We start from the raw sequence: 57,671 nt of genomic DNA, 5'->3' as shown, positions 1-57,671 counted from the left end.
CAGCGCGCATTGCCGGTGTTCATGAAATGATCCTACAGCTACCTGACGGCTACGATACGGTGATCGGTGGCGACGGGGTCAATCTTTCTGGGGGGCAGCGGCAGCGAATCGGCCTGGCTCGTGCTCTCTATGGCGACCCACGGCTGATCGTGCTCGACGAGCCCAACTCCAACCTCGACGAGGTAGGGGAGCGCGCACTCGCTGCGGCTCTCAAGATACTCAAGGCACGGGGCGCGACTGTTTTCGTGATTACTCATCGAACCAGCATCCTAGACCAACTAGACCGTCTGCTGGTGCTGCGCGACGGCGCCATAGCGCTGTACGGCCCGCGCGAGCTGGTAGTAGCCGAACTGAACAAGCAACAAAATGCTCAGGCCGCCAAGCCTGCTGCAATCAACCGCTGAGCCGAGGTAGACATGAGTACCACCCCAACCCTCGACAGCAGTTTTTCCGACCTGCCAATCTCCGACCGCAAACCTCGCACCATAGGTATGCTTATCGTGTTCGTGGCGTTTGGCCTGTTCGGCACCTGGGCTGTCTTTGCGCCCCTTGGCAGCGCTGCGCTAGCACCTGGCGTCGTCACCGTACAAACCTACCGCAAGACCGTTCAACATCTCGAGGGAGGTATCGTCAAGGAGTTGCATGCTCGAGATGGCGATGTCGTGAAAGCCGGAGACCCACTGATAGTGCTCGATGACACGCAAGTGCGTGCCGAGTACGGAATGATCAGTAGTCAGTTGATCGCAGCCCAGGCCATGGAGGCACGCCTGCGTGCCGAGCGCGACGAACTGCCGGAGATTGACTTCAGCAATATGCTGGAAATCAACAGCCAGCGCGCCCGTGAGGCTCGCGAGGGGGAGACTCAGGTATTCAACGCGCGCCGTGGCTCACGCCTTGGCGAAGTCTCCGTGCTGGAGAAGCGCATAGGCCAGTTGCACGAGCAGATCCGCGGCCTGCAGTCCATGATCGCGACCAAACGAAATCTTGAGAAATCCTATCAGGGCGAAATTGGCGAGCTCACCGAGCTACTAGCTGAAGGCTTCGTCGACAAGCAGCGCCTGCTCGATCAGCAGCGCCGGCTCGACATGGAGCGCGCCGAGATAGCCGATCACGGCTCGCAGATTACCAAGACAAAACTGCAGATCAGCGAGACGGAGCTGCAGATCGTACAACTGAACAAGGATTTCAGCTCGGACGTCGTCGCCCAGTTGGCTGAAGTCCAGACCCGCGTTTTCGACCTTCAGGAGCGCATGTCGGCCCTAGAGGAAAGGCTCAGACGGATCGTGATCCGAGCCCCTGATGACGGCATGATCATCGGCATGAAGGTACACACCATCGGGGGCGTGGTCAGCCCGGCGACCCCTCTGCTGGATATCGTGCCGTCGGTTTCCGATCTGGTCGTGGAAGCGCAGGTCTCGCCTGTGGACATTGACCGCGTGGCGCCCGGCAAGACCGCAGACATCAGGTTCAGTGCGTTTGGCAGCGCGACTCCGGTTATGGAAGGCACAGTCAACCATGTCTCTGGCGACCGACTGATCAACGAGCAGACGGGCATGCCGTATTACCTCGCTCGCGTGAGCCTGACCGAAAGAGGTACACGGACGCTGGGCTCGCTAAAACTGCAGCCCGGAATGCCTGCCGAAGTCCTCATCAACACAGGTGACCGCACCCTTCTTCAATACATCATGCAGCCGATCACCAATGCGGTAGCGCGCTCGCTGATCGAGGATTGATGATGCACCGCCTGTTTTTCCTGCTGACATTAGGTATCAGTGTTGCGGCTCACGCCGCTGCCCCCGAGCCCGCATCCGCTGGTGTAAGCGCCAATACCTACAGTGCCGACCTGGTGCAACTCTATCGCGAGTCGCGGCTGGAGGATCCACGAGTGCTCATGGCCTTCGCGCGCGCCCAGGCAGGGCGCGAGCGCGAGCGAGAAGCATTCGGAGCACTGCTGCCGCAGGTGAGCGCCAACACCAGCTTCAACCGCACCAGCCGCGATGACGAACGGACTCGCGAGCAGTACAACAACGATCGCTACGCTCTGAGCCTCAGCCAGCACCTCTACAACAAGGAAGCCTGGGAGCGTTATCAGAAATTCAAGGAACTTGCCAAGCAGAGCGAATTCGAGTCTACCGATGCGCAGGCAGAGGCCACTATCGAACTGGCCCAACGTTACTTCGTAGCCCTGGCGTCCGACGACGAACTTGAACTGGTCATGGCTGAGCGCCGTGCTACTCAGAAGAACCTTGACCGAGTCAATGCACTCTATTCACGCCAGATGGCAATGGTCACCGACGTGCTGGATCTCAAGGCTCGTGTCGATGCTCTGGCTGCGCAGGAGGTCGAGGCACGCAACCAAGTGCGTCTGAGCCGCGAAGCGCTCGCCGAACTGGTAGGACGCCCCGTGAATGAGCGCCTGAGCCGAATCCGAGAAGATGTCGAGCTCCAGGTGCCGCCTGGCTCTCTGGAGTCCTGGGCCGAGCGCGCGTTGAATGCAAGCCCGGCCCTGAGGGCTCAGCAAAGCGGGGTTTCCGCGGCCAACGCTGCGTTGCGTGAGGCCCGTGGCGGCCATTACCCAAGCCTGAGCCTGGGGCTGAGCGCTCAACGAAGCGATGTGGGTTATGACAATACCCTCGCCCCTCGAACCGACACCTATGTTGCCACACTTGGTGTGCAAATCCCGCTTTACAGCGGTGGCTCTACCTCGGCCAGGGTGCGCGCCCTCTATAACGATCAAATTACCGCCGAGCAGCAACTCGAAGGGGTGCGCAGGCAGATTCTGAAGGAAACCACCAGCGCCTATCTGAGCATCCAGGCAAGCGTCGAGAAGGTCAAAGCCTCGCGCAATGCACTTGAATCTGCCGAGCAATCGAGCATTGCCGCCGAAAAAGGATTCAGCTTCGGCGTGGTCAATGCCGTCGACGTGCTTACCAGCGTGCAGAACGAATACAAGGCACGCCGTGACCTTCTCAAGTCGCAATATGACTTCATCAATGGCCTGCTGTCTCTCAATCGCTGGGCTGGTGGTTTAAGCGAGAGCAGCATCGAAAATGTCAATCAATGGCTTGCGCAGAGCAATGAAGAAGCGCGTGCCCTCGAGCGGAAAACAACGGAATGAGCATGCATAGTAGAACCGCAGTTATAACCGGTATCACTGGGCAGGATGGTGCCTATCTGGCTGCCTTTCTTATCGAGAAGGGCTACAAGGTTTTCGGCACTTATCGCCGCACCAGCTCGGTGAATTTCTGGCGTATCGAAGAACTGGGCATCGCCGAGCATCCCAGCCTCGAACTCGTTGAGCATGACCTCACCGACCTGAGCGCCAGCATCAGACTTCTGCAGATGGCAGAGCCGGACGAGGTCTACAACCTCGCGGCACAGAGCTTCGTCGGCGTTTCCTTTGGGCAACCGCTGACCACCGCTGAGATCACCGGCATGGGCGCCGTGAACATGCTCGAGGCGATTCGCATCATCAATCCGAAGATTCGTTTCTACCAGGCATCTACCTCGGAGATGTTCGGCAAGGTCCAGGAAACGCCGCAGGTCGAGTCGACCCCGTTCTACCCGCGCAGCCCTTACGGCGTTGCCAAACTGTATGCACACTGGATGACCATCAACTACCGCGAGTCCTACGACATCTTCGGCACCAGCGGCATCCTCTTCAACCATGAATCTCCGCTGCGCGGCAAAGAGTTCGTCACCCGCAAGATCACCGACAGTGTTGCCCGCATTGCCCTTGGCAAACAGGACATGCTGGAACTTGGCAACCTCGATGCCAAGCGTGACTGGGGTTACGCCAAGGAGTACGTCGACCTGATGTGGCGCATGCTCCAGGCCGATGAGCCGGACACCTTCGTTATCGCCACCAATCGCACCGAAACCGTGCGTGATTTCGTCAATATGGCGTTCAAGGCCGTGGACATACAGCTTGAGTGGAGCGGCAGCGGTGAAGACGAGCGAGGCGTCGACGTGAATAGCGGCAAGACGCTGGTACAGGTCAACCCGCGCTTCTACCGCCCCGCCGAGGTGGAACTGCTGATCGGCAACCCGCAAAAGGCTCAGGACGTGCTTGGCTGGAAGCCGCATACCACCCTCGAGCAGCTTTGCGATCTGATGGTCAAGGCGGATCTGGAGCGCGTCAGAACGGGCAAGTCCTTCTGATCCAACGCCCCGATGCTACATAGCCGACGTTAACGAGACCCGCTAACGTCGGCGCCGGTCTCAACACAGAGGTTTCCTGCCGTTTGAACAGAAAAGTCGCGCAAATATGGTCCGCACGCCATTTCATCAAGAGCTCGATTCGCAATGAGTTCATGGCGCGAGTGGTCAGAAGCCGGCTGGGGCTTGTATGGATCGTTCTACTGCCTCTGGCCCAGGCCGCCATTTACGCATTCGTACTATCCATGTTCATGCAGGCCAGGTTTCCCGGCGTGCAGTCCGAGCATGCCTACCCGATCTACCTGATGTCCGGGATTCTAGCCTGGTCGCTGTTTTCCGACATCGTCGGACGTAGCCTCGGCGTATTCATCGACAACAGCAACCTGATCAAGAAGATGGCGTTTCCCAGGCTGGCCCTGCCCATCGCTGCGCTGGGGAGCGCCATCATCAATAACCTGCTGCTTCTGCTGGCCATCCTGCTGATCTTCGTCGTACTTGGCCACAATGTCTTAGCCAGCCTGATCTGGCTGCCTGTGCTGTACGGGTTGGTAATCTTCCTGGCGGCCGGGCTCGGCCTGGCAATCAGCATTCTCAACGTCTTCATGCGTGACATAGGACAGCTCGTGGGAATCGGGCTGCAGTTCGGTTTCTGGCTGACCCCTATCGTCTATACCCTTGACGTAATGCCACCTACCGCTCAACTGGCACTTTCCTACAACCCACTCACGGCGATCGTTCAGGCCTACCAGGCAGTACTGGTATTCGGGCGGGCGCCTGATCTGTCGGCGTTACTCTACCCCGTTGCGTTCGCCGTGCTGGCGATGATTCTGGCGGTATTTCTCTACCGCCGCGGCATTGAAGAAGTGGTGGACGCACTATGAGTGCAATGTTGCAGATAACCAATCTGGGCAAAGTGTTCAGGCAATACCGACGCGAGCGCCACCGCGTATTGTCCTGGCTGGGCATCCCCACGCCGGGGGCCGAAGAGCACTGGGCGCTGCGTGATATCTCCTTCACGCTCGGGGCCGGTGAAACCGTCGGCCTCATAGGACTCAACGGCGCGGGCAAGAGCACGCTGCTCAAGATCATCACCGGCACCCTCAAGCCGACGGTCGGCAGCCTCGCCGTGCGTGGTCGCATCGCTGCCATTCTCGAGCTGGGCATGGGCTTCCACCCGGACCTCAGTGGCCGCCAGAACGTCTATCACGTCGCCGGGCTGATGGGATACACGGCCCTGCAGGTGACTGAGCTGATAGACGACATCCACGCGTTTTCCGAAATCGGTGATTACATCGATCAGCCGGTGCGCACCTACTCCAGCGGCATGCAGGTGCGTCTTGCATTCGCGGTGGCTACCGCCTGGCGCCCGGACATACTGATCGTCGATGAGGCACTGTCGGTGGGCGATGCCTACTTCCAGCACAAGAGCTTCGAGCGCATCCGCCAGTTTTCTCGTGAAGGCACCACCATATTGCTGGTGAGTCACGACAAGCAGGCCATCCAGAGCATCTGCGACCGCGCCATCCTGTTGGAACATGGCCGCGTAGTCATGCAAGGCGAGCCCGACCAGGTGATGGACTACTACAATGCCATGCTCGCTGCTCACCAGGAGCAAAAGATCACCTACGACCCGCAGGCCAAAGCCTTGCTATCGGGCACGGGAGAATTGGTATTCGGTGAGATTTCGTTGCTCGCCGACGGTCGACCGGTGGAAAAGATCGACGTCGGCCAGCGCGTGAATCTGAGGGTAACTGCCCATTGCAAGCAGGCCGTGCCTGACGTGGTAATCGGTTTTCTCATCAAGGACCGTTACGGGCAGGATGTATTCGGCACCAATACCCGCCACCTGCAACAGATCGCCGAGGCGCCCCAACCCGGCCAACAGCTGTGCTGGGACTTCGAGTTCGATGCCAGCATCGGCCCCGGCACCTATTCCATCACGCTAGCCCTGCACAGCCGTAACGGTCATATCGACCGCAATTATGCGTGGCAGGAGCGCGCCATCATGTTTGAAGTCATCAACCAGGGCCACCCCGAGTTTGCCGGTGTGGCCTGGCTAGGCGCGAATCTGGAGTGTACACAGCACCATGAGTGACACCTTTTACCGAGCACTGGAAGAGCGCTTTCGCGCGCCAGTGGACGAGATTCAGCGCCGCCTGGCCATCTACCGGCCCTTTCTGCAAGCCCTGCGGCAGCAAAACCCCAAGGCCCGGGGCTTCGATATTGGCTGCGGTCGTGGTGAATGGCTGCGGGTCTTGCAGGACGAGGGCATCAGCGCGCAGGGGGTCGACCTCGATGACGAAATGCTCCGAGCCTGCCATGAATCCGGCTTACAGGCACGCAATCAGGACGCGCTCAGCGCCCTGCGCGAGTTGCCGGCCGAGAGCCTGGATCTGGTGTCCGCCTTTCATGTGGTCGAACACCTGGAGTTCGATTACCTGCGCGAGTTGATCGACGAAGCACGTCGGGTACTCGTACCGGGCGGCCTGCTGATCATGGAAACGCCCAATAGCGAGAACCTGCTGGTCGGCACCAACAGCTTCTACCTGGACCCGACCCATCAACGCCCCGTTCCCTCGTTGTTTCTGGAGTTCCTCTGCCAGCACGCCGGCTTTCCGCAGAGCAGCATACTGCGCCTGCAAGAGGACCCGGCCCTGCATAACCCCGAAGCCTTCATCGGCCTCTGGCAAGTGCTGTATGGAGCCAGTCCGGACTATGCCGTCATCGCACGCAAGGCAGGCGAGCGAAGCGATGATGAATTGAGCACGCTGCTGCAACATGAATATGGCCTCAGCCTGCAATCGCTGGCTCTGCGCCATGACCAGCAGCACCTGCAACTGCTTCAGCGCGAGCAACAGCGCGAGCAACAGGACGCCCGGCACACTCAACAGCTGAGCGCCCTGCAGGCACAGATCGAGCAACTTGCCGAGCGCCATGCGCTGCACGCGCAACATATCGAGCGTACCGAGGCGCTGCTGGCACAGATTTACAGCAGCCGCTCCTGGCGCATCACCCGGCCGCTGCGCGAGTTCACCGACTTCATGCGCCATGGCAATATGCGCGGGCTTGCCCGCTTTGCCTTGCGACCGCTTGGCCTGGCCATCGCCTGTGCACGACGCAACCCAACCGTTGCCGGCGCGGCACGCAAAGTACTCAACCGAATGCCAGCGCTCAATGCCAGGCTGCAACGCCTGGAATTGGCCCTCAGCCGCAATGCCCTGCAGCAGGATACCCTGCAGGATGGCTATGCGCCCCAGGTCGTGCGCCTGCAGCGCCACCTGGCCTCCTTGCAGCAGGTCGACCGTCCTGCGCCGGCAGGCAAGCCCCGCCTGGCATTCGTATCGCCACTGCCGCCCGAGCACACCGGCATCGCCGATTACAGCGCCGAGCTGTTACCTGCACTGGCAGAACACTATCGTATCGACGTCATCGTCAATCAGCCCAAGCTCGACCCGCTGCAGCCGGCAGATACCTACCCGATTCATGACGCGGCCTGGTTACGTGAGCACGCCGGTGATTTCGATGCGGTGCTCTACCATATCGGCAACTCGGCCTATCACGACTGGATGGTGGCACTGCTCGACGACGTGCCCGGCATTGTCGTGCTGCATGATTTCTACCTCAGCGGCCTGATCTGGGCGCTCGAACAGTTACCCGAGCACCGTGGCGTCAAACTGCGCGAACTGCAATACAGCCATGGTTACCTGGCCCTCAGGGAATGCCTGGAGGGAGCTGGCAGCGCGCAGATCGCCTACACCTACCCATTCAACCGCAGCATCATCGAGAGTGCGACCGGGATCATCGTTCATGGCGAGGTGTCCATTCGCCTTGCCCAGCAATGGTACGGGCCGCACGCCGGCGCAGACTGGCACACCATCCCTCTGCTACGGGCGCCCGCCGCGCTGAGTGACAAGAACGTCATCCGCCAGAGGCTGCACCTGCCCACCGATGCCTTCATCCTGTGCAGCTACGGCCAACTGGGCGAAACCAAACTCAACCACCGCCTGCTGCAGGCGTGGCTGGCCAGCACCCTGGCGCAGCATGACAACAGCTACCTGATTTTCGTAGGCGAACTTGGCCAGAGCGCCTATGCACAGAAATTGCGTGCCGCCATTGCCCAGAGCGGCCTGCAGGATCGGATTCGCATCACGGGCCGGGTGGATAGCGAGCATTATCGGCTGTATCTCGGTGCCGCCGACATGGCCGTGCAGTTGCGCGCACTGTCGCGTGGGGAAACCTCTGCTGCGGTTCTCGACTGCATGAACCACTGCCTACCGACCATCGTCAACGCCAACGGCAGCATGGCCGACCTCATCGGCGACAGCGTCTATCGCATTGCCGATGACTTCACCGACGAAGCCCTGACCGCCGCGCTGCAGGCGCTTGGCAATGACGCCGAGCGGCGCCAGACGCTTGGCCAGCGAGCGCGCGCAATCATCGAGCAGCAGCACGCGCCGCAACATTGTGCGGCGCTCTATCAGCAAGCCATCAGCCGGGTGATCGCCGAGCAGCAAGCCAGCCGCCAGCTGCAACTCAAGGCGCTAGGCAAATTGCCTCAGCCGCTGCATCGAAACACCCTACTGGCGGTGGCCGAACAGTTGATGCCGTCTCAGCCGATCAGCCTGCACCAGCCGTGTATCTACATCGATATCACCGCCACCGCGCAGTCGGAACGACGCACTGGCATCGAGCGGGTTGCCCGCGCCCTGACGCTTGCCCTGCTGCAATCGCCACCAGAAGGCTATCGCGTAGAGCCGGTCTACCTCACACACCAGGATGGGCGCTGGCACTATCGCCTGGCTAATGCCTACACCTGCCGCATGCTCGGCATCGAGGCCGTCGTGCCGGATCGCGGCATCGCCTGCCGCCCAGGTGATCGCCTCATTGCCCTCGACTACTCCGGCGAGGCCCTGGTACGGGCCAGCCAGAGCGGATTGTACGAACATCTGCGCGAGCAGGGCGTGAGCTGCCACCTGTTGCTCCACGATTTGCTGCCAGTGACACGTCCCGAACTTTTTCCCGCACAGTCGCAGCAGCATTTCGGGCGTTGGCTGGAACACGCCATCGCGCTCGACGGCATTATTTGCGTGACCCGTACCGTCAGCGAGGAGCTGCGAGCATGGTTGCGCCAGGAGCGCCCGGCCCGAGCCGAAACCCTGGCCATCGATTACTCTCATCATGGCGCCGACCTCTCCGGCTCCGCTCCCACGCTCGGCCTCCCGGATAACGCCGAGCGCCTGTTCGCCAGCATCGCCGCGCGCCCCAGCGTGCTGATGGTCGGCACGCTGGAGCCGCGCAAGGGCTACCTGCAAGCGGTTCAGGCGTTCGGTGAATTGTGGCGACAGGGCGTGGACATAAACCTGCTGATCGTAGGCCGCGAAGGCTGGACGGATCTGGACGACAACCAGCGCCGCGATATTCCCGAACTAATGCAACTACTTCGTCAACACCCGGAGATGGGCAAGCGCCTGCACTGGTTCGATGGCGTCAGCGACGAGTTCCTGGAGCGTCTGTACGCCGAAGCCGATGGCTTGCTCGCCGCCTCGGAAGACGAAGGCTTCGGGCTGCCACTGATCGAGGCGGCGCAGAAAGGCCTGCCCATCCTGGCGCGCGACATCCCGGTATTCCGCGAAGTCGCTGGCGAGCATGCCGCCTACTTCCAGGCTGACAACCCGGCACAACTGGCTGCAGCCATCAATGCCTGGCAGCTCGACGGTTTCAGGCCTGCCTCCACTGAGATGCCCTGGCTGACCTGGCAGCAAAGCGCCGACAATCTGCAACGGATATTGCTTCGCGCTAGAGAACAGCATCCATGAGCCATGGACCGACGGGCACCCCCGCGCGCTATTACCCCTATATAGACGGTCTTCGTGCGCTGGCCGTGCTTTCGGTCCTCGTCTATCACCTCCACGGCCCGTGGCTGCCCGGCGGGTTTGTCGGGGTGGACGTGTTTTTCGTCATTTCCGGCTTCGTCGTCAGCGCCTCCATCGCCAGCTTCAAAGGCCAGGGCCTGTGGCAGTTCTTGGCCTACTTCTACGCCCGTCGCATCCGCCGCATCTTTCCGGCCCTGATCACCTGCCTGCTGCTGACCAGCCTGGTCAGCGCGCTGTTCATACCCTCCATCTGGCTTAGCGAAGTCAATCAGCGCACCGGCATCTATGCCTTCTTCGGCCTGAGCAACTTCATCCTCGCGCAAACCGGACGGGACTACTTTGCGCCCACCACCGAATTCAACCCCTACACCCATACCTGGTCGCTGGCCGTCGAAGAGCAGTTCTATCTGGTCTTCCCCTTCCTCTTCCTCGCCTGGCTGTCCGGCCCTCGCGGCCGCAAGCTCTCCGTCCTGTTGTTTGCCGCCACCGCAGCGGCTTCCGTTGTCCTCGCGGGCTGGCAGAGCCAGGCCAACCCCACCCAAGCCTACTATCTGACGCCGGCCCGCTTCTGGGAACTGGCGGCAGGCGTGCTGCTGTACCAGTTGCTCAGCCAACTGCCTGAACGCACCAGCGAGGCGCGTCACACCTGGCTCTACGCGCTTGCAGCCAGCCTGTCGCTGATGCTGGTGCTGCTCGCCTTCGTCGTATCGACGCCCCAGCGCTTCCCAATGCCCGGCGCTTTGCTGGCCGTCGTGGGAACGCTGGGCGTGCTGGGGCTGCTCTACCATCACGCAGGCCTGCATCGGCTGCACAGCCTGCTCGGCAGCCGCCCGCTTGTGGCCGTGGGCAGGATTTCCTACTCACTGTATCTCTGGCACTGGCCGGTTTTCGTCATGTTCCGCTGGACAGTCGGGCTGGAAACCCCGCTGCAGCGGACCGTCGCGGTAGCACTGGCATTGGGACTGGCCATAGCCTCCTACCGCTGGATCGAAACGCCGGTGCGTCATGCCGCCTTTATCCGACGCATGCCCCAGCCCGCAGTGATCGCCTGCGGCCTGCTGATCATCCTGACCGGCTGGTCGGGGGCACGCTATATCGATGAAAAACAGCCGCAACTGTCACTCAGCAGCGTCAGCCGTGCCCCGGACGACTGGTATCCACGCGGCGCATCCAGCTTCAGGGACTTTCCAGGCTGTATCGCCGACCCCGAATACCGAGTGGTCAATGGCGCCACACTGATGCTCTATACTCCGCACGGCTGCACCGAGCCGCGCCCGCTGAAAGAGCGCGTGCTCTACGTCATCGGCGACTCCCACGCCATGGCCTACGAAGGTTTGTTCAAGCAGTACGCCATCGAACAGTCGATTCGCGTGCACGCCTACGTCAAAAGCGGGTGCGCCTTCATCAGTCTGCAACCTTGGAACAACGACCCAGCCTGCCGGCAGTTCGCCCGCGACGTCCTCCACAGCCTGACCGATCTGAAGGCCGGAGATGTTCTTTTCCTGCCCTCGCTACGCCTGCCAAGGTTCGCCGATCAGTGGGCCTTCCTCGGCATGGAGCAAGCCTACGACGGCATGTTCGGCGCGCAAGCCGATGCCGGTCGCCGGCAGGTCGTGGACGAAACCATTGTCATGCTGCGCGAATTTACCGAGCGCGGCGTACAGGTGGTTTTCGAGGCACCCAAGCCGCTGTTCAAGGCGCCGCCGTTCCGTTGCACCGACTGGTTCAACCAGGCTAATCCGATCTGCGCGCAGGGCCTGGAAATCCCCCGGCAGCAACTGCAGGAATATCGCCAGCCGGTCTTGACGGCCTTTGCCGAAATTCAGCGACAGCTACCCACTATCGGCATCTGGGACCCCTTCCCCATTCTGTGCCCTGCCGAAACCTGCAGTGCTTGGCATGACGCCAGGCCTCTGTTCCTAGACGCCGATCACATTAGTGGTTACGGCAACAGCCGGCTGCTGGCAGACTTCAGCACCTACATGAACGCCCGCCTCGGCAACCCCCTGGCGCAGCACACCCCCTGAGCGAAATGGCCCTACACGCATGTCGTCCCCGCTGAAAAGCGCCACTGGCAGCCCCCTCGCGCCCCTGCCGTACCAACCCTATATAGATGGCATGAGGGCGCTGGCCGTCCTCTCGGTACTTATCTACCACCTCCACGGTCCCTGGCTGCCCGGCGGCTTCGTCGGCGTAGACGTTTTCTTCGTCATTTCCGGCTTCGTCGTCAGTGCCTCGGTCGCTGGCTTCAAGGGGCAAGGCCTGTGGCAGTTCCTCGGCTACTTCTATAGCCGCCGCATCACCCGCATATTTCCCGCGCTGATCGTCTGCCTGCTGGTCACCGCCCTGTTCAGCGCCCTGTTCATTCCTTCTGCCTGGCTCAGCGCCGTCAACCAGCAAACCGGCTTCTATGCGTTCTTCGGCCTGAGCAACTTCATCCTCGCGCAATCGGGGCGTGACTACTTCGCACCGGCCACCGAGTACAACCCCTACACCCACACCTGGTCGCTGGCGGTCGAAGAGCAGTTCTACCTCGTCTTCCCGCTGCTATTCATCGCCTGGCTGGTCGGGGGCCGGGGGCGCAAGCTGTCCGTAGGGTTATTCGCCATTGGCGCCCTGGTCTCCATCGGCTATGCCGTATCGACCTTGCGCAGCGATCCCATCGCCGCCTTCTTTCTGGCACCGGGACGCTTTTGGGAGCTGGCCGCGGGCGTGCTGCTCTACCAATGCATCGGCCAGCGCCGCGAACAGCCTGCGGCCCGGCACGGGCACGGCCTGGCGCTGGCGGCACTGCTGTTGATCCTGCTGGCGTTCGTCCTGTCCCGCTCGAACAACTTTCCCTTCCCCGGCGCCTTGCTCGCAGTAACGGGAACCCTCGGGGTGATCGCCTGCCTGCACCGCCGCCCTGGCTTCATGCATCGCATACTGGGCTGGCGCGGCCTGGTCATGGTCGGGCGTATCTCCTACTCGCTGTACCTGTGGCACTGGCCCGTGTTCGTACTGTTTCGCTGGACCTGCGGCCTGGAAACCCCGACCACCAGGCTGGCGGCAGTAACGCTGGCCTTCGTGCTGGCACTGGCCTCCTACCACTGGGTGGAAAACCCGCTGCGCCACGCCACCCTGCTGCGGCGCCTGCCGAAGGCGGTGACGATCCTGGCCGGGCTGGCAGCCATCGGCCTGGGGAGCTGGGGCGCGCGCCTGCTCGACGAACACACGGCCTCCATCTCACTCAGCCAGCTCAGCCGCCAGCCCGAGCTGTGGTACCCCCACGGCTGGTCCGCCAACCCCGAGCGCCCCGGATGCAACGCCGATCCCGAATACCGCAATGCCGAGGGCGGGTTGCTGCTGATCTATCAGGCGCGGGGCTGTCAGGAGCCGCTGCCGCCAGCCAGCACCACACTCTATGTCATCGGTGATTCCCACGCCCTGGCCTATGAAGGGCTGTTCAAGCAGTACGCCATGCAAACCGGGCGCACCGTACAGGCCTACAACAATGGCGGCTGCCCCTTCATCAGCCTGCAGCCCTGGCGAGACAGCGAAAACCCCGGCTGTCTCCAGCACATCGACGCAGCACTACGCGACCTGCGTACCCGGATAAAACCTGGCGACATCCTCTTTCTGCCCTCGCTGCGCATGCCTAGGCTGGCTGACCAGTGGGGCGTGTTCAGTGATGAGAAAGTACAGGAACAGGTATTCAGCGACCGTGCCATTGCCGGTCGCCAGCGCGCTCAGGCCGCCGCTGTGGAGGTCTTGCGTGAATTTGCCGCTGGCGGCGTGCATATCGTCCTGGAGGGGCCCAAGCCGCTGTTCAAGGCCCCGCCGTTCCGCTGTGCGGACTGGTTCAACCGGCGCAACCCGGTCTGCGCCCCCGGCTTCAGCCTGCCGCGTGAAGAGCTACAGGCGTACCGCCAGCCGGTACTGGATGGCTTTGCCGAAATTGCCCGGCAACTGCCCGGCGTGCATGTCTGGGACCCCTTCCCGCTGCTCTGCCCAGGGGCTGAGTGCTGGGCCTGGCATGACGGACAGCCCCTGTTTCTAGACGGCGACCATCTCAGCGGCTATGGTAATCAATTGCTGCTGCCCTACTTCATTCACTATCTGCAAACCCACGCAGCTGAATGAAGGCAGAAAATTGGCGCCATAACCCTGAAATTACTCACATCATTTTGCTATTGGTCTTGTTGCCTGCGACGAAAAATGTGTAGCATGACGGGGCTTGATATCGAGTGCGTGTGAATGCCTAGGACAACGAGCATCTCGGCACTCGATGTAGCACCACCCATCAAGGGGGGCCATGCCCCGATGGGGCATGGCAGGTAGGCCGAGCCGACGGGCTCTATGCACCCAGGTCTACATGTCGATTCGACTTAAATTTTTTGGAGAGATTGCTAAATGGCAACTGTATCGGATCTGCAACAGCTGTACATCGGTTACTTCGGCCGCGCTGCCGACCAAGCTGGTCTGAACTTCTGGCTGGGCGCCATCAACAACGACGGCCTGTCCCTGGCCAACGTTCACGCTGCCTTCGTCAACAGCGATGAGTACAACGCCCAGTACGAAGGTCTGACCGTCAGCCAGAAAGTCGCGGCTGTATACGAGAACGTTCTGGGTCGCGTAGCTGACACCGAAGGCGCAGCCTTCTGGACCAAAGCCATCGAAGACGGCACTATCACCGAAGATCAACTGATCGAAGCCCTGCTGAGCGGCCTGAGCACCAAAGACGCTCAAGCGATCTCCAACAAGATCGTAGTTGCCAACTACTACACCTCCGCCAAAGGCGACGCTTACAACGAAGCGAGCAAAGCCGAGAGCGGCGCCATCATCAAAACCGTTACCGACAAGCTGAGCACCGTTGGTGACGCCCTGACCGAAGTTGGCAAGGTCGTTGGCGTGAGCAATGCCGAGCTGGCCAGCGCCCTGAAAGCGCTCGAAGCTGCTGAGAAGGCTCAGGTAGAAGTTGCTAAAGCATTCCTGGGCGACGCCGCTGAAGGTCTGACCGACACACAAATCCTGGCAGCAGCCGACGGCGCTAACGGCATCAACGCCAAGTTCGGCGCTGCACTCACTGCAGCTCAGAACGCAGCGACCGCTGTAGATGCTGGCGTAACCCTGGCTGGCGATGCTGGCGATGCTGCCAAGCTGAAAATCGCACTGGACAAAGCAGCTGCCGACGTTTCCGCCTCTCGCGCCGAAGTTGCCAAGACTGCTGGTCTGCCTGACCTGGTAACCAAGTTCAACACTCAGCTGGCCGCCCAGAAAGCTGCTGCTGCAACTCTGGCGGCTGCTCAAGGCGAGCAGGCGGCTGAGAAAGTTAAAGCCGAAGCAATCATCGGCGAAACCCTGACCATCGACGGCACCACCGGTGTTACTGTCGATGCCAATGGCGTTAAAGTTTTCAGCATCGTTAACAACCAACTGGTTATCGACAAGGAATTCAGCGACGCCAACGCCGACGCTACTGTTCCTGCGCAGGTAGCCAACCTGAAGGCAGCTAACGACCTGCTGGCTGATGTCAAAGCTACCCTGGCTGCGACCAAGGCACAGTCGACTGCTGATGCAGCTGTCGACGCCACTGGCGCCCAGATCGATGCAGCTTCCAACGACAGCTATGACGCTGGCACCAACACCATCAGCGGTGGTGTTGTAGCAGACCTGCTGGCAGACATCGCCGAGCAAGAAGCGCTGGTCAAAGCCGCCCAGGCTTACAGCAAAGCCGGTACCGTTGCCGCTGAGTACAAAGCAGCTGGTGATGCTATCACTGCCGCAGAAAAAGCCATCACTGATGCAGCTGGCCTCGACTACGACCTGGTTGATCTGACCAACGCTAACGCAGGTACTGCTGCCAAAGAAGTGTTCGTCTTCGGCGAAGCTACCACTGCTCTTGACCTGGCTGTAACCAAAGGCGACGTCCTGTACGTCGGCTCCAACTACAAGCTCGGCACCGCTGAATACGATGCTACCAACCCCACCAAAATCGTTGGCGGCGACAACAGCGCTCTGGAAGTCTTCTTCATCCAGAACGGTGCTGACGTTGACGTCGTGATCGAGAAGAGCGTGTTCGGCAGCAGCGCTGCTACTCCGGAAGTGGCTACCATCACCCTGACCGGTACCACTGTCGACAAGCTCTCCTTCGACGCTCAGAACGGCTTTGTCAACTTCGAAGTTGCCTAAGCCACCAGGATTACATTGGGCTGGCAACAGCCTGCTGTAACCCGATAAAAACCCGGCATTCGTGCCGGGTTTTTTTTGCTCACATTTTGCTAATGCTTTCACTTATGGGAAAAGCGGGAAAAGGGTCAGGTATATTTCAGCACGCCCCTACTCATTGCATACGCTAATATCCCAACGCGTAGCGAAACGGCCTTTAGGCAGCCCGAATAAGCAAACGCCCCGTAAGCCGGGGCATTTGTGTTGGCTGGCTCAAGCTAGGAACGCTTGTGGCCTACCATGCATTTCCTTATCCAGCGGCTCGACGTCGAGTGCGCCACCGGTACCAGTCGTATTTGGCTCGACCGTCAGATGATGGCAAAGTCGAAGTTGTAATAGCTGCCCTGGCCAGCAGCGTTAAGCTCACCACCACCCAGCTGGATAATCACCTGCTCACCGGCGAATACGGTCGCGGTCGCCTGGTAATGGTAGTCCTCTGCCGGGCCACGATAGGTGGCCTTGCTGACGTAATTGTCGAACAGCCCCGCCACCTTGACGTAGATGCTGGGGTCACCATAGAAATCCATCTGCAGCACGCCGTCCCTGGGTGCGGTGAAGGTGTAGCCGTCGGAGATGTCCTTGTAGATTTGCCCGTCCTGGTTGTAGCGCAGCCCCAGCACGCCCTCGACATGGGTATCGAAGGTGATCTTGGTCAGCTTGCTGAGCTGCGCGGAGGTGTCGGCCTGACGATCATCGTAAATTTTCGGCAGAGGCTTGATGGGCGGCGAGGCCTCTACCTGACCGAGAAATGCGCTGACAGCCGTGGAGATCTGGGCAGATGTCGACTCCTTGCCAATGTTGCTCAGAAAGCTACGCGCCGCATCGATATCGCGCTCGTCATAGGAGCCGCTCAGGCCCTTGCTTTCCATTTGCGTGGTCGCAAGCGCGGCGGCTTCGACCTTCTTGTTGACGATGACCAGATCATCGCCACTGGTGGCGCCGTTGAGAATCGACAGGGCTGCACTTTGCAGCGAAACATTGCCTGAGTCGATCTGATTGGCCCACCACTGTTTGCCCGACTCTTCCGCTTCACGGTTGAACAGTTGCAGATAGATTTTCTCGACTCGCTGCAGCGTGGTGCCTGCGCCGTAAAGCGCGGTGCTTTCAGCCGAGGCCCCGAAGGCATCGATGATGGAAGCCAGGTTGCCGCCGCTCTGTTCCAGTACCTGAGCCCAGAACTGCTGGCCGGCGTAGTCAGCCGGTCGCCCATAGAAGGCGACGTAGGCTTTCTGGACCATTGCGAGAGAGGATGCGCTTGCCATGCTAGTGAAACTCCATTGTCCATGTGACAGTCATATGAAGGCAAAATGATATCGAGCGCAGCGACAGGCGGTAAACAAATAAAATACTGTGCGATGGCTCTGCAATGGGGGTTTTAGCCGACCGCAACGCCAATCAACATCTGCTGCATAGCGCTGGTGCTGCAGGCGAGCGCAGATTACTCAACTAGCTTTAGAGCACATTACCGGCTCTCGCGCCTTTCTTTGATCAGGTCCCGCGGTGCATCACGCCCAAACGCTTGTAGCCGGCAACGGCTTGATGCCGCTCACGTAATAAAGAGCGAAAGCAATCAGCCTCTTGCCCGCCCCCCCTATCCGCCAGACGCGCCCCGCGCCGAACGGGAAGGGGCAGTCAAGCGCAGGAGTCTTGAGTGAACAGAATTGGGACAATGGCAGGCTATTCGACCTGGCCTGTCCATTTACGCTAGTGCATATGGATCGGCCAGGTCGCAGCTTAACCCAGACCTATGTCGACCACTGCCGGCACGCCGACGATGCCGATCACATTTCCATCGCCCGGCAGGAAGCGGTCGTGGTACTCCGCGGTCGCGGTCGACACCGCCATGAACTGGGTGATATCGCCAATTGCGGCATAGTGATGGAGCCAGAAATCGCGGCCCTCGGCATCCGGTGCGCGGTTTAGCAAGCCCAGGTAGAGCAGGTCAACCGCTACGTCATCAGCCATCGCGGCCTTATATTCGCTGGATTGGGAAACACCGTAGAGCATGCCGCCACGGGAGGCCACGCCGGTGTCGATCTTATCCAGCCACCAGGCACCACCCTCGGCATCCGCCGCACGCCCGAGCACGTTCTGGTAGATGAAGTCGACGAACTGGCTGTTGCTCAAGTCAGCGTGTTGCGCCATGAATTCGGGGGAGTTCAGGAACGCCTCGCCTATTTGCGCCTGGCCTACGTTTTCGTTGGCGCGAGCCAGCCAGTAGTCATAACCGCAAAGTTCCGGGCTACGGTCCAGAATGGCGTGGTAGAGGCGAATGATAGCGGCGGCATGGGTATCCAGTTCGCTGCTGCCCAGCACCTGGCTCAACACTTCGACCTTGCCGATGTTGCCCTGGCTGAGTTGGCTGGCCAGCTCGGTGGCCTGGCTGTCACCGTGCCCCTCGCGGCCATAGAGGTCTCGCCACAATTGGTTGACCCACTGACTGGCGTTACCGAAGACATCGTTGTCTTTCTGGTTGACGTCGGTGCCCGTGAGCAACTCGATGGCATCAGGGATCTGGTCCTGGTCCGCATCGATACGGAACGGGTCGTGGGGGCACGCGACATTTTCGGCAACGATGCCGAGGATGCCGGGGTCGGTGATGATGCCATCGGCCTTGCCATCGCTATCGAATTCGCCGCCATCCTGAATCACGAAGTCGAGGCGGGTCTTGCCGTACTCGGTGACGATCTGGCCGCCGTTCGCCGGGTCGGCCAGGTTCACCCATACGCCGCTGGCGTTCTGCTTGAAGTAGCCGTTGATGCCGAGGCTGGCGTCGACGAACAGGCTGAAGGTTTCAACGGAGCCCGGGATGCCCACCTTGGTGGCGAACGCCAGCAAACCCAGGGGCGCACTCAGGCCACCCGGCAGGATGGCAGGCGCATCCAGTTGCTCGAGGTAGGTGATCTGGGCACTGCCGTCGGGGCTGATCTGGCCGGCGAGGCTGTTGGCCACCAGGGTGAGCGGTGTTTGCAGCGCCAAGGGATCGGTGCTGATCTGGCCAGTCTGGCGGAACATCAGCGAGGTAACCTCGCGCTGTTGGCTGTCGAGGATGCCGTCGCCGTTACCATCGCCCTGCAGCGGCGCGCCACCGTCGGGTGTCGGCAGGCCAGGCACGGCGTTTTCTTCTTCGGTACTCACGTTGTCGCCGTCAGGCCCCGGCGTCGGCGTTGGCTGAGGCGAGGACGGTGCAGGCTGTGCAGTAAAGTTGTAGGTGGTCTTGTCGGCCACAGCGGCGGCGGCATTGCCTGCCAGGTCCTGCAGCACGTCTGCGTCCCAGGTGATGTAGTAGCTGCTGCCGTACGCCAGGTTGTCGGCGGGGTTGATGACCAGCGCGCCGTCAGCGTTGATGGCGATGGTAGCCGGCACCAATGTGTCGGTAGCCGTGCTCTTGAGATAGACGCGGGAAAGATCGCTACCGGCCATGCTCAGCGGCTCGGAGAACTTCAGTACGAGGTCGCTGGTGATGGAAACGCCGGTCGCATCATCCACGGGCGTGCTACCTGCAGAGTCGAAGGCAGGCGCTGTCGTGTCGATGGTGATGAGCAGAGGGCTGCTGACCATCGATTTGTTACCCGCTGCATCGGTGGCCTGGGCCGTCAGGGCATGGCTGCCGTCGGCCAGCGCAGAGCTGGTGATGCTCCAGTTGCCGGCGCCATCGGCCGTGGTGCTGCCCAGCAGCGTGGTGCCAATGTACAAGCTGACCGTGGCACCGGATTCGGCAGTTCCCGTTAGGGTCGGGGTGGCGTCGCGGGTGACACCGTCGTTGTTGCTGGCGCCGGTGTCCGAAGCTGGCTGAAGTGTCGGCACCGACGGCGCGCTGGGCGCTATACCGTCTACAAGCACAGCTGTGGTACTGCCAACCGAGTTGAGCGTGAGCACTGCGTTGTTGCCGCTCAGATCAGCCAGTGTGCCGCCGTTAAGGGAAAGCGAGCTGACGGTGATGCCATTCGCATCGAGCCAGCCTGGCTGGATAGTAGCGCTGAACTGCAGCGCCGATGTGCCCGAGCCGGAGACGTAATTCGCATAGTACGTATCGGCACCGATCAGCAACGCGATGCGTGGCGCGCCGCCCACGTTGATCGCTTCACTGAAGTTAACGGTGAAGGTGAGGTCCGCACCTATGCCATAGGTGCCATTGGCCGGCACACTGACGGAGCCGACCGTCGGCGCCAGTGTGTCGATGGAGTAATTGTTGGAGTCGACGCTGCCTATACCTGCGTTGCCGGAGAGGTTTTGTACTCCCGTCAGGTCGAGAGTGATCAGGTTGGTGAAATCTGAGACCCCGCCGTTGGGGGTCAGGTTTGCCGTCCAGGTCATGTTGTCGCTGGTGGTGAGTGCACTCAAGGTACCGTTGGCCACTGTCAGGTCACCCAAGGTGAAACCCAGCACGGCTTCGCTGAAGGTGATGATGACTTCAGTGGTTTCGCCAACTTTCAATGCGTCGTCGACCACCGCGATGGTGGCGCTCGGCCGAGCGGTATCAATGGCGTAGTTGTTCGACGTACTGACGCCTGTACCTGCATTACCTGCAAGGTCGGTAACACCCGAGTTGTCGAGGGTGATCAGGTTGGCGGGGTCGGTGATGCTGGCCGTGGGGGTCAGGGTGGTGGTCCAGGTAACACCGCCATCAGAGGAACTGGGGGTGCTCAGGGAGCCGTTGGGCACTGTCAGGTCATCGACTGTAAGGCCCGTTACCGCTTCGTTGAAGGTGATGGTCACCAAGCTGGTTTGACCGGCCAGAAGCGTGGAGCTAGATACGACAATCGTGGCGCTTGGCGGTGTGGTATCGACGAAGTAGCTCTGCCCGGCGGTGAAGCCGCCTACGATGAGGTTGCCATTGACATCGCCGACCCCGGTTCCCGAGTTGTTGAGGTCCAGCCTCAAGGTTCCCTCGCCGCTCACGCCGTCCACTATGAGGTTGTAGGTATTGCCGGAGCCATTGATGCCGGCAATGGTGCCGGCTGCCGTACCGGTCGCGCTCAGGGTGAAGTCGGAGACGTCTACGCCCGTCACTGCCTCACTGAAGGTGATGGTATAAGCCAGGCTGGTGGCATTCGTCAGGGCAGCGCCATCACGGTTGATCGCGGTAACGGTGGGGGCAACGTCATCCGTTGCGGTGATGGTGAAGCTTTTCTCGAAGGTGGCGCTGCCGTCGTTGGTTGCAATGCGTACGCTGTACGCACCTGGGGCAAGGGCTGCCGCGTCGTTGGCGCGCAGCATGCCACCCTGGATGGAGAACAAAGCGTTGTGGGTGTCGCCCATGCCGCTGACCAATGCGTAGGTGTGCGTCTGGCCAGTGTCGACATCGGTGGTGGATAGGCTACCAACGCTCGCGTTGATGCCGCCGGAGTGGCTCACCGTGACAGCCGATAGCGCGATATCGGTAGGCGCATCGTTCACGGGGGTGACGTCGAGCGTGATCGCGCCATCGGCAGGCCCGCTGCCCATGGCATCGCGTACACGGGTGGTGATGGTGATGTCCTGGTCCCAGTTGGCCGCAGGTGCGAAAGCTACCGCTGCCAGTGCGGCATTGACGTCGCTCACCGAGCCGACCACCGTCCAGACACCAGTACCGGCGTTATAGGTGGAGGTCGCGTCACCGAAGGTGCCAGTGCTCAGGCTGCCTGCAGCGACGTTGCTCAAGGTCAGTGTGTCGCCGATATCGGTGTCGGTAATGACGATATCGCCAAGTGCCACAGAGGGCGTGTCTTCGGTGTAGGTGACGGTCTGGGTGAGGTTGGTGGCAGTGGGCGCCATATTGACGATGACTTCGGTCCCGCCGCCGTTGGTTACCGCCGCCTGCCCCGTCTGCATGCGCGTGCCAGCCGTGGTGGTGACGTCCGTATCGCCGTCGATGGACAAGACGTAGGTCTGCCCCCCGACCAGACCGGTCGTGTCGTTGTAGTAGGCGTTGATGGTGTAGGTTTCAGCGCTGCCATCGTTAACCGAGATGTTCAGCCCGGCAAAGGTGATGGTATTGGTCGCTGCGCTGTAGGTGCCGATGACATTGTTGGCATCATCGCCGTTCAGGCGCCAGATTACCTTGCTGAAGTCGCCTGTGCCCGAGGTATGGAGCACCAGGCTGCTGACACCCAGGGCGACGTTGTCACCACCGCCACCATCGGTCAGGGTGAAGTCGAAGACATTCACCGCCTCGCCCGCCGTGTCGGCGGATGCAGGCAGGCCGACAGGTTCGGTGACAGCGGGGGCCGGAGTCAGGGTGCCGTCGGCGTTGGTTGGGGGCGTCGAGTTGTTGATGAATATCTTGACTGCGGCGGAGTAGGTGTATGTAGCCCAGTCCATCGAGTAGAACGCTACTGCCAAGTCCAGGTCGCCGTCGCCATCGACATCCCCGGCCGCGAGGATTCTGCCATTCACCGGAGCGCCGTAGTAGGTGAAGGCGCCATCCTGGAAGGTGAAGCCCGAATCCACAAGCACGCCGGAACCGTTGTTGATCATGAGCTTCTGGCCCAGACCATCAAGGTAACCATCGCCATCGATATCGGCGAATGCGCCCGGCGCTTCGGAGTAGTCGAATATCTGCAGTTGAGTGCCGATCGTGCCGCTGCCGTTGTTCTCGAACAGGATGAGATTGGCTGGCGGGCCGTTCATACCGCTCACCATGGCGTCGGCGTAGCCATCGCCGGTCAGGTCCGCTGCGCGGGCAACACCACCATAGACATCACCAAAGCTGCTGAGCTGGGTGAAGCCACCGCTGCCATCGTTGCGCAGAATTCGGATGGAGTTCTCTTCAACGGCCACGACGTCCTGATCGCCGTCCTTGTCCAGATCCACCAGCGTCAATGAAAGCGGATCACTGACCTTGGCCGGGCTGGACGCCAGTGTGAACGCACCGGAGCCATTGTTCTTGTATACGGCGTAGTTGCCCTGAAAATTTCCGACGAATATATCCAGATCGCCATCGTTATCCAGATCACCAATGTCAGCGGTCCTTACATTGCTGCCAATGGTCGCACCAGCTGTAAACGTGCCATTACCGTTGTTTTGCCATATCTGCAGAGGTGAGTCGTATGACCGAGTGATCAACTCCAACTCAGGATCGTTGTCGATATTGACCAGCCACGACTGGACAACACGTGCGGCAGGAAAGGTCTGGTGCAAAGTGAAGTTGCCGGCACCATCATTTTTCCAGATCTGGCTGCCCTGACTACCTGCGGCCCTTTCTACGCCGATATAGATATCGAGATCGCCATCACCATCGAAGTCAGCGAACTGGGCTGTACTGGCATTGGAGTTGTCGCTGTTGTTCGAGAAATACCAGAGCATCTGTCCGGGGATGAAAGAGAGAGCCATTCCTGTAGTCCCTTACTCAGTTCGTATTGGGTTTGATGACTCTGGCCTGGCCGCGTGTGTCATTACGCCAGAAAGCCATGTCTCGGTACTTCTCGAAAATGTCGGGTGGCAGAACGGTAGCGCGCTCCTCGAAGGCCACTTTCGGGCGGATGCGGTGCAGGCCTGAAATGCCCAGCGCCTCGTCGAACTCTGGGGCATCGAACTCCACGTTCTCGAAGTCGTGCCCGTCGAACCAGGGCTCTTCGATGAACTGATAAACCAGACGCAAGACCTGCGCCGGCGCACGAGCCAATAGATCATAGTCCACCAGCAAGAGATTGCTCGCGTGAGGACCGTAATAAGCCTCTTTCAAGGCCGCCCAGGGAAAGCCTATGAGACGGTCATGCCGCGCCAGCGCGGCCATGCGACTGTATACGGTCATTCGCTCGGATTCGCTGGAGAACAGCTTGGTATTCTCGAACGGATTCTTCTGCAGCAGGCGCTCGATGCTGTCCATGATCCATGGTACGTCGCGTACGCAAGCGATCACCTTGGCCTGAGGAAACATATCGGCCACGAAAGGCATCTTGGCGCACCACATGCGGTTGGTATCAAACACCACGTCTTGCGCACGATCGCCATGATAAGAGTCGAAAATCCCTGCGAGTATCCTGCGGCGCTGTTGTGCATCGACCATCAGCGCAACTTCGCTTCCGCTGCTCATGAGTTTGATATTGGCAGACACCAGCGCACCTACCGGGCTGCTCATACCCGCGTGAAAACGCGGGTTCTGCCGTAACAATGCCGAAAGCAGCGTGCTGCCCGAGCGAGGCAGGCCAGAGATGAAGTGGTAGCGCGGTGTTGGCTTCATAGTTGGGGTGCACGTCGCAAGGTTGAACGGTCAAGCCGTGAGCATCTGCTGCACGGCCACGTTAAGTTCGATCTGACTGGTGTCGATGCGCAGCGCAGGCGTCAACGGCATTTCATAAGCCGCCTGCACGCCTGTCATTTGCATGGTGTGGTCGTTTCTAGCGCGGGCGTACAGCCCTTTGGTGTCACGCGCTTCGCACACTGACAGCGGGGTGCTGATGTGGATTTCCTTGCAGCATTCAAGCCCTATGATTGCGTAGGCTGCTTCGCGAGCATGCGAGGACGGGGACACCATGGCGACGACAGCATGGATAGCGTTGGCATTGAGCAAGCGCGCCATATGTGCGGCGCGGCGCACGTTTTCCGCGCGGCTAGAGACGTCAAAGCCAAGGTCATTACAAAGTCCTGCGCGTAATTCATCCCCGTCGATAATGCAAGCGGCTTCTCCACGCTCACGCAAGGCCGCTGCCAGAGCCTGGGCGAGGGTACTTTTACCTGCACTCGGCAAACCGGTTAGCCACCAGGTCGCAGCTTTTGGTTGAGCCATGGAAGAAGCTCCGGGAAAGCGCCGTATTGTTGTTGTGCGCTTGATTGGGGAGGAATCAGCGAAGTATCCAGCTTTGATGGCAAATCGCAATATTTATCGTAAAACCGAAAAATATTACCCTCTCCCCTTATTCATACCGCTTCATACTCAGGACACTGATTGATAAACCCCTAGCGTCTGCTCAGCACAACGCTGCCAGGAGAAGACCTGCGCACGTTTCAGGCCTTCGCTTGCCAGGCGCTGGCGCAATGGCTCGTCGCTGAGTGTCTGCAGAAGCAGTTCGCGCAAGGTAGCGCTGTCGCCAGCGTTGACCAGCAGCGCGCTGTCACCGGTAATTTCCGCCATCGAGGTATCGGCGGTGCAGATCACCGGCACGCCACTTTGCATGGCCTCCAGCACAGGAAGACCAAAACCTTCGTAGCGGGACGGGTAGAGGAACAGGGCGGCGCCAGCATAGAGCAGCGGCAGTTCGGCGGCCGGTACGAAATTGAGGTGACGCAGGCCATTTTTTGCAACCAGTCGTTCGATTTGTCTGTGCAGTTCGATGTTCTTCCAGCCAGATGCACCAGCCAGTACCAGTGGATACTCACGCTGAACTTCGCCAGGCAGTGCCTGCCAGGCATCGAGAAGCGTATCGACGCCCTTGCGTGGTTCCAGGGTGCCGACGAACAGCAGATAGCGGCCGTGCTCGAGGCCAAGACGCTGCAGCGTTTCCCGGGTAGCCTCGGCGCTACGCGGCTGGTAGTGAGACGCAGCGCCAAGGTGGATGGTCCGTACTTTTTCCGGGGCGACTCGGTAGTGTTCGAGCAGCTCGCGGCGTACGTACTCGGAGTCGGTGATCAGCGCATCGGCGCGTGCCAGCGTGGCGGGCAACTGGCTGCTCAGCCAGGCGACACGCTTGGCAGGGTGGTGCTGCGGATAACGAATGAACGACAGATCATGAATGGTCGCCACACACGGGCCACGGTGGCGTTTCAGGATGAAGTTGGGTTCGTGATAGACATGGCCGCCCAGGCGCCGGGCATTGAGCTGGAGCAAGCCATTGCGCAGCACTTCCCTCGCTCTGTAGGCGAGCATTGAGTTGCGCAGCAGACGACCGACCATTCCACCGGAATGACTGCCGGTGGCGGGTATTGGTGCTGTAGCGGCAAGGAGAGCCTGTTGCGGAGTTTGGAAGCGGCTGCCGGAAAAGCACTCTACTTCAAGCGCAGCGTCACGCGCGAAAGCTTGCAGCAGGTTGAGGGTATAAGTGCCGATGCCGGTGATCGGTGGCTTGAGTGACTCGGTATTAAGCAGCAACTTCATGGAGGACGTGTACCTGACCGGTTGGCTGAGCCGCGGGGGGCGTGAGTGTACGTCAGCACACTCACGCCGGCCACGAAATGGCTCGGCAGCGTCAGACGTACTGACCTTCGAGCCAAATGCCATTGTCCAGAACGCCTTGCAGCTTGATCTGGTTTTCGGGGCTCTCGGAGAAATAGGCCAACACTTCGCTGTTGGGCAGCCCTTGCTGCATTTTCTCCAGCCAATAGGCTTTGCCGCTGGCATCCGGATCACGGTCGAGCACGTTGTTGTAGTACCCGGTGAGCAGTTGCTCGTTACTCGGAGCACTGCCGTAAATACCTATGAACTCGGGACTTTTGGTGAAGTAGCTGGCCACCTCGCCAAGTGACATGCCCTTGTCCATCGCGCTGATCCAGTAGCTTAGCCCGGCGGTGTCAGGGGTGCGGTCGAACGCCGCCTGATACAGCCGATAGGCGCTGCCTGCAGTCTCGCCGGCGCCAACGTCCAGTGCCATGGTGCCATCCCAGAAAGCGGCGCGCTCGATGCTGATCAGCGTGTCGACGTCTGCCGGATCGCTACGGCTGATGATCTGGGTGTAATCGGCCCCCAGGTTGAACTGGAAGTCGCCATGGTAGCCTTTGTAGATCACCGTATCGCGGCCGGCGCCGCCGTCGAACGCGTCCGCCGCGTTGGTAGCGAAGAATATATCGTCGCCATCGGTGCTCAGCGCATAGCGCGGCGGCAGCATGCCGTCATTGCCTGCGATGAGTTGCGTCAACTCATGGTAGTGCAGGCCGATATCAGCCCAGAAGCTGCTGGTGTCGGTACCGGCGGATTTGACACCGATGATCGTTGGCACACCATTTTCATACACGAACAGCGGGCCGCCGGAGCTGCCTTTGCCCATGATGTCGGTGCCCTGGCGGTAATAGCCGGAATACACCTCGTAGCCGCTTTCCTTGTTGATCCAGGCCTGGCCCAGCATCATGCCGGTACTGCCCTCGGGGTAGCCGATCTGGTATGCCCACTGCGGTTGGTCGTAGCCTGGGGACAGGGCGAACCAGCCCCGATCATCCCCAACGGGTATATCCAGGCCGATCAGGGCGACATCGCTTTGCACTTCGCTCAGGGTCATTCCCTGATTGTCATTGTCCTGGTATACGCCGCTAGGCCAGGCATTGGCCTCCCAGCGATAGTTACCCTGGTTGAGCAGTGTGCCGGACTCGTAACGATCTTCGCGGGCGTTATAGTCAGCGCCGAAATAGAAGTCGATGCCAGTGGCCCAGCCGCCGTAGTCCGGGTTGTAAAGCATGTGGGTGGCAGTCAGAACATCGTTGCGACCTACCAAAGCGCCAGTGCCCCGATAAATGAGTCCGTCGGGGAAGCTCACCTCCAGGTGAACGATGGCGTTGTAGGGGTAGTCGTTAAGGGTTTGAATCTCTTTAAGCATGCCTGCTATCTCATCCTTTAATTGCATTTGTAGTATCTGGAGCCAAGTTGCTGAGGGCAAGCCAGGAAGGGCTCTGGTGTGTAGCAAATCGCATAAACAGGCCGCAGCGGGTGCTATTCAGGCTTGCGTTTGGCCAGAGACTGATCAGCCTTGTTGCATGACGCTTCCCAGGCTCTGATAATCCGCCACCTGCTTTGATAGGAACGACACTGGAGCTTTCGATGTTCACGCCTGTAATTCTGGCCGGTGGTAGCGGTTCGCGCCTTTGGCCGCTGTCTCGCCAGCGCTTCCCCAAGCAGTTTCTGTCGCTGGATGGACAGGGTCTCGGCACCATGTTCCAGCGCACGCTGGCGCGCCTGGACGGGCTGGAACATTCCGCCCCGCTTGTCGTGAGCAACGAGGATCACCGCTTCATCGTAGCCGAGCAATTACGCCAGGCTGGCGTCAACGGCCGGCGCATTCTATTGGAGCCGGTTGCACGCAATACAGCACCAGCCATCGCGTTGGCAGCGCTCGAGGCCGTACGGGATGGAGATGATCCTGTATTGCTAGTACTGCCCGCCGACCACCACATACGCGATGACGATGCCTTCCGCGCCGCGATTCGCTGCGCCGAAGTGCAGGCACGTGCGGGGCGTCTGGTGACCTTCGGAGTCACACCCACTCACGCGGAAACTGGCTTCGGCTACATCCAGTGCGGTGCCGCCGCTGAGGAAGGTGGCTTCGCTATCGCTGCATTCAAGGAAAAACCTGCAGCTGAAGTAGCCGAGCAGTATGTAGCCAGTGGCAACTATCTGTGGAACGGCGGCATGTTCATGTTCCGCGCTTCGGTGTTTCTGGCTGAATTGGGCCGTTTGCGCTCGGATATCCTCGACTGCTGCTGGGCAGCGATGGAGAAAGCCGAACTGGATCGCGATTTTCTCCACCTGCCACTGGAAGTCTTCTCGGCTTGCGCGGGCGAGTCGGTGGACTACGCGGTAATGGAACACACCTCGCTGGGACTGGTCGTGCCGCTCGATGCCGGCTGGAGTGATCTGGGTAGTTGGGCCGCGATCTGGGAAGCCGGCCCGCGCGATGCTGACGAAAATCGCCTCGAGGGCGACGTGCTGAGTATTGCCACGCGCAATAGCTTGGTGCAGTCCAATCATCGCCTAGTGGCAACGGTCGGTGTCGAGGATTTGCTGGTAATCGAGACCAAGGACGCGGTATTGGTGGCGCACCGCGAGCAGTCTCAGCAGGTGAAAGGGATCGTCGAGCAATTGCAGGCTGCTGATCGCAGCGAGTTCGTCGAGCACCCGAAGGTCAGCAGGCCCTGGGGGCACTACGACAGCATTGACCATGGCAGCCGTTATCAGGTCAAGCGCATTTGCGTGATGCCTGGCGAAAGTCTGTCCCTGCAGATGCATTACCACCGTGCCGAACATTGGATCGTGGTATCGGGCACGGCCAAGGTTATCTGCGGCGACAACGAGCAGATTCTGTCGGAAAATCAGTCCACTTATATCCCTCTGGGCGTCAAGCATGCGCTGTCCAACCCCGGCAAGGTGCCTTTGGAACTGATCGAGGTGCAATCCGGATCGTATCTGGGCGAAGACGACATCGTGCGTTTCCAGGACCGTTACGGGCGCGTTCCTTCGTGATGATTTCTCTGCTGGCAGCTCAGGACGAACACAGACGCCCTGGCCGCCAACGGCATACCGTTCGGCCGATCACCGCACCTGCCGTTGCCGTCACCTGTTGCTGCCAGTAGACTGGCCAGGTTCTTGTCGGGGTGCCCCAAACGTGGGGCTGAGATTGGCAGCTGCCGGATCCCGTTGAACCTGATCAGGTTAAGGCCTGCGTAGGGAACAAGAGGCATCCATGCCGGCAGTCCGCCGGCTGGATTCCCCCACACCGCACTCGTGGTGTGCCCGCGCCCTGGCTGTCTGAACATGCCGGCGCTCATCATGCTCCAGCCTGTTCAGGCAGCCCCGGCACGGCGTTGCTTCATCGCGCGCGCGCCCTCAGGTTCTCCCCGACATCAAGCCGAGGAGCCACCCGATGAGCGTCAAACAACAACAGCAGAACCTCAGTGAATCCGCCCAGGTCGACCAGCAGTCGATCCAGCCCTTCCCCCGTTCGCAGAAAATCTACGTGCAGGGCAGTCGCCCGGACATCCGCGTGCCGATGCGCGAGATCAGCCTCGACGTGACGCCCACCGACTTCGGTGGCGAGATCAACGCCCCGGTCACCGTCTACGACACCTCCGGCCCCTACACCGACCCCAACGTCACCATCGACGTGCGCAAGGGCCTGGCCGATGTGCGCAGCGCCTGGATCGAGGACCGCGGCGACACCGAGAAGCTGCCGGGTCTGTCCTCCGAGTTCGGCCAGCGCCGCCTCAACGATGCCGAGCTGTCGGCCATGCGCTTCGCCCACGTGCGCAACCCGCGCCGGGCCAAGGCCGGGCACAACGTCAGCCAGATGCACTACGCGAAGAAGGGCATCATCACCCCCGAGATGGAATACGTCGCCATCCGCGAGAACATGAAGCTGGCTGAGGCGCGCGAAGCCGGCCTGCTGGGCGAGCAGCACGCCGGCCACAGCTTCGGCGCCAGCATCCCCAGGGAAATCACCCCCGAGTTCGTGCGCTCCGAAGTCGCCCGTGGCCGCGCCATCATCCCGGCCAACATCAACCACGTGGAGCTGGAGCCGATGATCATCGGCCGCAACTTCCTGGTGAAGATCAACGGCAATATCGGCAACTCGGCGCTCGGCTCTTCGATCGAAGAAGAAGTGGCCAAGCTGACCTGGGGCATCCGCTGGGGCTCGGACACGGTGATGGACCTGTCCACCGGCAAGCACATCCACGAAACCCGCGAGTGGATCATCCGCAACTCGCCGGTGCCGATCGGCACCGTGCCGATCTACCAGGCGCTGGAGAAGGTCGGCGGCGTCGCCGAGGACCTGACCTGGGAGCTGTTCCGCGACACCCTGATCGAGCAGGCCGAACAGGGCGTGGACTACTTCACCATCCACGCCGGCGTGTTGCTGCGCTATGTGCCGCTGACCGCCAAGCGCGTCACCGGCATCGTCAGCCGCGGCGGCTCGATCATGGCCAAGTGGTGCCTGGCGCATCACAAGGAAAACTTCCTCTACACCCATTTCGAAGACATCTGCGAAATCATGAAGGCCTACGACGTGTCCTTCTCCCTGGGTGACGGCCTGCGCCCCGGCTCCATCGCCGATGCCAACGACGCCGCGCAGTTCGGTGAACTGGAGACCCTCGGCGAGCTGACCAAGATCGCCTGGAAACACGACGTGCAGTGCATGATCGAGGGCCCCGGCCACGTGCCGATGCAGCTGATCAAGGAGAACATGGACAAGCAGCTCGAATGCTGCGACGAGGCGCCGTTCTACACCCTCGGCCCGCTGACCACCGATATCGCCCCCGGCTACGACCACATCACCAGCGGCATCGGCGCGGCGATGATCGGCTGGTTCGGCTGCGCCATGCTCTGCTACGTCACGCCCAAGGAGCACCTTGGCCTGCCGAACAAGGATGACGTGAAGACCGGCATCATCACCTACAAGATCGCCGCGCATGCGGCCGACCTGGCCAAGGGCCATCCGGGGGCGCAGATCCGCGACAATGCCCTCTCCAAGGCGCGCTTCGAATTCCGCTGGGAAGATCAGTTCAACCTCGGCCTGGACCCGGACACCGCGCGCGCCTTCCACGACGAGACGCTGCCCAAGGATTCGGCCAAGGTGGCGCACTTCTGTTCCATGTGCGGGCCGAAGTTCTGCTCGATGAAGATCACCCAGGAAGTGCGTGAGTACGCCAAGGACAACGGTCTTTCCGATGAGAGCAAGGCCGTCGAAGCTGGCTTCAGAGAGCAGGCCGAGCGCTTTCGCGAGGAAGGCTCGGTGATCTATCGGCAGGTGTGATGCTGCAGGTGTGCGGAAACGTGCCGTTGCACGATTGACGGCAGCGCTTTACGCAAAGCCCCAAGTAGGTTGTTAACATCGCAGGCCTTATCAGGAAGGTTCAATGGCTCAGGGAGGGCCGCTTGCGATGTCACTACCGCGACTTCTTCATCACGGCGCTGACCATGGGGTCACCGGTTCGTGCCACCAGCTGTTTCTCGATGCAGATAACAGTGTGTTGATCGATTGCGGTCTGTTTCAGGGCACAGACATTTCAAGGATCGGAGGTGACGAGCACCATCAAGCTGTCGATTTTCCTCTGACCGGCATACGCGCACTGATCGTCACCCATGTGCATGCCGATCATGTCGGTCGTATTCCCTATCTGCTGGCTGCCGGTTTCAAGGGGCCGATCCTGTGCAGCATTCCTTCCGCCAAGCTGTTGCCGATAGTGCTTGAAGATGCCTTCAAGTTGTCTTTCAGCCGGGATCGGAACCAGGTCGAGCGCTACATAGCCGAGGTACAGCAGCGCATCATCGCCCTGCCTTACGCGTCCTGGTTCACGCTGCAGAACAAGCCCGGGCTATTGGCTCGGGTGCGTTTGCAACGCGCTGCCCATATGCTGGGCTCGGCGTATGTGGAAGTAGATCTGGACAAACGGCAGGGGGCTGAGAGCACCCGCGTGGTCTTCTCCGGCGATCTGGGTGCGCCTGACGCGCCTATCCTCAAGGCATGCAAAGCACCTGAGCGGGCTGATCTGCTGGTGCTGGAAAGCACCTATGGCGACCGCTTGCACGAAAACCGCGAGCGCCGCCGCGAGCGCCTTGAACAGGTGCTGGAGCATGCGCTGGCCGATAACGGTACGGTGCTGATCCCAGCTTTCAGTTTAGGGCGCACCCAGGAGCTGCTCTATGAGCTCGAGGATATCATCCACCGCCGTCAACTCGATCAGCCGACGGTCGCCGACGACGATGGGGGAATAAGCTGGCCTCACCTGCCTGTTATCCTCGATTCACCCCTGGCCAGCCGGCTTACCCAGGCCTACCGTGACCTCAAGGAATTCTGGAACGAGGAAGCTAAGGAGCGGGTGCAATCTGGCCGCCGTCCGCTGGCATTTGAACAACTGATCACGGTAGACAGCCATGCCGATCATCAGAGCATCCTCAACCATCTCACCACGAGCGCACGTCCTGCCATCGTTATCGCAGGTAGCGGTATGTGCACCAGTGGCCGCATTGTCAATTATCTCAAAGCCATGCTGGGCGACCCGCGGCACGATGTGCTGTTTGTCGGCTATCAGGCCCATGGCACACCAGGCCGCGCGATTCAACGCTTCGGGCCTGGTGGGGGTTATGTAGAATTGGACGGTCAGCGTTATGACATACGCGCTGGCGTGCAGAGTATCGACGGTTACTCGGCGCATGCCGATCAAGCCGGTCTGGCGCGTTTCGTAACCGACATGCGCGAATGGCCCGGCGAAATTCGTCTGGTGCATGGCGAATCGCAGGCGCGTCATTCGCTTGGTGAAGTGCTGACACACGCCTACGCGGAAGTACAGCGTGAGGTGGTGATAACAAACGGTGAGGTATGAGTGCAGGAACGTCCCGGTAGTGCGATGCGTTTTCTAGTAACAGGGGCGAATGGTTTCGTGGGCGCTGCGCTGTGCGATGAACTCGCAGCCAGGGGGCTTTACTGTCGTGCCGCCATGCGCAGCGCAAGAGCCGGGGAGCGGTTTTATGCCAGTGGCGAGCTGACCGCTCATACGGACTGGCTGCCCGCCCTGGAGAATATCGATGTCGTGGTACACCTGGCCGCGCGCGTTCACGTAATGCGTGAAGTGGCTGTCGATCCGCTTTCCGAGTTTCGTAGAACCAATGTCGAGGCCACGGTAAACCTGGCGCGCCAAGCGGTGGCGGCAGGTGTGCGGCGCTTCGTGTTCGTCAGCTCGATTAAGGTCAATGGTGAGTGGTCCCCACCGGGCGAAGCATTTTCGGAGGCTGATGCTCCGGCTCCCGATGACGCTTACGCCTTGTCCAAATGGGAGGCCGAGCAGGCATTGCTGCGACTGGGCGCTGAGACAGGGCTGGAAGTGGTTATCGTGCGTCCGCCTCTGGTTTACGGGCCGGGCGTACGCGCCAATTTCCTGCAGTTGCTGCGCCGTGTGCACGGCGGTTGGCCGTTGCCGCTCAAGGCCATAACCAACAAGCGCAGCCTGTTGTTTGTCGGTAATCTGGCCGACGCGCTAATCCTGTGTGCAACTCATGCCGAGGCGGCAGGTGAAACCTATCTGCTTGATGACGGCAATGCACTTTCGAGCAGTGAACTGGTCGCCGCCATCGCCAGGAGCCTGGGCGTACCTAATCGTGACTTCGCAGTGCCCTTGTGGCTGCTGAATGCTGCGGCACGGGTTCTTAGGCGACAGGCGATGGTCGAACGGCTCACTGGATCGCTGGTGCTCAGCAATCAGAAGATTACCACCCAGCTCGGCTGGCGCCCCCCATACACGGTCGATGACGGTTTGCGCCTCACCGCACAGTGGTATACCCAGCGAGCTACCAAAGCAATTTCATGATTGAATTGCCAGCTTTTTTTGTAGTTGGCTGGAGTGAGTAGGTGATTCGTTTCGTCGATATTCTGTTTTCCTTGGTCGGTCTCGTGCTCGGTGCACCTGTGCTGCTCTTGATATATTGCGCCGGCTTGTTGGATACGGGCTCCCCGCTGTTTTTCCAACGACGTGTCGGGCGGCATCGCAAGCCGTTCATCCTGGTCAAATTTCGCACGATGCATGTCGATACAGCTTCTGTCGCCAGCCACCTTGCCTCACGCTCGAGCATCACTCGCCTGGGCGCCCTGCTTCGCAAGACCAAGCTCGACGAACTACCCCAGCTATGGAATGTGCTCAAAGGTGAGATGAGCTTGGTGGGACCGCGACCAGGACTCTTCAACCAGGAACAACTGATGCACGAGCGCAGTATCCGTAACGTATTCGAGGCAAGGCCTGGTATCACCGGCCTCGCTCAGGTGAACGGGATCGACATGTCCACCCCGGAGCTGCTGGCTCAGACCGATGCAGAAATGCTGAGGGAACTGACTCTCTCATACTATTTCAAACTCATTCTGATGACGGTCCTAGGCAAGGGGCAAGGCGACCGGGTAAAGCGATAGTTGCTGCTGCCCCGTAGACCCGCGCGACCGCTACCTTGCCTTGGCCTGCAAAATCGCCGCGCTGCAGATACGATTGGCAAAAGCCATGTATGACCGCGCTTGCGGGAGGGCCTGAACAGCCCCTACGATGCGTGCGGTAAGCCTGTAAACGAGAACGTAGTAGATGAGCGAACCCTTCAAGCCTGATCCGCAAGCGGTGGAAATCATCGAGCGCGAGAACTGCTTTCGCGGCTTCTATCGCCTCGACCGGATCAAACTGCGCCATCGCCAGTTCGCCGGCAACATGGGGCCGCAGCTGACCCGCGAGCTGTTCGTGCGTCACGATGCCGTCTGCGTGCTGCCGTACGATCCGCAGCGTGACGAGGTGGTGCTGATCGAGCAGTTCCGCGTCGGCGCCATGGACAAGACGGCCAATCCCTGGCTGCTGGAGCTGGTCGCCGGGCTGATCGACAAGGACGAGGAGCCCGAGGAGGTCGCGCGTCGCGAAGCGGTCGAAGAAGCCGATCTGGTTCTCGGCCCGCTGTGGCCCATCACCCAGTATTTCCCGTCTCCTGGCGGCTCCGACGAATTCGTCCACCTGTTCCTCGGTCGCTGCGACAGCGCCGGTGCCGGCGGCGTGCATGGCCTGCCCGAGGAAGGCGAGGACATTCGCGTGCACGTGATGCCATTGGCCGATGCCCTGGCTGCCGTGCGCGACGGGCGCATCAACAACGCGGCCAGCATCATCGCCCTGCAATGGCTGGCGCTGAACCGCGACGAAGTGCGGGGGATGTGGTCGTGAATCTCTTGCGCGAGCGCTATCGGGTCGACCTGGTCGAGCTGCAGGCGGCTTGCGAGGCCAACTATGCGCGCCTGATGCGCCTGCTGCCGCACATGCGCGAGCATCGCGAAAGTCGCCGTGTCGCCATCAGCCAGGGCGAACATCTGCTCGGCGTGCTGGCCCTGGAAGTGCTGGAAAGCTGCCCCTACACCACCACCCTGTGCGTGCGCCAGGAACACAGCCTGCCCTGGCTGCCGGTGCCGCAGCTGGAGGTGCGGGTCTATCACGACGCGCGTATGGCAGAGGTGGTCGGTGCCGAGAATGCTCGCCGCCTGCACATTCGCTACCCTTATCCGAACGCAGCCATGCATCAGCCGGATGAAAAGAGCCAGCTGAATCTGTTCCTCGGCGAGTGGCTGAGCCACTGCCTGGCCTGTGGGCACGAGCCGCAGCCGGTGATGTAACACGTCGTCGACTTAAAGCTTTCCTTCGCCTGGCCGATAGCGCGCCGTCACATGCTCATGTGGTTTGCCGTCGAGGGCGGCCACCCGAGGTCACTGCAAGGAATGACAAAAGCGCTTTCGGCGTTTTTCTGTGATCTGCGTCCGCTTCCCGGGTTTTCCCTTTATTGCGGCAACCACCATAATTCACTCGATAGAGCCCAAGGAGACGGTCTTGCCGAGCCTGCCCACCCCACCCTCCGATTCATCGGTTCTGCTGGTGCAGTTGTCCGACAGCCATCTGTTCGCCGAAGCGGACGGTAAACTGCTGGGCATGGACACCTGTGACAGCCTGCAACGGGTGATCCAGCAGGTGCAGGAGCAGCAGCCGCAGATCGACCTGATCCTGGCAACAGGCGACCTTTCCCAGGACGGCAGCGAGGCGTCCTATCAGCGTTTTCGCCAACTCACCGCGGCCATCGGTGCACCGAGCCGCTGGCTGGCCGGCAACCACGACGAAACGCCCCCCATGCAGTCCGCGTGCAAAGGGAGTGAGCTGCTGGAGCCGGTGATCGACCTCGGTGCCTGGCGCATCATCATGCTCGACTCCTCGATCCCCGGCGCGGTGCCGGGTTTTCTCGCCGCGAACCAACTCGAACTGCTCGAGCGCGCTCTCAGCGAAGCGCCGCAACGCCATCACCTGATCTGCCTGCACCACCACCCGGTGCCGATCGGCTGCAAATGGATGGACCCCATCGGCCTGCGCAACGCCGATGCCCTGTTCACCATCCTCGACCGCCACCCGCAGGCCCGTGCCGTGCTCTGGGGGCATGTGCATCAGGAGTTCGACCAGATGCGCGGCAATCTGCGCTTGCTCGCCTCTCCCTCGACCTGCGTGCAGTTCGCGCCGGGCAGCGAAGACTTCCAGGTCGGCAGCGAGGCCCCGGGTTATCGCTGGTTGCGCCTGCATGACGACGGCAAGCTGGAAACCAGCGTCTCGCGCGTCACCGGCATCCATTTCGAAGTGGATTACAGCGTCAAGGGCTATTGAGGCCATAAGCTGCAGGTCGCAGGCTGCAGGAAAACCGCTTTGCTCTTGCCTGTAGCCTGCCGCCTGAAGCCTACCGCCGTTTTTTGTAGTAGCCTCCCGCACCATGACCGCATCCATCCTCTATATACACGGCCTGAACAGCTCGCCCGCCTCGCACAAAGCCAGCCAGCTGAGCCGCGCCATGGCACATCTCGGCCTGGAAAAGCAGTTGCGCGTGCCCGCACTGCATCACCACCCACGCCAGGCCATCGCTCAGTTGCAGGCATTGGTCGCCGAGCTTGGCGCGCCGGTGCTGGTGGGCAGCTCGCTGGGCGGCTATTACGCCACCTACCTGGCCGAGCAGCACGGGCTCAAGGCCCTTCTAATCAACCCCGCCGTACAGCCGCACCTGCGTTTCGACGGCTACCTGGGCCCGCAGAAGAACTACTACAGCGACGAGACCTGGGACCTGACCGAGGATCACGTTCAGGCTCTGGCCGAACTCGAAGTCCCGCCACCGAGCGATCCCGCGCGATATCAGGTGTGGCTGCAAACCGGCGACGAAACCCTCGACTACCGTGACGCCGAGCGCTACTACCGCGGCTGCGCCCTGCGCATCCAGGCCGGTGGCGACCATGGCTTCCAGGGGTTCGCCGAGCGCCTGCCGATACTCTTCGCTTTTGCCGGTATTAACGCCACACTCTGGCGCGATATCGACTTTTCCGTATTCAATTGATGAACAAGAGACCCTATGGCCCAGCAGAACGCCTATAACGCAGACGCCATCGAAGTCCTTTCCGGCCTCGACCCGGTGCGCAAGCGCCCGGGCATGTACACCGACACCACGCGCCCCAACCACCTGGCTCAGGAAGTCATCGACAACAGCGTCGACGAAGCGCTGGCCGGGCACGCCAAGTCGATTCAGGTAATCCTCCACGAGGACAACTCGCTGGAGGTGCTCGACGACGGCCGCGGCATGCCGGTGGACATCCACCCGGAAGAAGGTGTGCCGGGTGTCGAGCTGATCCTCACCAAGCTGCATGCCGGCGGCAAGTTCAGCAACAAGAACTACCAGTTCTCCGGCGGTCTGCACGGCGTCGGCATCAGCGTGGTCAATGCCCTGTCGACCCGCGTGGTGGTGACCGTCAAGCGTGACGGCAACGAGTACCAGATGAGCTTCGCCGATGGCTTCAAGGCCAGCGAGCTGGAGGTCATCGGCACGGTCGGCAAACGCAATACCGGCACCAGCGTGCACTTCTGGCCGGACGCCAAGTATTTCGACTCCTTCAAGTTCTCGGTCAGCCGCCTCAAGCATGTGCTCAAGGCCAAGGCCGTGCTGTGCCCGGGCCTCTCGGTCACTTTCGAGGACAAGGCCGCTGGCGAGAAGGTCGAATGGCATTTCGAGGACGGCCTGCGTTCCTACCTGGTCGATGCCGTCAGCGAGTTCGAGCGCCTGCCAGCCGAGCCGTTCTGCGGCACCCTGGCCGGCAACAAGGAGGCGGTCGACTGGGCCCTGCTATGGCTGCCTGAAGGCGGCGATGCGGTGCAGGAAAGCTACGTCAACCTGATCCCCACCGCCCAGGGCGGCACCCACGTCAACGGCCTGCGCCAGGGACTGCTCGATGCCATGCGCGAGTTCTGCGAGTTCCGCAACCTGCTGCCGCGCGGCGTCAAGCTGGCTCCGGAAGACGTCTGGGAACGCATCGCCTTCGTCCTCTCGATGAAGATGCAGGACGCGCAGTTCTCCGGCCAGACCAAGGAGCGCCTGTCCTCGCGTGAGGCCGCGGCCTTCGTCTCCGGCGTGGTCAAGGATGCCTTCAGCCTGTGGCTCAACGCCAACCCGGAAACCGGCCTGCAACTGGCCGAGTTGGCCATCAGCAACGCCGGCCGCCGCCTCAAGGCGGGCAAGAAGGTCGAGCGCAAGAAGATCACCCAGGGCCCGGCGCTGCCCGGCAAGCTGGCCGATTGCGCGGGGCAGAACCCGCTGCGCTGTGAGCTGTTCCTGGTGGAGGGCGACTCGGCCGGCGGCAGCGCCAAGCAGGCGCGCGACAAGGAATTCCAGGCCATCATGCCGCTGCGCGGCAAGATTCTGAACACCTGGGAAGTGGACGGCAGCGAAGTGCTGGCCAGCCAGGAAGTGCACGATATCGCCGTGGCCATCGGTATCGATCCGGGCTCAAGCGATCTCTCCGGGCTGCGCTACGGCAAGATCTGCATCCTCGCCGACGCCGACTCCGACGGCCTGCACATCGCCACCCTGCTCTGCGCGCTGTTCGTCCGTCACTTCCGCACGCTGGTGGATGCCGGCCACGTCTACGTGGCCATGCCGCCGCTGTACCGCATCGACCTGGGCAAGGAAATCTTCTACGCCCTCGACGACGCCGAGCGTGATGGCATCCTCGACCGCCTGGTGGCCGAGAAGCGCCGCGGCAAGCCGCAGGTCACCCGCTTCAAGGGCCTCGGCGAGATGAACCCGCCGCAGCTGCGCGAAACCACCATGGACCCGAACACGCGGCGCCTGGTGCAGCTGACCCTGGACGATTTCGAGGGCACCCGCGAAGTGATGGACATGCTGCTGGCGAAAAAACGCGCCAGTGACCGCAAGAACTGGCTGGAAACCAAGGGCAACCTGGCCGAGGTACTGGCCTGATGCGTAATCATCTCCTTGCACTCGGTCTGTTGGCCGGCGTCGCGAATGCCGAGCCAGTGGTGCTGGAAGAACTGCAATTACAGGCCGAATATCCGGTGACGGACATGCCCAGCGGCAACCTGTCCGGCCTGGCGCTGTGCGGCGAGACGCTGTGGGCGGTATCCGACCGCGATGACGACCGTGTCTATCAGTTGCACCGCGAAGACAACCTGCTGCGCGCCGAAGCGGAAACCTTCGTCGCCCCGGAACCGCCCGACAGCGCCCTGCCCTGGGGCCTGCGCATGCGCAACTGGGCGGCCGGCCTGGTAAGGGGCGGCAAACTGGATTTCGAAGGCCTGTCCTGCGATGCCCAGGGCAACCGTTATTTGGTCAGCGAGACACGTGCCGCCGTTTTGCAGGTGAGCAGCAACGGCAACGCCCAGTGGCTCAACCTGCCCAGCGGCCTGGTTCGCCAGGCCCGCGCCAGCGGCATGCTGCTGCACTTCAATCAGGGGTTCGAAGGCATCGCAGTCGATCCGGCCGGTGAACGCCTGTGGCTGGCCGCCGAACAGCGCCGCCGTGGCCTCACCGTGCTGCATCGCCGTGGTAGCAGTTGGCGCTGCACCGGTGGCTGCGTGCTGACCAGCGAAAGCGGCGAGGAACCCTCGCCGGAGGCGCTCGGCGGTCATCCGGCCCCTCGCGACTTCTCCGGCCTGGCCTATTTCGGCGAGAAGCTCTTCACCCTGGAGCGCCAGGCTCATCGCATCTGCCGCCGCACCCTGAGCGACGGTGTCGCGGAGATCTGCTGGTCGTTCGCCAACGAGGCCCTGAGCGAGCCGCGCCGCTATACGCCGGACTACGGCATGGCCGAAGCGCTGTGGATCGACAAGGACGGCGCCTGGATCGGCGTCGACAATGGCAGCCAGGCCCGTGCCGATGGCGAAGAGCGCCCCATCGTCTGGCGTTTCAAGGCGCCCAAGGGCGGCTGGAGCCGACGCCCGTGAGTGAACAGACGCCGGGCCAACGTGCCGGACGCGTGATGTGGGTGCTCGCCTGGGGCGCCGGCCTGCTGCTGGCCACGCATTTCTTCGGTGGCTGGGAGGACCGCCAGCGCAATCCGAACCAGATGCCGCAGTCGGTGCATGGTGACGGTTTCGTCGAAGTAAGCCTGGCCAGCAGCCGCCAGGGGCATTACGTGGTCAATGGGCAGATCGATGGGCATGACGTGACCTTCCTGCTCGATACCGGCGCCACCCAGGTGGCGATCCCCAGCGCGGTGGCCGAGCGTCTTGGCCTGCAACGCGGCGCGCCAATCATCATCAGCACCGCCAACGGCCGCGCCACGGGACACCGCACCCGCCTGGACAGCTTGCGCCTGGGCGATATCGAACTGCGTGACGTCGCGGCACTGATCGCCCCCGGCATGGATGGTGACGACGTGCTGCTGGGCATGAGCGCCCTGAAACAACTCGAATTCAGTCAGAAGGGCGGCACCCTGGTGCTGCGCCAATCAACTTTGCAATGAGGTCCGCATGAGCGAATCCCTCGATTTGAGCCTGGAAGGCGTTGAACGCCGGTCACTCGCCGATTTCACCGAGCAGGCTTATCTCAACTACTCCATGTACGTGATCATGGACCGCGCCCTGCCGCATATCGGCGACGGCCTGAAGCCCGTGCAACGCCGTATCGTCTACGCCATGAGCGAGTTGGGCCTGGATGCCGACTCCAAGCACAAGAAATCCGCGCGTACCGTCGGCGACGTGCTCGGCAAGTTCCACCCGCACGGCGACATCGCCTGCTACGAAGCCATGGTGCTGATGGCGCAGCCGTTCTCCTATCGCTACACCCTGGTCGATGGCCAGGGCAACTGGGGTGCGCCGGACGATCCAAAGTCCTTCGCCGCCATGCGCTACACCGAGGCGCGTTTGTCGCGTTATTCCGAGGTGCTGCTGAGCGAACTCGGCCAGGGCACCGTGGATTGGGTACCGAACTTCGACGGCACCCTGAACGAGCCGGCGACGCTGCCGGCGCGCCTGCCCAACCTGCTGCTCAACGGCACGACGGGTATTGCGGTCGGCATGGCTACCGACGTGCCGCCGCACAATCTGCGTGAGGTGGCTACCGCCTGCGTGCGCCTGCTGGACGAGCCCGGCGCCACGGTGGAGCAGCTCTGCGAGCATATCCAGGGCCCGGACTTCCCCACCGAAGCCGAGGTCATCACGCCCAAGGCCGACCTGCTGAAGATCTACGAGAGCGGCCGCGGCTCGGTGCGCATGCGCGCCGTCTATCGCGTCGAGGACGGCGACATCGTCGTCACCGCCCTGCCGCACCAAGTCTCCGGGGCCAAGGTGCTGGAGCAGATCGCCGCACAGATGCAGGCCAAGAAGCTGCCGATGGTCGCCGACCTGCGCGACGAGTCGGACCACGAGAACCCGACCCGCATCGTCATCATCCCGCGCTCCAACCGGGTCGATGCTGACGAGCTGATGACCCACCTGTTCGCCACCACCGATCTGGAGTCCAGCTACCGGGTCAACACCAACGTCATCGGCCTCGACGGCAAGCCACAGGTCAAGGACCTGCGCACCCTGCTCAGCGAGTGGCTGGTATATCGCGTCGGCACCGTGCGCCGTCGCCTGCAGTTCCGCCTGGACAAGGTGGAAAAGCGCCTGCACCTGTTGGAAGGCTTGCTGATCGCCTTCCTCAACCTGGATGAAGTGATCCGCATCATCCGCACCGAGGATTCGCCCAAGCCGGTGCTAATGGAGACCTTCGGCCTCACCGACGTGCAGGCCGACTACATCCTCGACACCCGCCTGCGTCAGCTGGCGCGCCTGGAGGAGATGAAGATCCGCGGCGAGCAGGACGAGCTGGCCAAGGAACGCGAAAAGCTGCTGGCCCTGCTCGGCAGCGAAGCCAAGCTGAAAAAGCTGGTGCGCAAGGAGATTCTCGAGGACGCGGAAAAATACGGCGACGACCGTCGCTCGCCGATCGTCGCCCGCGCCGAGGCCAAGGCGCTTTCGGAAACCGAGCTGATGCCGACCGAGCCGGTCACCGTGGTGCTTTCGGAAAAGGGCTGGGTGCGCTGCGCGAAGGGCCACGACATCGACGCCACGGGCCTGTCCTACAAGGCCGGCGACGGCTTCAAGGCCGCCGCGCCCGGACGCTCGAACCAGTACGCGGTGTTTATCGACTCCACCGGCCGCAGCTATTCGCTCACCGCCCACAGCCTGCCTTCGGCCCGTGGCCAGGGCGAGCCGCTCACCGGCCGCCTCACCCCGCCACCGGGCGCGACCTTCGAATGCGTGATGCTGCCGGAAGACAACGCGCTGTACGTGATCGCCTCCGACGCCGGCTACGGCTTCGTGGTCAAGGGCGAGGACCTGCAGGCCAAGAACAAGGCCGGCAAGGCGCTGCTCAGCCTGCCCAACGGCGCCAGGGTGGTTGCTCCCAAACCGGTCACCAACCTGGAAGACGACTGGCTGGCCGCGGTGACGACAGAAGGCCGCCTGCTGCTGTTCAAGGTCACCGATCTGCCGCAACTGGGCAAAGGCAAGGGAAACAAGATCATCGGCATCCCGGGCGATAGAGTGGCCTCGCGCGAGGAATATCTGACCGATCTGGCTGTGCTGCCCAGCGGCTCCAGTTTGGTTTTGCAGGCCGGGAAGCGTACCCTGACACTCAAAGCCGACGACCTCGAGCACTACAAGGGCGAGCGCGGCCGCCGTGGCAACAAGCTGCCGCGCGGCTTCCAGCGCGTCGACCAGCTTCTGGTGGAATAACGTCGGCGACACGCCCCGTTCATCCGGGATATTCGCGCTACCGGCAGGCAGCCAAGGCTGGAGTCGCGGCGCGGTTTGACGGATGATACGCGCCCCGGGTCATCCATGACCCCCGCATGATATGGGATCGATGTGCAGCTGCCCCAGAAGCGGCTGCCTGGAATTGATGATGACTGTAGTACGCCCTATGGTCCTGCTTCTGACCGCGCTGCTGATGCTGAGCGGTTGCAGCCTGCTGCAGCAGAAGCCGGTACCCCTTTACCAACTCGACAGCGGCGACGCGGTAACGCCGACCAGGGACAACGGTGTGACCGTGCTGGTCGGCCCGATCAGCGTGGCCGATTATCTGCGCCAACAGCACCTGTTGCAGCGCCAGGCCGATGGCAGCCTGGTTGCCGCGCAGGATGCCCGCTGGGCCAGCGGCCTGGCCAACGATATCGACCAGCAGATGTTGCGCCAGCTGGCCTGGCGCCTGGATAGCCAGCGCCTGGTTCTGGCGCCGGCTGCCCCCGGCTTCAGCGCCGATGCGCAGGTCATGCTGACCATCACTCGCCTGGATTCCGGCCCGACCCAGCCTGCCGTGCTCGAAGCGCAATGGCGTCTGCTGGACCGTCGCGGACAGTTGCGCGACAGCCGCCTGATCCGTCTGGAACAGCCGCACGGGGGCCCCCTGGCCGAGCAGGTCAAGGCGCAGAGCGCCCTGCTGCAGCGCCTGGCCGCAGAGATGGCAGTGGCCATTCAACCGGTTGCAGCCGCTGACCCTGCGCCTGAGCCGACGCGCAAAAAGCCTCCGGTAGCCAAAGCCAAACCGCAGGAGCCTGCTACCGCCGGGCCGAAGATTCCGGTTGCAGAACCGATCAAGATCGACACGGAAGTCTTCCGTTTCTAAACAAAAGCCCGCAGATGCGGGCTTTTTTTCAGGTCGCGGTGTAGGCTCTACTTGAGTTCACTGGAACTCTTGCCCAACAGCCGCCGGGCGACGATCAGCAGCTGGATCTGCTGGGTACCTTCGAAGATGTCGAGAATCTTCGAATCACGTGCCCACTTCTCCAGCAGTTCGTCTTCGCCGTAACCCAAAACGCCAGCCAGCTCCACGCACTTGAGCGTCACTTCGCTGGCCACACGCCCGGCCTTGGCCTTGGCAATGGAGGCCTCCTTGGAATTGGGCAGCTTGTTGTCAGCCATCCACGCCGCCTTCAGCGTCAGCAGGCGCGCGGCCTCCCATTCCGCCTCCAGGCGATACAAGGTGGCCTCGGCATGGCTGGCGCTGAGCAGCGGCTTGGCGTAGTCGAAGCGACAACCGGCCTTGCTCAGTAGCTCACGGGTACGTTCCAGCGCTGCGCGCGCCACACCGACCGCCATGCCGGCGACCAGTGGTCGGGTGTTGTCGAAGGTCTCCATGACCCCGGCAAAGCCCTTCTGCACGTCGATTTCGGCGTTGCCCAGGAGGTTGGCCGCCGGTACCCGGCAGTCGCTGAAGCTGATCGACGCCGTGTCCGACGCCTTGATGCCCAGCTTCTTCTCCAGGCGGGTGACCGTCATGCCCGGGGTGCCCTTCTCCACCACGAAGGACTTGATCGCCGCGCGCCCAAGGCTGCGGTCGAGGCTGGCCCAGACCACCACGGCATCGGCGCGCTCACCCGAGGTGACGTAGATCTTCTCGCCGTTGATTACGTAGTGATCGCCATCCTTCACCGCCGTGGTGCGAATCGCCGCCGAATCCGAGCCGCAGCCAGGCTCGGTAATGGCCATGGCCGCCCAGGTCTTGCCAAAGCGCGCCAGTTGCTCGTCATTGGCTACCGCCGCGATGGCCGCATTGCCCAGCCCCTGCCGCGGCATGGCCAGCAGCAGGCCGACATCGCCCCAGCACAACTCCATCACCCCGAGCAGTGCAGCCATGTTGCCGCCGTTCTTGATGCCCTCCTGTTGCTCACGAGCGGCGCCGCGCTTGCTCGCCGAACCGGCACCGACGGCATTGGGCGAACCTTCGTTCATGCCATCGAGCAGTGCGGCGAGCAAGTCCAGCTCCTTCGGGTAGGCGTGCTCGGCCTTGTCGTACTTGCGCGAAATCGGCCGAAAGTAGTGCTTGGCCACTTGCCCGGCCTGGTGCTGCAGGCCGCGGAATTTTTTCGGAGTTTCCAGATTCATGATTACCCGCCTGTTCAGAGATGAAGGCCGCCAGCCAGTACGGCAACGCTGCGCAGATCGCGATACCAGCGCTCGACCGGATGCTCTTGGGTAAAACCATGACCACCGAGCAGTTGCACCGCATCGGAGCCGATCTTCATCGCTTTCTCGGCGCAGAGCAGGCGCGCCAGATAGGCCTCGCGGCGAAATGGCAGGCCCGCCTCGGCGCGAGCGCAGGCGCGCCAGGTCAGCAGGCGCATGGCGTCGAGCTCGATGGCGATGTCGGCCACCATGAAGGCCACGCCCTGGCGATGGCTGATGGGCTCACCGAAGGCATGGCGCTCGTTGCAGTAGGTCGTCACATAATCCAATGCAGCCTGCGCCGTACCCACGGCAAGGGCGCAGAACGCCAATGCCGAGTAATCGAGAAAAGCCGGGAAGTCGAACCCCTCGCCGGCAAGTCGGCAATCGCTCGGCGCCTTGACGCCTTTAAGCTGAATACGTGCCAGGCCGCACGCCTTGAGCCCCATGCCTGGTTCGGCGCGACGACTGACTCCCTTGCTCGCCGCATCGACGACGAACAATGCCGGGCCATCACTGGCCTGGGCGCTGACGATCAGGCGACTGGCATCCAGACCGGCGATCACCAGCGCCTTTTCGCCATCGAGCAGATAGTGTTTGCCGCGCTTGCGCGCCCGCGTGGCGGGCCGAGCCGGATCATTCAGCACACCAGGCTCGCTAACCGCCAGCGCGAAGGGTGGCGCCCCGTCTTCGCTGACGAATGCCGGCAACCAGGCGGCCTGCTGCGCCGAACTGCCCCAGCGACGAAGGCAATTGGCGGCGGACAGTGGCACCAGCAAGGCAGCGGCCAGGGAAAAGTCGCCTTGCGCCAGACTCTCGGCGATCAGCGCATTGCTCAAAACCGTGCGCTCACCGGCAAGCCCACCGTGGGCCTCGCTGACGCCATAGTGCGCCAGGCCCAACTCACGCGCCTGATCGATCAGCGCAGCCGGCACGCTCGCCTGGGCATCGGCCTCGTGCGCAGCAGGGCGCAGTACCTCCAGCGCGAAGCCCTGGAGCATGTCCACCAGCATCCGCTGTTCGTCGGATAGCGACAGATCGAACAGATCCTCAGGCGCAGACCGAGCATCTCGCGGCTTGCTGGCCGCGCGGCCGGCAGCGAAGCGGAAGCTGGCACGGCTGCCGCTGTAGACGAGTTTCTCGAAGGATTTGCGCACCTTGAGCCGATCCGGCCAGTCGGCCTGGGCCAGCTTGCTCAGCACGCTCAGGGCCTGGCCCTGTACATCGACGGTCATGGCATCTCACTCCACATGAGGGATGCCATCGATGATGAAGTCAGGGCGGGCAAGTGCCTATGACCAGTCAGCCAGGTACAGTTGGCAGACTGGTCAAGCGCCTGGGTACGGCGGGGCCGCGGGTGGGGCGCTGGCCCCGCCCCTATTCGCGGCTAAAGCCACTCCTACCCTGGATCTTCTCGACGATGGCGGTGGTGGAGCTGTTCTCCACCAGCCCGAGCACGCGCACTTCGCCGCCATAGGCCTGAACGATATCGGCGCCGACCACTTGGTCGATGCCATAGTCGCCGCCCTTGACCAGCACGTCCGGCTGCACCTGCTTGAGCAGGCGCTCGGGGGTGTCTTCGCCGAAGCTCACCACCCAGTCCACCGCACCGAGACCGGCGAGCACCGCCATGCGACGATCGACGGCATTGATCGGCCGGCCCGGTCCCTTCAGGCGGCTGACCGAGGCGTCATCGTTGATCGCCACGATCAGACGGTCGCCCTGGGCACGCGCCTGTTCCAGATAGGTCACGTGACCGGCGTGGAGGATGTCGAAGCAGCCGTTGGTGAAAACGATCTTCTCGCCATGGGCGCGGGCATCCTCGATGGCGATTAGCAGTTGGTCGAGGCTCAGCACGCCGCGCTCGGAGCCTTCCTCGCGCTGTACCGCTCGGCGCAATTCCGGCGCACTGATGGCGGCCGTACCGAGCTTGCCGACGACGATGCCGGCAGCCAGGTTGGCCAGGGCCACGGCCTGCGGCAGCTCCTCACCGGCTGCGATGGACGCGGCCAGAGTGGAGATCACCGTATCACCGGCGCCGGTCACGTCGAACACCTCGCGGGCCCGGGCCGGCAGATGCAGCGGCGCATGTTCGGGGCGCAGCAGGGTCATGCCGTGCTCGCCACGGGTGACCAGCAACGCACCCAGCTCCAGTTCACGCATCAGCCTGGCACCCTTGCTGACCAGCTCGGCCTCATCGGCACAGCCACCGACGATGGTTTCGAACTCGTGCAGATTCGGCGTGATCAGGCTGGCGCCACGGTAGATGGAGAAGTCCTTGCCCTTGGGGTCGGCCAGCACCGGGATGCCCTTCTTGCGCGCGGCCTGGATCAGCGCCTGATGATTCTGCAGCGCGCCCTTGCCGTAGTCCGAGAGCACCAGCACCTTGACCCCGGCGAGCAGCCCCTCGACCTCGCGCGCCATGGCCGCAGCATCGGTATTGAAGGGTTCCTCGAAATCCATGCGCAGCAACTGCTGGTGCCGGCTCATGACGCGCAGCTTGACGATGGTCGGCTGATCCTCGATGCGCTGGAAATGCGCCTGCACCCCGGCGCCACGCAGGCTATCGGTGAGACTGTCGGCGGCCTCGTCCTCGCCTGTAACCCCGACCAACAGCGCCGGCGCACCGAGAGCGGCGATGTTCAGCGCCACGTTGGCAGCCCCGCCGGGGCGATCCTCGATCTGGTCGACACGCACCACGGGCACCGGGGCTTCCGGGGAAATCCGCGAGGTGCCGCCATGCCAGTAGCGGTCAAGCATGACGTCGCCCACCACGAGGACGGGGGCTTGGTCGTAACGGGGCATGGATAATTTCATGCGGAAACTCCGGGATTGCAAAATCGCCGCGGAGAATAACACATCGGCCATCGTGCACCGCCGCGAGCTGTTCAGCATGCGTCAGTGGTCGAAGGGGCGAACCCAGAACAGCTCGTGCCGACGTACAGCCTTGCGGAAGAACTCGTCTTCACCTGCCTGTGGCCAGCGGCGTGCAGCCAGACACCACTGAATGAAACGACGCAGACGCTTCTTGAAGGCCAGCGGGGTTTGCAGGTCATGCTGCATTGCCAGTGCCTGGCTCTTGTCGACCAGCACATGATCCTCTAGCAGCAGGCACCAGAGCTTGTCGGCCGGCAAAGGCTCGATGCACGGCGGTAGAGCGATACCGTTGCCCGCGGGCCCCATAGGCCAACGATCGTTGTCGGCCAGGTGGTTGGCATAGAGCAACTGCACATCCGGCTGCCAGCCACTTTGCTCGATAGCCTGGCGCAACGCACGCCCTGCCTGGATGTGGTCGGGATGAGGGTCGAGCTCAGGATGCGGGAGTACCACGACTTCGGGTTTGAAATGTTCCAGCAAAGCGGCAAGATCGGCCGTGAGGTTATGCCAGGTGGGAGCGCCATCCACATCGCCGGGCAACTTCATCGCATTGAAGCGGCGCACGCTTCGGATATCGGAATCGCCGGATTCACGTGAGGCGAAGGGCATCGACGGCTCAGCCTCCATATGCCGCAGCTGCATGCAGTAGTAGCCCAGCTGGACGCAACGACTGGGCTCGACACCGCCCCACAGCGGCACCGTCTGGCTGCTCCAACTACGCAGCCGTCCCTTGAGACGGGCCGCAGCAGCATCGCTGAGACCGAGGCGACGGTAGAAGTCGGCCTCAATCTCCCCCTGGGTCAAGGTGACGATGGACACCTCGCTGGTGCGGCTGTAAAGACCAAATGCCGCGAGTTCGGCATCATCGGCATGAGGCGCGAGCACCATCACCCGCCGCCGCGAATAATCGGGATTGTTGAAGCAATACAGGGTCGCCTCACGACCTAACCGGCAGAAACGCCCACGCAGCCGCAACTGCCCGCTGCGCAGCGACGACAGGCAGCCTGACAGATTGAGAAAGCGCACACCATTGACGCCCCGCTCGAAATCCTGTCGATCCTGCGCTTCGCCCTCGCCGATGAGCACATGAGGATCGAGGTAGCGGCCAAGCCAATCGCTGCGAACGTGCACCGCCAGCACCAGGGTGTCGGCATCGTCGGGCAATACAGCACCATTCGGGGATACCTGCCCCTTGCGGTCGAGCAGAACCGGCAAGCTCAGGGTTTCTGACGGAAAGGCATGGCGATAGTCATCGCGGGGGGAGTAGAAAAGATGATCGGAAAACCAGGCCTCGTGGGCGATCCAGGCTAACAGCAGTACCACCGGGGCGGTGCCCCATGACCCGAACCAGTCCAGGGCTACCAGAATCGGCAACGCCACGACCATAAGGATGCGCTTGTTACGCCGATGCCGACGTACCAATTGCTGCTTGCGTGCTTCCATTCATTTACACCTGAAAAACGGGATGGCGATTACACCAACGATCCTTGTATTCCACATCGGCCCGGCCGAATGAGTAGCGCAGCGGTTTTCCTCTCGCGTGTGCGTCCTCCCATGCGTTCTGCGTATTGATGAAGCTGAGCACGCTGCCGGGACTGAAATCACGGGAGGCTGGATCGACGCCGCCGTTGATGTATTCGATGCTGATCCAGTCTGGCGATTCGACCCTGTACAGTACCTGAACGGCTATGGGCTTTCCGTCCAGTTGCAGATAACTGCCCCAGAGAAAGTCCTTCAGCGCCTCGAACACTTCGCCCAGGTGCTGCTTGCCAGGGACATCGAAGCCCCACCTTTTTTCGAACAGTTCCGTGTAGATGGCGGCCAGGGCATCGGGGGACAGGCCTGAAACCGGCAGGATTTCACCACCCGCCTCTTCCAGCATTCGCAACTCGCGCCGCTGGTTGTAGCGGAACTTCTTGCCGTATTCCTCTGGCTGGCGCGCCAGGGCCAACTCTTCCCGCTGTTTGCGCAGTGTCGATATCCCACCTTCATGGAGGGCGGCCACATAACGCATGCGTTGCCGAACCGGAGCCATCGCACCTGCCTTGATCGGCAATATAACCTCGGCATTGCCCAGATCGAACAGATCCCGTCGGCCCTGACGCTTGAGCACATCGCGTGACAACGCCAGGTGGCTGCCCCATACCGGAACCGCGGCCTGCAACTCTTCCTGCAGCGGCCAGCCCAGATAACGCACAGGGATACCCGCCAGCGCTGAAAGCCGCGATACCACCTCCGGATGAGTCATCACACTGCCACCCAAACGTGCCCAAGTCTGTGCATAAAGGTCAGCGCTGATTGGGCGCCAGCCACGCTCGCGCCAGCGTTGTAAGGGGTTGAACATCAAGCATTCGGCTCAAACGAAAAGGTCGCACAGCTTAACACGTGGTCGCTGCCCCTCACCCCAACGATGCTTTAACATAGACGCTTTCCATCAATGCTTAGGATTTCGGGTGCACCTTCATTCCCAGCCTCGCGCCATTCGCCTGCGAGTTCACGATTTCATTACTAGCCGCTGGCTTGTGGGGGGATATCTGGTTTTGCTGACAGGCCTGTTCTGGGTACCCGACGGCAGTCTGTACACGAAACTCTATTACGCGCTCAGCGCGGCCCCCGCCCTGCTGGCAATCCTGCTTGCACCCGCTCAGATGAAGGCCATCCTGCGCGATCCGGTGATCCTCGGCTTTCTGGCGTTTAGCGCGTGGCTGCTGATCAGCATGAGCTGGAGCCGCACTGATGATGGAATAGGCAGCCTAGCCAAGCGCCCCCTCTATGTGTTGATGCTGTTCATAGGCTGTGCACTAATCGCTCTTAAGAGCGAGGACCTGCTGCTGAAGACGCTGCGCCTCAGCGCTGCAATCGGTGCACTGGCCGCCCTAATCAATGTCGCCTGGTTCCTGCACAGCGCAACGCCGAGTGCGCGATTGATCGGAACCGGCGCCCTGCGCAACCCCTTGCTAACCTCTCACGTTCTCGGCTTCCTGTGCACCTACTGGGTCGCGGTGTGGCTGTCGCGCAACGAGCGTCACGACTGGCTGCCGCTAGCAATGGCGATGCCTCTGCTGGCTGCACTGCTCGCCACGGGCTCACGCACACCGCTGATGGGGTTATACCTGACCAGTATCTGGATGCTTTTGATGAGTGGCAAACGGGCCGTATATCTCGTTACTGCACTGCTGCTCGGCGCAGGCGCAGCCTATCTCGTCGCGCCAGAAATTATTCTGCAGCGCGGCATGTCATTCCGCCCTGAATTGTGGAGTGACGCCTGGCACCAGGCTGGTCAACATTTTTGGCTAGGCGCCGGTTATGAAAGCAAGTTCGAGTTCGATATCCGCGGCGTCGGACACCTTCTTCACGATCCTCATAACGTCGAGCTTGCAGTTCTTCTCGAACTGGGCATGATCGGGCTTGGTGTATGGACGGTCATGTACGGGTTCGCGCTGGTGCGCTGCCTGCAGCTGCGCGCGCTGCCACAATTCCAGATCGCTTCGGCACTACTGATCTATGGCTTATGCGCTGGCCTGACCGAAGGCGGCAATTATCTGTCACGCCCCAATGAAAGCTGGTTTCTGATCTGGATTCCATTGGCATTGTTGGGCGCCCTTTCCATCCGACACCGACAGACCCAGGCATGAGACGAATCAACGCGGCGCAGTTGAGCGCACTGCTGGAGGGCGCCAAAACCATCGAAGAGGACGGCCTGGGCGTCAAGGTAGCGCGCCTGCAGGGCGGCGACTTCCTGAAGCTCTATCGGCGCAAGAGGCTACTGTCTTCGGACCTCTGGAACTTGCCGGCACAGCGCTTTGCGGACAATGCGCAAGGTCTGCTACGCCTCGGCATCACCGCACCGAACGTTCTTGATGTTCTGATGATCAGCCAATGCCGCTTGAGCGCTGTGCGTTACCAGCCCCTGCCAGGTGACACCTTGCGTGACCAGCTACGCCAGCAGGATGCTGCAGCGCGCACAGAGCTGGTGGCGAAATTCGGCACCTTTCTAGGTGAACTTCACCAGCATGGCGTCTACTTTCGCTCCCTGCATCTGGGCAACGTGCTGCACCTGCCGGACGGCACCTTCGGCTTGATCGACCTCTCGGACATGAAGCTGGAGGGAGGCCCGCTCGCATCATGGAAACGGCGCCGCAACCTGCAGCATATCCTGCGCTACGCGGAAGATATCGACTGGTTGACGCAACAACACCTTGATAGCTGGCTAGCTGGCTACGCGCGCAGTAACGGAAAGCGCGAGGCCGAACGCTTCGCCCGCGATCTCAAAAAATGGCTCAAGAACAGATGACCCTGCCATAACTGCATAATGATGTCGCGGCAGCGGTGCCGCTCTCATCTGGGGGCCACCCGCTCAGCGCTTGAGCCAGTAGCGCCAGAGCCCCTTGAGTGTCTTCAGATTGCGCGATCGCCAGGGAATCTGCGCCAGCAACTCGCCAGCCAGCACGTGATCCTCATTGGCCACCTTGGTGAACATGGCATTGAGATAACGCAGGCGCGTTGCTTCGTAGCCAGGGTGGTCACTGAAGCGCTGATAGATAGCCAGCTCGGTCTCGATCATCAGACGTCGGTTCTTGTAAGTGTTGCTTCCGTGCACGCGATACAGAGCAAGCGGCTCCTCGAGTATGTCGATGAAATAGCCGGCCCGCGCGATACGCAGCTCCACGAAATAGTCCTCGATGCGGATGCTAGGATCGAAGCCGCCCACCTCCTCCAGCGCCTCGCGGCGAAACAGCAAGGTCGGTGCCGGCGGTCCCGGCTTGCGGTCCATGAACAAGTCATCGAAATCGAGCCGCCGAGCCGGGCGATGGCGCTGTTTCTTGTCGGGCAATGGCTTGCCATCCCCGTCGATAAGCACGATGCCGCCCGCACAGATGCCCGTTTCTGGATGCTGTTCCATGAACGGGACCTGCAGTGAAAATCGCTCGGGCAACATCACGTCATCGGAGCCCAATGGTGCGATGTAACGGCCCTTGCTTCGGCCGATCATCTCGTTGAGCGTTGTGCACAATCCTTTATTCGCCTGCGCCACGAAATCGAAGCCGAGCTCCGCCTGCAGTCGCCGGATCACTTCGACGCTGCCGTCGCGCGAGCCATCATCGACTACCAGCAGCTCGATGTTGGGGTAGCTCTGCGCATAGACGCTGCGAATGCTGGCCTCGATGAAGTCTGCATGGTTGTAGGAGGAGATAAGTACCGACACCAAGGGAGGTAGGTTGTCACTTTCGGTCATCAAGACGATCCTTTCAGCAGCTGATCGCCTTCGAGCAGCTCACGGTATTTACGACGGAAATCCTCGATGTCGTGTTCGCGCCTGAGGTATCGGTAGGCTCGCTCCCCCTGCTCGATCCGCGCGGATTCGCTATCGGCCAGACTGGCACGCAGCTGCTCGGTCAGCGAGGCGACATCGCCTGGGGTGAACAGCCGTCCGCCAGCCCCCTGTAACAACGGCCGCATCGCAGGAATATCCGAGCCCATCACCGGCAAGCGACCGCACATACCCTCCAGCAGCGCGAGCCCAAGCCCTTCCTGCAGCGAAGGCATAGCGAAGAGATCAAAAGCCCTTACATAGCGCATGGCGTCGGGCTGTGTACCGCATAGATGCACACGCCCCTGCAGACCGGACTCGGCGACCAGCGCCTCAAGATTACCCTGCTCGCGCCCACCGCCGATGATGGCCAGCTGTGCGCAGGGGAACTCCTGGCTGAGGGCCGCGAACGCGCGAATCAGATGAGTGTGCCCCTTGATCGGCACCAGGCGCCCAATGGCACCTACGATCATCGGTTCCAGCGGTAAACCCAGCGCCTGACGCGCCTCGTCTCGCGACAGCTGCAGTGACTCGGCAAGATCGATGTCCAGCGCGTTGGTGATCGACACCGTGTTCGCTTTCGTGAAGCCACAGCGCAGCGACACCAAATAATCGACCACCGCCGGTGACACGCCGACAAAGCGCCAGCACTCATCGATCAGGCGCCTGGCCTGCCAGCGCCGATAGAACCGGTCGTATTCGCCAAAACCGTGGGACACGCCGATGCAACGGGCGATACGCAGCTTTTTGTTAAGGTGCATGAACAGGTTGACGGCCTTGAAGCGGTGCAGCAATACCACATCGAAACCTTCCTCCCGACAGAATGCCAGCAGGCGCGCTCGTACCTTGCGGCGCAAACCGCTCATGTCCTTCTCGCTGAACTCGAAAAAAACTTGCCGGCGACCAGCTGGGCTAACCGCACTGTCAGCAGGCCGGCCTTCAAGGTATGCATTGACCACCTCGAAGCGTTCCGCGGGCAGCCCCTGTAAAATCTGTTCGCCCAGATCGGAGTTGGTGTCCGCTGCGTTGTAACGAGTCTGCAACTGCAGGACCTTCAGCATCCTAGCCATCCAGACGGCCCATCCACAGACGAATCGCCTTGCGAAGATAGGAAAGCTTGAGCAGCACTCGCCAGTCGCTCGCCACCGCCTGGCGATAGAATCGCTTGGCGGCTACCGGATCCCCCGCCAGACAGGCACTACGGAATAGCGACAGACAACGCTGCTGATAAAAGGCTGCACGCAGCGGCTGCAACTCTTCAGGCAACCTCCTGAATACCTCGTCGACCAGCTCGACGCCGCCGGCCAGGCTGGAACTGAAATCATGACGCAGGCTATCGCTGTGCTTGTGAATCAATGCCAAGGGTTCTGGCAGCAGCGTAACCGGAAAGGCCGCAAGCGTTTGTGCAAATACCGGAATGTCCTCAGCGTTGCGAAAGCGCTCTGGATAGTTGCCGGCCCGGAAAATAGAACGATGCATCACACAAGCGCCGTTGGAGATGCTCAAGGTTTTGTCGAGCAGGTAGCTTTTGACCCGCTGGATAGGCGTCTGCGGCAGCTTTTCAGGCGAATGCTGGCGACGACGCCCGCTCTGATCGACCGACCAATGCCCACCGATGACCATGCGCGTCTGACCGTTGGAAGCAAGATGTGCGCGAATCAGGGCCAGGCTGTCTGGCGCCATTTCGTCATCCGCATCAAGAAAGATCAGCCAGTCATGGCGAGCCCTCTCGATACCCAGATTACGCACCGAGGCCAATCCGCCATTGTCCTTGCGCAACGCAATGAACCTCGCGGGAAACTCGGCTTTCAATGCTTCGATGACTTGCGGCGTGTGATCCCTGGAGCCGTCATCGATGATCAGCAACTCATCGTCATTACTCAGCTGCGGCACTACCGAGCGAACGGTGCGTCCCAGGGTCTTGGCATAATTGTAGGCCGGAATGACGATCGTGATCGCGGTAGAGCCACTCATTATTGGTCCCCTCCGACCCTTCGACTCAACATCTGGAACCCCCTGGCCACCCGATTGACACTCATGAACATCGCCCATCGATCACGCATGAAGCTCAGCGAGAAGATTGGGCGCACGACCTGACCAATCCCCCAACCCGGGCGCCAGCAAAACCCATCACGTCGCTTGCGGTAAAGAGTCAGAACCGGCACCCCTAGCGCCGAGGCAAGATGGCCGACCCCCGAATCGTTGCCGATCACATAACCGGACTCGTACAGGTAGGCGGCCAGAGCTTTCGCATCTGGAAATTCGGGAACCTCGAACTCGGCTGCAAACACGTCGAGGTGATCGCAGCGCTCCTTGGGAGACAGCACGAACTGAGGCTGGTAACCCGCCGAACGCAAGCGCCTGGCCAAAGCAAGGTATTTATGTGCGGGCCAGTTTTTCTTCACGTTGTATGAAAGCGGGTGCAACATCACACGCCGTGCATGGCGGCGATACTGGAGCGTGGGGGGCATCTGCAGGCCGATATCGCTATTGGCATCATTCAGCCCCAGGCGTATGCGACAGAAGGCGACAGCCTGCTCGACCATGCTGACGCTATCGTCCGGCAGGCAACGCAGCGGCCCGGCGGCTGCAGCCAGAGGGGCAAGAAGGCGCGCTTTTTCCGTCGGCAGTCGCGCCAGGGTATCGACCGCCGGATCCCGCACGAATCGTGAGTCGACTTTCAGTGTGCCGACGAAGACATAACGCCTGGCCAATTCCTCAGCCGCCTCAGCATAGCGGGTCAGCATGCTGCCCATGTCTGAGACGACCAGATCGAAACCATCGAGCGCCGCGAATGTGTCCGCAGGCAACGGCAGCGGCCGGGTCTCGAATAGCGGCAACCAGTCGTTCAGGGGGCCGAAGTGATTGCTCAGCAACGTTACCCGATAACCAGCGCGCGCCAGGTTGGCGGCCAGAACCAGATAGATGCATCCGTCCCCCAGGCCCATGGAAGGCACCAATGCGATACGACAATCAGCCGACACCACCGGTAGATGGGTATCAGCGTGCGTTAGAACCTCGGCCATCAAAACTCCCGCATAATCCAGTATCGTCCGTGATCAAGTGCTGCAAACCTTTACTGGACACATCCGCCCATTCGGAACGCCATGTCGATGTCGCTTCGACGCTCCTTCCTATCAGGATTCGGGCTGCTCTTGCGACTCGTCCTTTTCCTCTAGGCCCATGGCATGAAGTCGGGCGTAGTAACCGTTCTGCGCGAGCAGCGACTCGTGGGTGCCGCGCTCGACGATGCGCCCCTGATCCATGACCAGGATCAGGTCGGCCTTTTCGATGGTCGACAACCGATGCGCGATGACCAGTGTGGTACGACCTTCCATGACCTTGTCCAGCGCGGCCTGAATATAACGCTCGGACTCGGTGTCCAGCGCCGAGGTCGCCTCATCGAGAATCAGCACGGGCGCGCTCTTGAGCAAGGCCCGGGCGATCGCCAGACGCTGACGCTGCCCGCCCGACAGCATGACGCCATCCTCCCCCACCTTGGTGTCGAACCCCTGCGGAAGCAGATCGATGAATTCGCGGGCATAGGCAGCCTCGGCGGCCTGCTCCACCGCCTCGCGCGGCAAATTGCGGAGATCACCATAGGCGATATTGTTGACGACGGTGTCGTTGAACAGGGAAACCTGTTGCGTGACCAAAGCGATGTGCTTTCTCAGGTTCTCGATGCGGTAGTCTTCTATAGGCGTGCCATCGAGCAGAATTTGCCCTTGATCATGCTGATAGAAGCGCGGAATCAGATTGGCCAGCGTAGACTTGCCGCTACCTGAGCGACCGACCAGCGCCACCATCTGCCCCGGCTCGACGCTAAAGTTGATGTCTTGCAGGACGACTTTCTCAGTGTCCGGGTAGACGAAGCTCAGATG

42 protein-coding genes and 1 riboswitch (2 of these 43 cut by a window edge) are annotated in these 57,671 nt (G+C 61.5%); of the genes, 26 read left to right on the top strand and 16 right to left on the bottom strand.

The window, feature by feature from the left end; all coding sequences use genetic code 11:
- From GYB81_RS17150 to GYB81_RS17105, 10 genes are all read left to right on the top strand, one after another.
- Positions 1-404: the 3' end of a type I secretion system permease/ATPase gene (locus tag GYB81_RS17150; RefSeq protein ID WP_161864706.1), read on the top strand. It extends 1,315 nt beyond the left edge of the window; 404 of the gene's 1,719 nt are visible here — the last part of the coding sequence; its start codon lies beyond the left edge, outside the window; the stop codon is at positions 402-404.
- 12 nt (positions 405-416) lie between these two features.
- A complete protein-coding gene (locus GYB81_RS17145; RefSeq protein ID WP_161864705.1) occupies positions 417-1,733 on the top strand; it encodes an HlyD family type I secretion periplasmic adaptor subunit in 1,317 nt (438 codons plus the stop codon).
- Positions 1,733-3,118, top strand: coding sequence for a TolC family outer membrane protein (locus tag GYB81_RS17140; protein WP_161864704.1), 1,386 nt, complete (start codon positions 1,733-1,735; stop codon positions 3,116-3,118). The genes GYB81_RS17145 and GYB81_RS17140 overlap by 1 nt, the downstream gene beginning before the upstream one ends.
- A complete protein-coding gene (gene gmd / locus GYB81_RS17135; RefSeq protein ID WP_161864703.1) occupies positions 3,115-4,161 on the top strand; it encodes a GDP-mannose 4,6-dehydratase in 1,047 nt (348 codons plus the stop codon). Before GYB81_RS17140 ends, gmd begins: the two co-directional genes overlap by 4 nt.
- Positions 4,162-4,244: 83 nt before the next feature.
- Entirely contained in the window at positions 4,245-5,039 is a 795-nt protein-coding gene (locus tag GYB81_RS17130) for an ABC transporter permease (RefSeq protein WP_161864702.1), read from the top strand.
- On the top strand, positions 5,036-6,253 hold the full coding sequence (locus GYB81_RS17125; protein WP_161897905.1) for an ABC transporter ATP-binding protein: 1,218 nt from the start codon (positions 5,036-5,038) through the stop codon (positions 6,251-6,253). The genes GYB81_RS17130 and GYB81_RS17125 overlap by 4 nt, the downstream gene beginning before the upstream one ends.
- Positions 6,246-9,974: a glycosyltransferase gene (locus tag GYB81_RS17120; RefSeq protein ID WP_161897904.1), complete on the top strand. Its 3,729-nt coding sequence runs from the start codon at positions 6,246-6,248 to the stop codon at positions 9,972-9,974. Before GYB81_RS17125 ends, GYB81_RS17120 begins: the two co-directional genes overlap by 8 nt.
- On the top strand, positions 9,971-12,058 hold the full coding sequence (locus GYB81_RS17115) for an acyltransferase family protein (RefSeq protein WP_161897903.1): 2,088 nt from the start codon (positions 9,971-9,973) through the stop codon (positions 12,056-12,058). Before GYB81_RS17120 ends, GYB81_RS17115 begins: the two co-directional genes overlap by 4 nt.
- 19 nt (positions 12,059-12,077) lie before the next feature.
- Positions 12,078-14,153 (top strand): acyltransferase family protein, encoded by a 2,076-nt coding sequence (locus GYB81_RS17110; protein WP_161897902.1) that lies wholly within the window; start codon positions 12,078-12,080, stop codon positions 14,151-14,153.
- 270 nt (positions 14,154-14,423) lie between these two features.
- Entirely contained in the window at positions 14,424-16,202 is a 1,779-nt protein-coding gene (locus GYB81_RS17105; protein WP_161897901.1) for a DUF4214 domain-containing protein, read from the top strand.
- Between the two features lie 344 nt (positions 16,203-16,546).
- Here GYB81_RS17105 and GYB81_RS17100 read toward each other — a convergent pair whose 3' ends face one another.
- The 6 genes from GYB81_RS17100 to GYB81_RS17075 form a co-directional block, all read right to left on the bottom strand.
- Positions 16,547-17,500, bottom strand: a complete 954-nt coding sequence (locus GYB81_RS17100; RefSeq protein ID WP_161864696.1) for a DUF4214 domain-containing protein — start codon at positions 17,498-17,500, stop codon at positions 16,547-16,549.
- 472 nt (positions 17,501-17,972) lie between these two features.
- The gene (locus tag GYB81_RS17095; protein WP_161897900.1) at positions 17,973-23,552 is read right to left on the bottom strand and encodes an Ig-like domain-containing protein; all 5,580 of its coding nucleotides are present in this window, start codon (positions 23,550-23,552) and stop codon (positions 17,973-17,975) included.
- 16 nt (positions 23,553-23,568) lie between these two features.
- Entirely contained in the window at positions 23,569-24,402 is an 834-nt protein-coding gene (locus tag GYB81_RS17090; protein ID WP_161897899.1) for a sulfotransferase family protein, read from the bottom strand.
- Positions 24,403-24,432: 30 nt separating this feature from the next.
- Complete coding sequence (gene cysC, locus GYB81_RS17085) at positions 24,433-24,948, bottom strand: adenylyl-sulfate kinase (RefSeq protein ID WP_161864693.1); 516 nt, start codon at positions 24,946-24,948, stop codon at positions 24,433-24,435.
- Positions 24,949-25,095: 147 nt separating this feature from the next.
- Complete coding sequence (locus tag GYB81_RS17080) at positions 25,096-26,253, bottom strand: glycosyltransferase family 4 protein (RefSeq protein WP_161864692.1); 1,158 nt, start codon at positions 26,251-26,253, stop codon at positions 25,096-25,098.
- 91 nt (positions 26,254-26,344) lie between these two features.
- Positions 26,345-27,682: a DUF4214 domain-containing protein gene (locus tag GYB81_RS17075; RefSeq protein ID WP_161864691.1), complete on the bottom strand. Its 1,338-nt coding sequence runs from the start codon at positions 27,680-27,682 to the stop codon at positions 26,345-26,347.
- A 221-nt stretch (positions 27,683-27,903) separates the two neighbouring features.
- Here GYB81_RS17075 and GYB81_RS17070 point away from each other — a divergent pair, with 221 nt between their 5' ends.
- The 14 genes from GYB81_RS17070 to GYB81_RS17005 all read left to right on the top strand — a co-directional run bounded on the left by GYB81_RS17070 (position 27,904) and on the right by GYB81_RS17005 (position 44,283).
- Positions 27,904-29,322 (top strand): mannose-1-phosphate guanylyltransferase/mannose-6-phosphate isomerase, encoded by a 1,419-nt coding sequence (locus tag GYB81_RS17070; protein WP_161864690.1) that lies wholly within the window; start codon positions 27,904-27,906, stop codon positions 29,320-29,322.
- 117 nt (positions 29,323-29,439) lie between these two features.
- Positions 29,440-29,546: riboswitch (TPP riboswitch) on the top strand.
- Positions 29,547-29,722: 176 nt separating this feature from the next.
- Positions 29,723-31,609 (top strand): phosphomethylpyrimidine synthase ThiC, encoded by a 1,887-nt coding sequence (gene thiC / locus GYB81_RS17065; protein ID WP_161864689.1) that lies wholly within the window; start codon positions 29,723-29,725, stop codon positions 31,607-31,609.
- A gap of 127 nt (positions 31,610-31,736) precedes the next feature.
- A complete protein-coding gene (locus tag GYB81_RS17060; protein ID WP_161865074.1) occupies positions 31,737-33,179 on the top strand; it encodes an MBL fold metallo-hydrolase RNA specificity domain-containing protein in 1,443 nt (480 codons plus the stop codon).
- On the top strand, positions 33,180-34,160 hold the full coding sequence (locus GYB81_RS17055) for a UDP-glucose 4-epimerase family protein (RefSeq protein ID WP_233787607.1): 981 nt from the start codon (positions 33,180-33,182) through the stop codon (positions 34,158-34,160).
- 41 nt (positions 34,161-34,201) lie between these two features.
- Positions 34,202-34,753, top strand: coding sequence for a sugar transferase (locus tag GYB81_RS17050; RefSeq protein ID WP_161864688.1), 552 nt, complete (start codon positions 34,202-34,204; stop codon positions 34,751-34,753).
- Between the two features lie 163 nt (positions 34,754-34,916).
- Positions 34,917-35,534, top strand: coding sequence for an NUDIX domain-containing protein (locus GYB81_RS17045; protein WP_161864687.1), 618 nt, complete (start codon positions 34,917-34,919; stop codon positions 35,532-35,534).
- The gene (locus GYB81_RS17040) at positions 35,525-35,977 is read left to right on the top strand and encodes a DUF1249 domain-containing protein (protein WP_161864686.1); all 453 of its coding nucleotides are present in this window, start codon (positions 35,525-35,527) and stop codon (positions 35,975-35,977) included. The genes GYB81_RS17045 and GYB81_RS17040 overlap by 10 nt, the downstream gene beginning before the upstream one ends.
- Positions 35,978-36,188: 211 nt before the next feature.
- Positions 36,189-37,004, top strand: coding sequence for a 3',5'-cyclic-AMP phosphodiesterase (gene cpdA / locus GYB81_RS17035; RefSeq protein ID WP_161864685.1), 816 nt, complete (start codon positions 36,189-36,191; stop codon positions 37,002-37,004).
- Between the two features lie 103 nt (positions 37,005-37,107).
- On the top strand, positions 37,108-37,719 hold the full coding sequence (locus GYB81_RS17030; RefSeq protein WP_161864684.1) for a YqiA/YcfP family alpha/beta fold hydrolase: 612 nt from the start codon (positions 37,108-37,110) through the stop codon (positions 37,717-37,719).
- 15 nt (positions 37,720-37,734) lie between these two features.
- Positions 37,735-39,633 (top strand): DNA topoisomerase IV subunit B, encoded by a 1,899-nt coding sequence (gene parE, locus GYB81_RS17025; protein WP_161864683.1) that lies wholly within the window; start codon positions 37,735-37,737, stop codon positions 39,631-39,633.
- Entirely contained in the window at positions 39,633-40,616 is a 984-nt protein-coding gene (locus GYB81_RS17020) for an esterase-like activity of phytase family protein (RefSeq protein WP_161864682.1), read from the top strand. Before parE ends, GYB81_RS17020 begins: the two co-directional genes overlap by 1 nt.
- 35 nt (positions 40,617-40,651) lie before the next feature.
- Complete coding sequence (locus tag GYB81_RS17015) at positions 40,652-41,137, top strand: retropepsin-like aspartic protease family protein (RefSeq protein WP_249186629.1); 486 nt, start codon at positions 40,652-40,654, stop codon at positions 41,135-41,137.
- Between the two features lie 7 nt (positions 41,138-41,144).
- Positions 41,145-43,394: a DNA topoisomerase IV subunit A gene (parC, locus tag GYB81_RS17010; protein ID WP_161864680.1), complete on the top strand. Its 2,250-nt coding sequence runs from the start codon at positions 41,145-41,147 to the stop codon at positions 43,392-43,394.
- Between the two features lie 166 nt (positions 43,395-43,560).
- Positions 43,561-44,283, top strand: coding sequence for a PqiC family protein (locus tag GYB81_RS17005; protein ID WP_161864679.1), 723 nt, complete (start codon positions 43,561-43,563; stop codon positions 44,281-44,283).
- A 47-nt stretch (positions 44,284-44,330) separates the two neighbouring features.
- Here the strand turns inward: GYB81_RS17005 and GYB81_RS17000 are convergent, their stop codons facing one another.
- The 5 genes from GYB81_RS17000 to GYB81_RS16980 form a co-directional block, all read right to left on the bottom strand.
- The gene (locus GYB81_RS17000) at positions 44,331-45,542 is read right to left on the bottom strand and encodes an acyl-CoA dehydrogenase family protein (protein WP_161864678.1); all 1,212 of its coding nucleotides are present in this window, start codon (positions 45,540-45,542) and stop codon (positions 44,331-44,333) included.
- Between the two features lie 14 nt (positions 45,543-45,556).
- Positions 45,557-46,837: an acyl-CoA dehydrogenase family protein gene (locus GYB81_RS16995; protein ID WP_161864677.1), complete on the bottom strand. Its 1,281-nt coding sequence runs from the start codon at positions 46,835-46,837 to the stop codon at positions 45,557-45,559.
- A 142-nt stretch (positions 46,838-46,979) separates the two neighbouring features.
- Complete coding sequence (gene hldE, locus GYB81_RS16990; RefSeq protein ID WP_161864676.1) at positions 46,980-48,419, bottom strand: bifunctional D-glycero-beta-D-manno-heptose-7-phosphate kinase/D-glycero-beta-D-manno-heptose 1-phosphate adenylyltransferase HldE; 1,440 nt, start codon at positions 48,417-48,419, stop codon at positions 46,980-46,982.
- Between the two features lie 81 nt (positions 48,420-48,500).
- Positions 48,501-49,922, bottom strand: coding sequence for a PIG-L deacetylase family protein (locus GYB81_RS16985; protein WP_161864675.1), 1,422 nt, complete (start codon positions 49,920-49,922; stop codon positions 48,501-48,503).
- A 4-nt stretch (positions 49,923-49,926) separates the two neighbouring features.
- Complete coding sequence (locus GYB81_RS16980; RefSeq protein WP_161864674.1) at positions 49,927-50,823, bottom strand: GNAT family N-acetyltransferase; 897 nt, start codon at positions 50,821-50,823, stop codon at positions 49,927-49,929.
- A 109-nt stretch (positions 50,824-50,932) separates the two neighbouring features.
- On the opposite strand from GYB81_RS16980, the gene GYB81_RS16975 reads away from it, so the two are divergent.
- Positions 50,933-52,114, top strand: coding sequence for an O-antigen ligase family protein (locus tag GYB81_RS16975; protein WP_233787606.1), 1,182 nt, complete (start codon positions 50,933-50,935; stop codon positions 52,112-52,114).
- Between the two features lie 20 nt (positions 52,115-52,134).
- Entirely contained in the window at positions 52,135-52,773 is a 639-nt protein-coding gene (locus GYB81_RS16970; RefSeq protein WP_233787605.1) for a BUD32 family EKC/KEOPS complex subunit, read from the top strand.
- Positions 52,774-52,836: 63 nt separating this feature from the next.
- Here GYB81_RS16970 and GYB81_RS16965 read toward each other — a convergent pair whose 3' ends face one another.
- The 5 genes from GYB81_RS16965 to msbA all read right to left on the bottom strand — a co-directional run.
- Positions 52,837-53,715, bottom strand: coding sequence for a glycosyltransferase (locus GYB81_RS16965; protein WP_161864672.1), 879 nt, complete (start codon positions 53,713-53,715; stop codon positions 52,837-52,839).
- Positions 53,715-54,860, bottom strand: coding sequence for a glycosyltransferase (locus GYB81_RS16960; RefSeq protein WP_161864671.1), 1,146 nt, complete (start codon positions 54,858-54,860; stop codon positions 53,715-53,717). The genes GYB81_RS16965 and GYB81_RS16960 overlap by 1 nt, the downstream gene beginning before the upstream one ends.
- Positions 54,853-55,764, bottom strand: a complete 912-nt coding sequence (locus GYB81_RS16955; RefSeq protein WP_161864670.1) for a glycosyltransferase family 2 protein — start codon at positions 55,762-55,764, stop codon at positions 54,853-54,855. Before GYB81_RS16955 ends, GYB81_RS16960 begins: the two co-directional genes overlap by 8 nt.
- Positions 55,764-56,816, bottom strand: coding sequence for a glycosyltransferase family 9 protein (locus tag GYB81_RS16950; RefSeq protein ID WP_161864669.1), 1,053 nt, complete (start codon positions 56,814-56,816; stop codon positions 55,764-55,766). Before GYB81_RS16950 ends, GYB81_RS16955 begins: the two co-directional genes overlap by 1 nt.
- A gap of 111 nt (positions 56,817-56,927) precedes the next feature.
- Positions 56,928-57,671, bottom strand: the 3' end of a protein-coding gene (gene msbA, locus GYB81_RS16945; protein ID WP_161864668.1) for a lipid A export permease/ATP-binding protein MsbA. Its footprint extends 1,071 nt past the window's final position; the window shows 744 of its 1,815 coding nt (coding positions 1,072-1,815); its start codon lies off the right edge, out of view; its stop codon occupies positions 56,928-56,930.

It is taken from the genome of Pseudomonas yangonensis (assembly GCF_009932725.1).
GTDB classification, from domain to species: Bacteria; Pseudomonadota; Gammaproteobacteria; order Pseudomonadales; family Pseudomonadaceae; genus Aquipseudomonas; species Aquipseudomonas yangonensis.
This window is presented reverse-complemented; position numbering and strand designations above follow the sequence as displayed.

Bases quoted from the DNA above. Each gene is read 5' to 3' on its own strand.
- GYB81_RS17145 (WP_161864705.1), top strand. From the start codon at position 417: ATGAGTACCACCCCAACCCTCGACAGCAGTTTTTCCGACCTGCCAATC.
- GYB81_RS17140 (WP_161864704.1), top strand. From the start codon at position 1,733: ATGATGCACCGCCTGTTTTTCCTGCTGACATTAGGTATCAGTGTTGCG.
- gmd (WP_161864703.1), top strand. From the start codon at position 3,115: ATGAGCATGCATAGTAGAACCGCAGTTATAACCGGTATCACTGGGCAG.
- GYB81_RS17125 (WP_161897905.1), top strand. From the start codon at position 5,036: ATGAGTGCAATGTTGCAGATAACCAATCTGGGCAAAGTGTTCAGGCAA.
- GYB81_RS17120 (WP_161897904.1), top strand. From the start codon at position 6,246: ATGAGTGACACCTTTTACCGAGCACTGGAAGAGCGCTTTCGCGCGCCA.
- GYB81_RS17115 (WP_161897903.1), top strand. From the start codon at position 9,971: ATGAGCCATGGACCGACGGGCACCCCCGCGCGCTATTACCCCTATATA.
- GYB81_RS17110 (WP_161897902.1), top strand. From the start codon at position 12,078: ATGTCGTCCCCGCTGAAAAGCGCCACTGGCAGCCCCCTCGCGCCCCTG.
- GYB81_RS17105 (WP_161897901.1), top strand. From the start codon at position 14,424: ATGGCAACTGTATCGGATCTGCAACAGCTGTACATCGGTTACTTCGGC.
- GYB81_RS17100 (WP_161864696.1), bottom strand. From the start codon at position 17,500: ATGGCAAGCGCATCCTCTCTCGCAATGGTCCAGAAAGCCTACGTCGCC.
- GYB81_RS17095 (WP_161897900.1), bottom strand. From the start codon at position 23,552: ATGGCTCTCTCTTTCATCCCCGGACAGATGCTCTGGTATTTCTCGAAC.
- GYB81_RS17090 (WP_161897899.1), bottom strand. From the start codon at position 24,402: ATGAAGCCAACACCGCGCTACCACTTCATCTCTGGCCTGCCTCGCTCG.
- cysC (WP_161864693.1), bottom strand. From the start codon at position 24,948: ATGGCTCAACCAAAAGCTGCGACCTGGTGGCTAACCGGTTTGCCGAGT.
- GYB81_RS17080 (WP_161864692.1), bottom strand. From the start codon at position 26,253: ATGAAGTTGCTGCTTAATACCGAGTCACTCAAGCCACCGATCACCGGC.
- GYB81_RS17075 (WP_161864691.1), bottom strand. From the start codon at position 27,682: ATGCTTAAAGAGATTCAAACCCTTAACGACTACCCCTACAACGCCATC.
- GYB81_RS17070 (WP_161864690.1), top strand. From the start codon at position 27,904: ATGTTCACGCCTGTAATTCTGGCCGGTGGTAGCGGTTCGCGCCTTTGG.
- thiC (WP_161864689.1), top strand. From the start codon at position 29,723: ATGAGCGTCAAACAACAACAGCAGAACCTCAGTGAATCCGCCCAGGTC.
- GYB81_RS17060 (WP_161865074.1), top strand. From the start codon at position 31,737: ATGTCACTACCGCGACTTCTTCATCACGGCGCTGACCATGGGGTCACC.
- GYB81_RS17045 (WP_161864687.1), top strand. From the start codon at position 34,917: ATGAGCGAACCCTTCAAGCCTGATCCGCAAGCGGTGGAAATCATCGAG.
- GYB81_RS17030 (WP_161864684.1), top strand. From the start codon at position 37,108: ATGACCGCATCCATCCTCTATATACACGGCCTGAACAGCTCGCCCGCC.
- parE (WP_161864683.1), top strand. From the start codon at position 37,735: ATGGCCCAGCAGAACGCCTATAACGCAGACGCCATCGAAGTCCTTTCC.
- GYB81_RS17020 (WP_161864682.1), top strand. From the start codon at position 39,633: ATGCGTAATCATCTCCTTGCACTCGGTCTGTTGGCCGGCGTCGCGAAT.
- GYB81_RS17015 (WP_249186629.1), top strand. From the start codon at position 40,652: ATGTGGGTGCTCGCCTGGGGCGCCGGCCTGCTGCTGGCCACGCATTTC.
- parC (WP_161864680.1), top strand. From the start codon at position 41,145: ATGAGCGAATCCCTCGATTTGAGCCTGGAAGGCGTTGAACGCCGGTCA.
- GYB81_RS17005 (WP_161864679.1), top strand. From the start codon at position 43,561: ATGATGACTGTAGTACGCCCTATGGTCCTGCTTCTGACCGCGCTGCTG.
- GYB81_RS17000 (WP_161864678.1), bottom strand. From the start codon at position 45,542: ATGAATCTGGAAACTCCGAAAAAATTCCGCGGCCTGCAGCACCAGGCC.
- GYB81_RS16995 (WP_161864677.1), bottom strand. From the start codon at position 46,837: ATGACCGTCGATGTACAGGGCCAGGCCCTGAGCGTGCTGAGCAAGCTG.
- hldE (WP_161864676.1), bottom strand. From the start codon at position 48,419: ATGAAATTATCCATGCCCCGTTACGACCAAGCCCCCGTCCTCGTGGTG.
- GYB81_RS16985 (WP_161864675.1), bottom strand. From the start codon at position 49,922: ATGGAAGCACGCAAGCAGCAATTGGTACGTCGGCATCGGCGTAACAAG.
- GYB81_RS16980 (WP_161864674.1), bottom strand. From the start codon at position 50,823: ATGTTCAACCCCTTACAACGCTGGCGCGAGCGTGGCTGGCGCCCAATC.
- GYB81_RS16965 (WP_161864672.1), bottom strand. From the start codon at position 53,715: ATGACCGAAAGTGACAACCTACCTCCCTTGGTGTCGGTACTTATCTCC.
- GYB81_RS16960 (WP_161864671.1), bottom strand. From the start codon at position 54,860: ATGGCTAGGATGCTGAAGGTCCTGCAGTTGCAGACTCGTTACAACGCA.
- GYB81_RS16955 (WP_161864670.1), bottom strand. From the start codon at position 55,764: ATGAGTGGCTCTACCGCGATCACGATCGTCATTCCGGCCTACAATTAT.
- GYB81_RS16950 (WP_161864669.1), bottom strand. From the start codon at position 56,816: ATGGCCGAGGTTCTAACGCACGCTGATACCCATCTACCGGTGGTGTCG.